General features: G+C 35.6%; 57 protein-coding genes (1 of these 57 cut by a window edge). 43 read left to right on the top strand and 14 right to left on the bottom strand.

Annotation, left to right across the window (positions count from 1 at the left end; all coding sequences use genetic code 11):
- The first annotated feature begins 118 nt into the window (after positions 1 to 118).
- Positions 119 to 883 carry a tyrosine-protein phosphatase gene (locus NQZ71_RS04125; protein WP_144454074.1) on the top strand — a complete coding sequence of 255 codons (765 nt, stop codon included), beginning with the start codon at positions 119 to 121 and terminating at the stop codon, positions 881 to 883.
- Between the two features lie 271 nt (positions 884 to 1154).
- Here the strand turns inward: NQZ71_RS04125 and NQZ71_RS04130 are convergent, their stop codons facing one another.
- Positions 1155 to 1919: an SGNH/GDSL hydrolase family protein gene (locus NQZ71_RS04130; RefSeq protein WP_317011374.1), complete on the bottom strand. Its 765-nt coding sequence runs from the start codon at positions 1917 to 1919 to the stop codon at positions 1155 to 1157.
- A gap of 224 nt (positions 1920 to 2143) precedes the next feature.
- Between NQZ71_RS04130 and NQZ71_RS04135 the strand changes: the two genes are divergently transcribed.
- The 21 genes from NQZ71_RS04135 to NQZ71_RS04235 all read left to right on the top strand — a co-directional run bounded on the left by NQZ71_RS04135 (position 2144) and on the right by NQZ71_RS04235 (position 24400).
- On the top strand, positions 2144 to 2884 hold the full coding sequence (locus NQZ71_RS04135; protein WP_317011375.1) for a YveK family protein: 741 nt from the start codon (positions 2144 to 2146) through the stop codon (positions 2882 to 2884).
- Positions 2871 to 3569: a CpsD/CapB family tyrosine-protein kinase gene (locus NQZ71_RS04140; RefSeq protein ID WP_317011376.1), complete on the top strand. Its 699-nt coding sequence runs from the start codon at positions 2871 to 2873 to the stop codon at positions 3567 to 3569. The genes NQZ71_RS04135 and NQZ71_RS04140 overlap by 14 nt, the downstream gene beginning before the upstream one ends.
- Before the next feature lie 186 nt (positions 3570 to 3755).
- On the top strand, positions 3756 to 4436 hold the full coding sequence (locus tag NQZ71_RS04145) for a sugar transferase (RefSeq protein WP_394374122.1): 681 nt from the start codon (positions 3756 to 3758) through the stop codon (positions 4434 to 4436).
- Positions 4437 to 4480: 44 nt separating this feature from the next.
- A complete protein-coding gene (locus NQZ71_RS04150; protein ID WP_144454069.1) occupies positions 4481 to 5788 on the top strand; it encodes a hypothetical protein in 1308 nt (435 codons plus the stop codon).
- A complete protein-coding gene (locus NQZ71_RS04155; protein WP_144454067.1) occupies positions 5785 to 6894 on the top strand; it encodes a glycosyltransferase family 4 protein in 1110 nt (369 codons plus the stop codon). Before NQZ71_RS04150 ends, NQZ71_RS04155 begins: the two co-directional genes overlap by 4 nt.
- Before the next feature lie 100 nt (positions 6895 to 6994).
- The gene (locus NQZ71_RS04160; RefSeq protein ID WP_317011377.1) at positions 6995 to 8434 is read left to right on the top strand and encodes a lipopolysaccharide biosynthesis protein; all 1440 of its coding nucleotides are present in this window, start codon (positions 6995 to 6997) and stop codon (positions 8432 to 8434) included.
- Positions 8435 to 8484: 50 nt separating this feature from the next.
- Positions 8485 to 8952: a serine O-acetyltransferase gene (locus tag NQZ71_RS04165; RefSeq protein WP_317011724.1), complete on the top strand. Its 468-nt coding sequence runs from the start codon at positions 8485 to 8487 to the stop codon at positions 8950 to 8952.
- Positions 8953 to 8967: 15 nt separating this feature from the next.
- Positions 8968 to 9486 (top strand): serine O-acetyltransferase EpsC, encoded by a 519-nt coding sequence (gene epsC / locus NQZ71_RS04170; protein WP_144454061.1) that lies wholly within the window; start codon positions 8968 to 8970, stop codon positions 9484 to 9486.
- 58 nt (positions 9487 to 9544) lie between these two features.
- The gene (locus tag NQZ71_RS04175) at positions 9545 to 10690 is read left to right on the top strand and encodes a glycosyltransferase family 4 protein (protein ID WP_144454060.1); all 1146 of its coding nucleotides are present in this window, start codon (positions 9545 to 9547) and stop codon (positions 10688 to 10690) included.
- 28 nt (positions 10691 to 10718) lie between these two features.
- Positions 10719 to 11729 (top strand): NAD-dependent epimerase, encoded by a 1011-nt coding sequence (locus NQZ71_RS04180; protein ID WP_317011378.1) that lies wholly within the window; start codon positions 10719 to 10721, stop codon positions 11727 to 11729.
- Between the two features lie 155 nt (positions 11730 to 11884).
- Entirely contained in the window at positions 11885 to 12982 is a 1098-nt protein-coding gene (locus NQZ71_RS04185; protein ID WP_186303961.1) for a glycosyltransferase, read from the top strand.
- A gap of 179 nt (positions 12983 to 13161) precedes the next feature.
- Positions 13162 to 14430, top strand: coding sequence for a cellulase family glycosylhydrolase (locus NQZ71_RS04190; RefSeq protein ID WP_144454054.1), 1269 nt, complete (start codon positions 13162 to 13164; stop codon positions 14428 to 14430).
- A 108-nt stretch (positions 14431 to 14538) separates the two neighbouring features.
- Positions 14539 to 15909 (top strand): sugar phosphate nucleotidyltransferase, encoded by a 1371-nt coding sequence (locus tag NQZ71_RS04195; protein WP_144454052.1) that lies wholly within the window; start codon positions 14539 to 14541, stop codon positions 15907 to 15909.
- 100 nt (positions 15910 to 16009) lie between these two features.
- Positions 16010 to 17347: a UDP-glucose dehydrogenase family protein gene (locus NQZ71_RS04200; protein WP_144454050.1), complete on the top strand. Its 1338-nt coding sequence runs from the start codon at positions 16010 to 16012 to the stop codon at positions 17345 to 17347.
- A 306-nt stretch (positions 17348 to 17653) separates the two neighbouring features.
- Positions 17654 to 18916, top strand: coding sequence for an SGNH/GDSL hydrolase family protein (locus NQZ71_RS04205; RefSeq protein WP_144454048.1), 1263 nt, complete (start codon positions 17654 to 17656; stop codon positions 18914 to 18916).
- A gap of 243 nt (positions 18917 to 19159) precedes the next feature.
- Positions 19160 to 20656, top strand: a complete 1497-nt coding sequence (locus NQZ71_RS04210) for a BglG family transcription antiterminator (protein WP_144454046.1) — start codon at positions 19160 to 19162, stop codon at positions 20654 to 20656.
- A gap of 30 nt (positions 20657 to 20686) precedes the next feature.
- Complete coding sequence (locus NQZ71_RS04215) at positions 20687 to 21163, top strand: PTS sugar transporter subunit IIA (RefSeq protein WP_144454044.1); 477 nt, start codon at positions 20687 to 20689, stop codon at positions 21161 to 21163.
- A gap of 14 nt (positions 21164 to 21177) precedes the next feature.
- On the top strand, positions 21178 to 21495 hold the full coding sequence (locus tag NQZ71_RS04220; protein ID WP_127738309.1) for a PTS fructose transporter subunit IIB: 318 nt from the start codon (positions 21178 to 21180) through the stop codon (positions 21493 to 21495).
- 16 nt (positions 21496 to 21511) lie between these two features.
- Positions 21512 to 22597: a PTS fructose transporter subunit IIC gene (locus NQZ71_RS04225; protein ID WP_317011725.1), complete on the top strand. Its 1086-nt coding sequence runs from the start codon at positions 21512 to 21514 to the stop codon at positions 22595 to 22597.
- Positions 22598 to 22615: 18 nt separating this feature from the next.
- Entirely contained in the window at positions 22616 to 23470 is an 855-nt protein-coding gene (locus NQZ71_RS04230; protein WP_317011379.1) for a class II fructose-bisphosphate aldolase, read from the top strand.
- 30 nt (positions 23471 to 23500) lie between these two features.
- Positions 23501 to 24400, top strand: a complete 900-nt coding sequence (locus NQZ71_RS04235; protein ID WP_144454040.1) for a ketose-bisphosphate aldolase — start codon at positions 23501 to 23503, stop codon at positions 24398 to 24400.
- Positions 24401 to 24580: 180 nt separating this feature from the next.
- Here NQZ71_RS04235 and NQZ71_RS26190 read toward each other — a convergent pair whose 3' ends face one another.
- Complete coding sequence (locus NQZ71_RS26190) at positions 24581 to 24709, bottom strand: anti-repressor SinI family protein (RefSeq protein WP_375545307.1); 129 nt, start codon at positions 24707 to 24709, stop codon at positions 24581 to 24583.
- A gap of 346 nt (positions 24710 to 25055) precedes the next feature.
- Here NQZ71_RS26190 and NQZ71_RS04240 point away from each other — a divergent pair, with 346 nt between their 5' ends.
- From NQZ71_RS04240 to NQZ71_RS04260, 5 genes are all read left to right on the top strand, one after another.
- Entirely contained in the window at positions 25056 to 25556 is a 501-nt protein-coding gene (locus NQZ71_RS04240) for a hypothetical protein (protein ID WP_317011380.1), read from the top strand.
- An 80-nt stretch (positions 25557 to 25636) separates the two neighbouring features.
- Entirely contained in the window at positions 25637 to 25918 is a 282-nt protein-coding gene (locus tag NQZ71_RS04245; RefSeq protein WP_317011381.1) for a hypothetical protein, read from the top strand.
- A gap of 241 nt (positions 25919 to 26159) precedes the next feature.
- A complete protein-coding gene (locus NQZ71_RS04250; protein ID WP_164849632.1) occupies positions 26160 to 26306 on the top strand; it encodes a hypothetical protein in 147 nt (48 codons plus the stop codon).
- 495 nt (positions 26307 to 26801) lie between these two features.
- Positions 26802 to 27980, top strand: coding sequence for a processed acidic surface protein (locus tag NQZ71_RS04255; protein WP_317011382.1), 1179 nt, complete (start codon positions 26802 to 26804; stop codon positions 27978 to 27980).
- A 3-nt stretch (positions 27981 to 27983) separates the two neighbouring features.
- Positions 27984 to 28646 carry a class D sortase gene (locus tag NQZ71_RS04260; RefSeq protein WP_144454032.1) on the top strand — a complete coding sequence of 221 codons (663 nt, stop codon included), beginning with the start codon at positions 27984 to 27986 and terminating at the stop codon, positions 28644 to 28646.
- A 118-nt stretch (positions 28647 to 28764) separates the two neighbouring features.
- Here NQZ71_RS04260 and NQZ71_RS04265 read toward each other — a convergent pair whose 3' ends face one another.
- Positions 28765 to 31839: an Ig-like domain-containing protein gene (locus NQZ71_RS04265; protein ID WP_317011726.1), complete on the bottom strand. Its 3075-nt coding sequence runs from the start codon at positions 31837 to 31839 to the stop codon at positions 28765 to 28767.
- 282 nt (positions 31840 to 32121) lie between these two features.
- Here NQZ71_RS04265 and NQZ71_RS04270 point away from each other — a divergent pair, with 282 nt between their 5' ends.
- Positions 32122 to 34431, top strand: coding sequence for a hypothetical protein (locus NQZ71_RS04270; RefSeq protein WP_317011384.1), 2310 nt, complete (start codon positions 32122 to 32124; stop codon positions 34429 to 34431).
- A 79-nt stretch (positions 34432 to 34510) separates the two neighbouring features.
- On the opposite strand, the gene NQZ71_RS04275 is transcribed toward NQZ71_RS04270, so the two are convergent.
- The 3 genes from NQZ71_RS04275 to NQZ71_RS04285 all read right to left on the bottom strand — a co-directional run bounded on the left by NQZ71_RS04275 (position 34511) and on the right by NQZ71_RS04285 (position 35888).
- Positions 34511 to 34933, bottom strand: a complete 423-nt coding sequence (locus NQZ71_RS04275) for a hypothetical protein (RefSeq protein ID WP_144454030.1) — start codon at positions 34931 to 34933, stop codon at positions 34511 to 34513.
- A gap of 129 nt (positions 34934 to 35062) precedes the next feature.
- Positions 35063 to 35482 (bottom strand): competence protein ComK, encoded by a 420-nt coding sequence (locus NQZ71_RS04280; protein ID WP_317011385.1) that lies wholly within the window; start codon positions 35480 to 35482, stop codon positions 35063 to 35065.
- Between the two features lie 160 nt (positions 35483 to 35642).
- On the bottom strand, positions 35643 to 35888 hold the full coding sequence (locus tag NQZ71_RS04285) for a helix-turn-helix domain-containing protein (RefSeq protein WP_182103405.1): 246 nt from the start codon (positions 35886 to 35888) through the stop codon (positions 35643 to 35645).
- Positions 35889 to 36271: 383 nt separating this feature from the next.
- On the opposite strand from NQZ71_RS04285, the gene NQZ71_RS04290 reads away from it, so the two are divergent.
- Entirely contained in the window at positions 36272 to 37018 is a 747-nt protein-coding gene (locus NQZ71_RS04290) for a hypothetical protein (protein ID WP_317011386.1), read from the top strand.
- 37 nt (positions 37019 to 37055) lie between these two features.
- Here NQZ71_RS04290 and NQZ71_RS04295 read toward each other — a convergent pair whose 3' ends face one another.
- Entirely contained in the window at positions 37056 to 37184 is a 129-nt protein-coding gene (locus tag NQZ71_RS04295; protein WP_260055542.1) for a hypothetical protein, read from the bottom strand.
- Between the two features lie 355 nt (positions 37185 to 37539).
- On the opposite strand from NQZ71_RS04295, the gene NQZ71_RS04300 reads away from it, so the two are divergent.
- From NQZ71_RS04300 to NQZ71_RS04325, 6 genes are all read left to right on the top strand, one after another.
- The gene (locus NQZ71_RS04300) at positions 37540 to 38517 is read left to right on the top strand and encodes a glycosyltransferase family 2 protein (protein ID WP_317011387.1); all 978 of its coding nucleotides are present in this window, start codon (positions 37540 to 37542) and stop codon (positions 38515 to 38517) included.
- A 30-nt stretch (positions 38518 to 38547) separates the two neighbouring features.
- On the top strand, positions 38548 to 39636 hold the full coding sequence (locus NQZ71_RS04305) for a polysaccharide pyruvyl transferase family protein (RefSeq protein WP_317011388.1): 1089 nt from the start codon (positions 38548 to 38550) through the stop codon (positions 39634 to 39636).
- A 12-nt stretch (positions 39637 to 39648) separates the two neighbouring features.
- Positions 39649 to 41175, top strand: a complete 1527-nt coding sequence (locus NQZ71_RS04310) for a lipopolysaccharide biosynthesis protein (RefSeq protein ID WP_317011389.1) — start codon at positions 39649 to 39651, stop codon at positions 41173 to 41175.
- Positions 41176 to 41190: 15 nt separating this feature from the next.
- Positions 41191 to 42513, top strand: a complete 1323-nt coding sequence (locus NQZ71_RS04315) for a glycosyltransferase family 2 protein (protein WP_317011390.1) — start codon at positions 41191 to 41193, stop codon at positions 42511 to 42513.
- 315 nt (positions 42514 to 42828) lie between these two features.
- Positions 42829 to 43872, top strand: a complete 1044-nt coding sequence (locus tag NQZ71_RS04320) for a DUF2599 domain-containing protein (protein WP_317011391.1) — start codon at positions 42829 to 42831, stop codon at positions 43870 to 43872.
- A 17-nt stretch (positions 43873 to 43889) separates the two neighbouring features.
- On the top strand, positions 43890 to 44225 hold the full coding sequence (locus tag NQZ71_RS04325; protein ID WP_317011392.1) for a hypothetical protein: 336 nt from the start codon (positions 43890 to 43892) through the stop codon (positions 44223 to 44225).
- Positions 44226 to 44593: 368 nt separating this feature from the next.
- On the opposite strand, the gene NQZ71_RS04330 is transcribed toward NQZ71_RS04325, so the two are convergent.
- Entirely contained in the window at positions 44594 to 45982 is a 1389-nt protein-coding gene (locus tag NQZ71_RS04330; protein ID WP_260055549.1) for an amino acid permease, read from the bottom strand.
- Positions 45983 to 46512: 530 nt separating this feature from the next.
- Between NQZ71_RS04330 and NQZ71_RS04335 the strand changes: the two genes are divergently transcribed.
- On the top strand, positions 46513 to 47790 hold the full coding sequence (locus NQZ71_RS04335) for an ATP-binding protein (RefSeq protein WP_317011393.1): 1278 nt from the start codon (positions 46513 to 46515) through the stop codon (positions 47788 to 47790).
- 42 nt (positions 47791 to 47832) lie between these two features.
- Here the strand turns inward: NQZ71_RS04335 and NQZ71_RS04340 are convergent, their stop codons facing one another.
- From NQZ71_RS04340 to NQZ71_RS04360, 5 genes are all read right to left on the bottom strand, one after another.
- Positions 47833 to 47970 carry a hypothetical protein gene (locus tag NQZ71_RS04340; RefSeq protein WP_186303957.1) on the bottom strand — a complete coding sequence of 46 codons (138 nt, stop codon included), beginning with the start codon at positions 47968 to 47970 and terminating at the stop codon, positions 47833 to 47835.
- Positions 47971 to 48051: 81 nt separating this feature from the next.
- Positions 48052 to 49995: an ABC transporter permease gene (locus NQZ71_RS04345; protein WP_317011394.1), complete on the bottom strand. Its 1944-nt coding sequence runs from the start codon at positions 49993 to 49995 to the stop codon at positions 48052 to 48054.
- Entirely contained in the window at positions 49985 to 50746 is a 762-nt protein-coding gene (locus NQZ71_RS04350) for an ABC transporter ATP-binding protein (protein ID WP_144454004.1), read from the bottom strand. Before NQZ71_RS04350 ends, NQZ71_RS04345 begins: the two co-directional genes overlap by 11 nt.
- Positions 50747 to 50873: 127 nt before the next feature.
- On the bottom strand, positions 50874 to 51878 hold the full coding sequence (locus NQZ71_RS04355; RefSeq protein ID WP_317011395.1) for a sensor histidine kinase: 1005 nt from the start codon (positions 51876 to 51878) through the stop codon (positions 50874 to 50876).
- On the bottom strand, positions 51875 to 52564 hold the full coding sequence (locus NQZ71_RS04360; protein ID WP_275008529.1) for a response regulator transcription factor: 690 nt from the start codon (positions 52562 to 52564) through the stop codon (positions 51875 to 51877). The genes NQZ71_RS04355 and NQZ71_RS04360 overlap by 4 nt, the downstream gene beginning before the upstream one ends.
- A 129-nt stretch (positions 52565 to 52693) precedes the next feature.
- Between NQZ71_RS04360 and NQZ71_RS04365 the strand changes: the two genes are divergently transcribed.
- The 3 genes from NQZ71_RS04365 to NQZ71_RS04375 all read left to right on the top strand — a co-directional run bounded on the left by NQZ71_RS04365 (position 52694) and on the right by NQZ71_RS04375 (position 53959).
- Entirely contained in the window at positions 52694 to 53515 is an 822-nt protein-coding gene (locus NQZ71_RS04365) for a methyl-accepting chemotaxis protein (RefSeq protein ID WP_317011396.1), read from the top strand.
- A 75-nt stretch (positions 53516 to 53590) separates the two neighbouring features.
- The gene (locus tag NQZ71_RS04370; RefSeq protein ID WP_186303956.1) at positions 53591 to 53767 is read left to right on the top strand and encodes a hypothetical protein; all 177 of its coding nucleotides are present in this window, start codon (positions 53591 to 53593) and stop codon (positions 53765 to 53767) included.
- Positions 53768 to 53959, top strand: coding sequence for a YwbE family protein (locus NQZ71_RS04375; RefSeq protein ID WP_144453996.1), 192 nt, complete (start codon positions 53768 to 53770; stop codon positions 53957 to 53959). It abuts the gene before it with no gap.
- A gap of 62 nt (positions 53960 to 54021) precedes the next feature.
- Here NQZ71_RS04375 and NQZ71_RS04380 read toward each other — a convergent pair whose 3' ends face one another.
- Positions 54022 to 54408: a UPF0715 family protein gene (locus NQZ71_RS04380; RefSeq protein ID WP_317011397.1), complete on the bottom strand. Its 387-nt coding sequence runs from the start codon at positions 54406 to 54408 to the stop codon at positions 54022 to 54024.
- 227 nt (positions 54409 to 54635) lie between these two features.
- On the opposite strand from NQZ71_RS04380, the gene NQZ71_RS04385 reads away from it, so the two are divergent.
- From NQZ71_RS04385 to NQZ71_RS04400, 4 genes are all read left to right on the top strand, one after another.
- Positions 54636 to 55250, top strand: a complete 615-nt coding sequence (locus NQZ71_RS04385) for a PH domain-containing protein (protein ID WP_127738286.1) — start codon at positions 54636 to 54638, stop codon at positions 55248 to 55250.
- A gap of 166 nt (positions 55251 to 55416) precedes the next feature.
- The gene (locus NQZ71_RS04390) at positions 55417 to 56223 is read left to right on the top strand and encodes an alpha/beta fold hydrolase (protein ID WP_317011398.1); all 807 of its coding nucleotides are present in this window, start codon (positions 55417 to 55419) and stop codon (positions 56221 to 56223) included.
- Positions 56224 to 56242: 19 nt separating this feature from the next.
- Positions 56243 to 57445, top strand: a complete 1203-nt coding sequence (locus NQZ71_RS04395) for a SpoIIE family protein phosphatase (RefSeq protein ID WP_317011399.1) — start codon at positions 56243 to 56245, stop codon at positions 57443 to 57445.
- 111 nt (positions 57446 to 57556) lie between these two features.
- Positions 57557 to 57671 carry the start of an MFS transporter gene (locus tag NQZ71_RS04400; RefSeq protein WP_260055551.1) on the top strand. 1046 nt of this gene lie beyond the right edge of the window, so only the first 115 of its 1161 coding nucleotides appear in the window; it begins with the start codon at positions 57557 to 57559; its stop codon lies beyond the right edge, outside the window.

Consider the following 57671-nt stretch of genomic DNA (forward strand, 5'->3'; position numbering starts at 1 on the left):
CAAAAACTAATAGTTTAATAAACAGGATGTTATCAAACCCATCCAACTTTTTGTAACTAGATTGCTAAATGAAAAGTTAGTATAATAGAATGATAAAAGCGGAGAGGTGAATACATTAATGATTGACATTCATTGCCACATATTACCTGGTATTGATGATGGTGCAAAAACAATAGAGGATAGCATAGAGATGGCAAAGGTTGCAGCTGAAGAAGGTATACACACCATTATCGCTACACCTCATCACAAAAACAATCAATTTACTAATAATAAAGAAGATATTCTCAAGCATGTGGAAAATTTAAATAAGCAGTTTACTGAAAGGAATATTCCAATTAACATCCTGCCAGGACAGGAAGTACGTATATTTGGAGAGCTACTGGAGGACTATGAAAAAGGGGAAATACTAACATTAAATCATACAAAATACTTGTTTGTTGAATTTCCATCTTCATCTGTCCCAAGATATGCTGAAAGATTGCTTTACGATATCCAAACACAAGGTATTATTCCAATAATCGTCCATCCAGAACGAAACAAAGAGTTACAGGAAAACCCAGATTTAATGTACAAGCTTGTACAAAATGGGGCACTGACACAAGTAACAGCAGCAAGTGTATGTGGTTACTTTGGGAAAAAAGTAAAACAATTCTCCGAACAGTTAATTGAAGCAAATTTAACTCATTTTATCGCATCAGATGCTCATAATACGACAAGCCGCACATATAAAATGAATCAGGCATTTGATGAAATAGAAGCGAAGTTTGGATCTGATTATGTTTATATGTTTACAGAAAATGCTGAGTTACTTATAGAGAATAAGAATATTTATAAAGAGATGCCACAACCAATTAGAAGAAAGAAGTTTCTTGGGATATTTTGAGGATATTCCAAGAAACTTCTTTTTTAGATTGAAATCCTAGTTTTTATTCTAAATAAATAATAATCTGAAAAGTTCATTTTTCTAATCTGTTATATGCAATTGGTGGAAATATTTTTAGGACAGATGTTTTTTTGAAATTATTAGAAAGTATTTTTAACTTTTTTCGACAAAAAACAACAAATGTCGCTATTTACTCAAACAGAAATTAAGTGCTATGATAGTTGTGCTATATAAAGAACGAAACAACTGAAAACGAGCAAAATTGCTCGTTTTATTCACTTATTAAAAAATAAGTTATATAGTTGCTCCAGATTTCATATCCTTTTTTATTGGGTGTTCCATCTTGATTAATATAATCTAAGATTTCGTTGCTGTCGCCTTCCGGCCAATCCTTCCAATGATCTAAGTATGTAATATTTTCTGATTCTGCATATTCTTTTAATGCAGCAACTTGAGTAGGATAAAGGCTGGCGTTATATATTGGATTTGCTGGTTGTAGGATGAATGTTACATTAGGTAACTGCTCTTTTGTTTCTTTTATTATGGTAGAGAGATTAGTAAGAGTAGTATTAATATCTATAATATTATTGTCTGAAAGAAGAAACGGTTCAAAAATAATCATATCCGGTTTCTCATCAATTAAGGTTTCTGTATCACCATTTAATACATAGTTGCTTGTGGTTTCGTTGAATACCATGCTATCTATTGATACATATTTATCATAAGTGTTTATTAATGCTTCCCTTAAATTAGACATCAGGCCTAAATCTAAATTCCCAATTGATTCAGATCCTAGTAATAATATATGGTAAGTATCATCATTATTTATTGCACTTTCTAATTGTTTTTGTGAATCTTCTGGCCATGCACTAGCAAACTTTAAATAGTAGTCTGAATCAATATTATTTACTGAACTTGAAGGGGAATTTGAGTTATTGTTTAAAGGACTGGTTTTTACATTTCCCCAGTGAATATTCCCAATTACAAGAACAGCAGTCAGTAAGATAGACAAAACAGTAATAATAATAGCTTTCATTATAACCTCCATTTATAAATTATGACTTTATAATTATAGCAGAAAAAGCTATTTAGGGAATTATTCCCTAAAACAAAAAAAGACTACTAAAAATGTAAAATACTTGTTAAAGTAGAGTTCGAAGATAAAAATACAAGAATACTAAAAGTATTACAAGAAGAAACAATTTTAGCAATCTTATGTGATATAATTATCATGTTTTTATTTATTTTTAGGAGGAAATCATGGAAGAAACAATCAGTTTAAAAGAACTATTTCAAACTTTAAAGAAGAGAATCGCACTAATCATCTCCATAACATTAATCGCCATGATTATTAGTGGAGTAGTAAGTTACTTCGTAATAACACCAGAATACAAATCTTCTACACAAATACTTGTAAATCAAGCTAAAGATGACCAGACAGTTTATAACTACAATGAAGTTCAAACAAATATCCAATTAATTAACACTTATAGTGTTATTTTAAAAAGTGCTGCTATTTTGAATGAAGTTAAGACTGAATTGGCTTTAGATTCGAGTGTATCTGAGTTAAATGAAAAAATCTCAGTTGAAAGTGCGCAAAATTCCCAAATCATGACTGTTTCGGTAACAGATCCGGACCCAGCAGTTGCTTTGGATATCGCCAATAAAACAGCAGAAGTTTTTGAAAAAGAAATCAAAAAAATAATGAAGGTAGATAACGTTAGTGTTCTTCCACTTGCAAATGATCAAGAAAATCAATCTCCTATTAGTCCTAATCCTCCATTAAATATTGCTATTGCTGCAATAGTGGGATTAATGATTGGGGTAGGTCTTGCATTTTTATTAGAATTTTTAGATAGCACTGTTAAAACAGAACAAGATATTGAAAAATTGTTGAACTTGCCAGTATTGGGGGCAATAACAACAATAGATGAAAGTAAAGCGACTAAATTAAAGGGAAATATAGGTAAAGGAAGAGGTGGTTCAGTTGGTAGCAAATAATAGAAAAATATTATTGGATAGTAAAAGGAAAATTATTGCGAAATACGATCCGAAATCACCAATTTCTGAGCAATTCCGAACAATTAGAACGAATATTTTATTTTCCAATGTAGACGAAGAGATAAGAACTATTATGGTAACTTCTTCAGGACCGGGTGAAGGGAAATCCACAACTACGGCAAATTTGGCAGTGGTGTTTGCTCAACAGGGTAAAAGTGTACTATTAGTAGATGCAGATTTAAGAAAACCCACTGTACATTACACTTTTAATACCCTTAACACCTCAGGTTTAACATCGGTGTTAACTAACCAAATGTCATTAATGGAAGCAGTACAAAATAATGATGAAAAGAATTTATTTATCCTTCCAAGTGGACCTATTCCTCCTAATCCGTCTGAGTTGTTAAGCTCTCGAGCTATGCTCCATTTTATAGAACAGGCGCTTGAAGAATTTGATATTATTCTTTTTGATACTCCTCCTGTACTAGCGGTAACAGATGCTCAAATTTTAGCTAATTTATGCCAAGGAAGTGTTTTGGTAGTTAGTAGTGGTAAAACTGAGAAGGATTCATTAGTTAAAACAAAGGAACTTTTATCAGTTTCAAATGGTAAGATTCTCGGTGTGGTTTTAAATAATAAAAAACTAGATAAAAATAGCAATTATTACTACTATGGAAACAATTAACAACTGTTCGAAAAAAATACCTAGTTATAAATAATAAATAGAAGGTACCTAATAAGGTTTTAATTTATAAAATGCTCTTTATATAGGTATCTTCTTATAGAATATTAAGCTAGTACATTTTATGCTATTACTGCGTTGCTAGCGAAATTTAATTTACTTACATAAACGAAGGAGGAGAAATATGTGATTGAACAAAGTAAAGAAATGAATAAAAACGGGAGCTTATATGCTACTAACGTTTCAAAAGAATCGCTTAGTTTTTTATTTATAAAAAGATTGATTGATATTATAGGATCTCTATGCGGATTAATTATAACACTACCTCTTTTTATAGTGATATCTGTATTAAGTCTTAACGGAGAATCAAAGGGGCCTATTTTCTTCAAACAGCAAAGATATGGTAAAAACGGAAAATTATTTAATATATATAAATTTAGATCAATGGTAGTTAATGCAGATGAAAAATTGAAAAATAATAAAGAACTTTATGATCTTTATATAAATAATAGTTATAAATTGGAACCAGAAGTTGATCCTAGAATAACTAAAATGGGTCTGTTTTTAAGGAGAACGAGTCTAGATGAATTGCCACAATTAATAAATGTATTAAAAGGAGAAATGAGTCTCGTTGGGCCAAGACCAATAGTTAAGGAAGAATTAGTTGAATATAAAAACCGTGAAAAAGATTTTTTAAGGGTTAAGCCAGGAGTAACTGGATATTGGCAAGTAAGTGGAAGAAGTGACGTTGGTTACCCAGAACGTGCTGATCTAGAGCTTTATTATGTATATAATAAATCCATCGGTTTGGATATTAAGATTATAGTGCAAACAATAATAGTAGTGTTATTAAAAAAAGGTGCATACTGAGTATGTATGTACTCTTTAGGTAGCAACTATCAGGAGAGAATGTTTTGAATCGTCTTTTAAATTATTTGACTATGATATGGGTAATTATATATACATTTGAAGCTTTTTTTAGATATGTTTTGAATTTAATGCATTTATCACCACTAATATACTTCAAAACAGTGGTATTATTCATGGTGATAATAATAGGAATTATCAAAGTGTTCCAAACTTTAATAATCAGTAGGAATTTGTTATTGATCATTTGTATGATTTTAATTGGGATGGTTTTCGGTATTATTAACGATTTACAATTAGCACAAATATTCTTCGGGCTAAATATAATTTCACCATTATTAGCAGGTTTTATCTATATTTACTTTGGTGAATTTAAATCAAAAACTTTCGTTACTCTATATAGAATACTAACACCATTCATTGTAGGTGGTTTAGTACTTGATTTATTTTTGGATTTACCATGGAACGGACTTGTGTATTCTATTGGAGAGTATGAAGTTGTTGGAAACAGAGATTGGACTTCATACAGTGTAGAGAGACTTTCAGGATTTCAAAGAGCTTCTTTTGAATCGGCAACATTAATTTACTTATTGATAGTTTTATATTTAGCTCATAATGAGGTTAATAATTATAAAAACAAGTTGCTACTAAAAGTTTATGATACAGTTTTATTCTTTATAAGCGTATATGGCATATATTTGACTACCTCAAAAACTGTTTATTTAGCAATTATTTTGTTACCTGTTTTCCTCCTTCCGCTAAAAATTTATAAAATAGTAAATAACAGAATTGGTGAAAAGTTAATTTCAGTTTTTATAAAATTAAGCTTGATATTTTTACTAGGATTTGGGCTTGTTCCGCCCCTGTTATCGTTTACCAATTTAGATTTTACTAGTAAACTCATTCTTTCAGATTCCTTCTTGAGTCAATACCTATTTTCCTCTTATTTTACTAGACTAGATTATGTATGGCCAGAGGCCTTAAATATAATGAATAATTCTAATTTTACATTGTTTGGTAGAGGATTGGGCGGATTAGGGGCATCTCAAAAACAGTTTGAACAAGAGATTGCAAACCCAGTAGATAACTTTTATTTATTTTTAATAGTAAACTTTGGTGTAATGGGTATTTATGTTATCTATAAACTTATTAAAGGTATTATATGTTTGAATTTAAAGGAACAATATAATATTTATTTATACGTTTTATTAATAGTTTTATTCTCCTTTGGCGGAACATTAACAGTATTAGAATCAGGAATGTTAACTTTAGTAATTGGAATTTTACTAAGCTTATACTTAAAAGAAAAACAAAAAAGTAAAATGACCTGTAAGAGAGAGGTGGGGGATATATGAAAAATATGTTGCAATTAATTGATCGATCTAATAGTAATGGAGGAGCCCAAAAACATACGCTACTAATTACTAAGGAGTTTGCAAAAAAGGGTTATAATGTTTGGCTAGCGTGTCCTCCTGGGGATTATGTTGAGGAATTTAGGAAGTTGGAAAAGTATGGAGTGGAAATTATTGTTGTAGATATGAACAAATCCTTTTTTAAGTCATTATTGGAGTTAAGGGCAATTGTACTGAAAAATGAAATATCAATTATACATTCGCATTTGCTTAAATCAGACTTTTTAAGTGCCTTGATAAAAATCAGTATAGGGAAGAAGCTTAAAGTAATTACAACTATTCACAATATATTATCTGAAGATGTCCAAGGGTTAAAGAAAATAATCTATACGCAATTTGCTAAGTTCTCTTTTAAATATATTGATAAAGCATTTTCAGTTTCTAAAGATGTTAGAGATACAACGATAAAATACTTTTCTTTAAAAGAGGAAAAAGTAATGACAGTGTTAAATGGCATTGATACTGAACAATACGAAAATATTGATGTTTCAAGTTCAAGTAAACGAAAAGAATTAGGAATCTCCCAGTCAGACTTTGTTATAACATGTGCAGGTGCCTTAATAGAAAGAAAAGGACAACAAGTTTTAATTGAAGCGTTAAAGATGACTAAATATAAGGTGAAATTATTATTGTTAGGATCAGGGGAAAATGAAGATTTTTTAAGTCAGAAAATTGATAACTATGGATTAAAGGATCAGGTAGTCTTATTAGGACACAGGTCGGATGTACTAGAAATTATTAATGAATCTGATATTTATGTACAGCCATCATTATGGGATCCATTACCTAGGGCAATGTTGGAAGCGATGGGATTAGGAATAGCAAGTATCGGAAGTAACGTAAACGGAATTCCTGAAGTAATAACTCACTTAGAAACTGGTTTATTAGTAAATCCTAATGATCCTATAGATTTAAAAAATAAGATAGAAATCCTTATAGAAGATAATACATTAAGAAAAGATATATCTAAAAAGGGTAAAGAGTTTATCTTGAAAAATTGTACAACTAGTCGCATGTGTAAAGAAATAGAACTGAGCATATCTCTATAAATTTTATTGTTAAATTTTATATACACTTGGTTAATATAAAAGAAAAATATTAGATCAAATATGAAAAAAAGTTATGAATGTGAATGAAGAGGATATTATTATGCTAATAAAACATACTGGAATATATTTTTTATCACACGGAGTCCCAGGTATTGTAGGCTTATTAAGCTTAATGATATACACAAGAATGTTATCTCCTGAACAATATGGAGTTTATGCATTAATAATTGTTATAACAGGATTATCTAATTCTATTATTTTTGAATGGTTAAGGCTAAGTTTATTAAGATTTCTACCAGCTAACTCGGATGATTCAAATAATAGAAAAATTTTAAGCACATCGTTTATCAGTTTTTTAGTCTTAATGATAATAGCGTTATTAGCAAGTTCAATTGTTTTCTTTATTATGGATATAGAAGGAAATCAGTTGATATTAATTACTTTAACCATAATATTAACTTGGTCTCAATCTTGGTTTGCATTAAATATTACATTACTAAGAGCAAGGCAATCGCCCGTATATTATGGAGTTTTATCATTTGCTAAGTCTACGCTATCATTGTTATTTAGTATATTTTTTATGAATATTGGTTTAAGTGTATATGGTCTACTTTTAGGGATAATTTCAGGTACATTAATCTCTTTAATATTACCTACTATACGTTTTTGGTTCACCAATATTAGCTTGCATAATTACGATGTTAAAACGTTAAAAGATTTTACAAGTTATGGTTTACCTTTGACTTTAACTTTTGCAATGAACTTAATAATTAATAGCTCAGATAGGGTCTTTATTAAGGCATATTTAGGTTCATATGAAACTGGTGTTTATTCAGTAGCATATGATTTAATACAGAATACATTTTTGAATTTAATGGTAATAATTAATTTGGCAGCTTTTCCTATTGTATTAAAAGGCTTAAGGGAAAGAGGGACTGAATATGCGACAAAACAACTTAAGAAGAATTTCTCTATTTTATTACTAATTTCTTTGCCATCATTAATTGGTATGATTATTTTAAATGATAATATTGTTAATTTGTTTATTGGACCTGAATATCAACAATTATCAAAAAAGTTGATGCCGATTTTACTTATTTCTATCTTCCTACATGGATTTAAGCTTTATTACGTGGATTTAACCTATCAATTAGGTAGCAAAACTAATTTGCAGGTAATCCCCATTATTGTTGCTGCAGCATTAAACATCTTCCTTAATTATGTCTTTATTCCAAAATACGGAATTGAAGGAGCTGCTTATTCTACACTAATTTCCTATGGAGTGTCAATTATAATAAGTTGGTATATTGGAAATAAAATATTCAAATTAAGTTTTCCGTGTTTCGTTTTCATAAAAATAGCTTTTGCTAGCGGGTTAATGGGAATTTTATTGTTTTATTTAAGAGACTATAAAGGAGTCATTGCATTAATCTTACAAATACTAGTTGGTATTATTGTATATGCCTTTGCCCTTTTGCTTCTGTTCTTAAAGGAAATAAAAAGCAGTAAAGGTACATTTAATAGAGCAAAAGGTATTTAATGATCTATGAATAATTAAATAGAAGAAAAAAGGGGTACGACTTTTTGTCAGTGCAATTCAGGGATAGGTATATCGTCTACATTTATAGGTACGGCAATTGGGTTTATTATAAAGTTAACATTCCTATTATAAGACATTTATTAGGAGCCCTATATAAATTATTAGATACAGTTTTTGTTAGAATCTTAGCGCGGGCACAGATTCCAGCAAAGTGCAAAATAGGAGAGAATCTCTATTTACCACATAACTCAAATGGAGTTATTATCCATGCTGATGTCAAAATTGGAAAAAACGTTACTATAAGTCATCAGGTAACAATTGGGAAATCAAAGCCTAATTCTGGAGCACCACATATTGGCGATGGTGTTTATATTGGAGTAGGTGCAAAAATATTAGGTGATATAGTAGTTGGAGATAATTCTTTAATTGGTGCTAATGCCGTTGTAGTAAAAGATGTACCACCTAATTCAACAGTAGTAGGAATACCAGCTAAAGTAATAAAGGTAAATGGGAAATAGATAAGTAAGGGGGAAATGAAACTGAATTTGATTTGGGAAGATTTGATTGCAATAAAAAGAAAAAATAACTTTTTTTCATTCTTTAAAGCTTTTATGTTAGTTCCTGGATTCAGGGTAATATTTATTTATCGTATTTCTAACTATTTATATAAAAAAAAATTGAGGATATTAAGTCAAATTCTATTTAACATAAACCATCTTTTGCATGGTTGTGAAATAAAGGCAAGTGCTAAGATTGGAAAAGGCATACAAATTCCACATGCTGTTGGTATCGTAATCGGAGAAGGTGTGATTATAGGGGAATATTGCATGATATACCAAAATGTCACATTAGGTACAAATAGCTATACTGCAGCCAACTACCCAGAAATCGGAAATAATGTTTGTTTATATACTGGAGTAACTGTAATAGGGAATGTGAAAATTGGTGAGAAGTCAAGGATAGGTGCAAATTCACTTGTAATAAATGATATACCAAATGCATCAATAGCAGTAGGTTCACCTGCAAAAGTTATAAAGGAAATCCAAGAATAAAATTAATTTGATTTAAGAATATATATTTGAAATTACCTAGTTTAGGAGTGCTTAATTTATGAAAATCGCATTAGTGCACGAATGGTATGACACTTATGCAGGGTCAGAGAAAGTAATAGAAGAGATATTGAATATATTTCCAGAAGCGGATTTATTTAGTTTAGTCGATTTTCTTGGTGATAATAGAGGCTTTATAAAGAACAAATCCGTTAATACCTCCTTTATTCAAAAACTACCTTTTGCTAAAAAAAGATTTAGAAATTATTTAGCATTAATGCCGTTAGCTATAGAACAATTTGATTTGTCTAGTTATGATGTAATTATTTCTAGTTCTCATGCCGTTGCTAAAGGTGTTATAACTGGTCCGGACCAATTACACTTTTCATATGTCCATTCACCCATTCGTTATGCTTGGGATTTACAACATCAATATCTTAAAGAATCAGAATTAGACAAAGGATTTAAAAGTGTAATCGTAAGATATATGTTGCATAAGATAAGGAATTGGGATTATAGAACATCAAATGGAGTGAATCATTTTATTTCAAATTCTAATTTTATTGGAAATCGTATTTGGAAGGTATATCGTAGAGAATCTAAAACTATTTATCCTCCAGTAGATGTTTCAAGTTTTGATTATCGTTCTGAAAAAGAAGATTTCTATTTAACTGCTTCTAGAATGGTTCCATATAAGAAAATTGATATTATTGTAGAAGCTTTTAGAAAGATGCCAGACAAAAAATTAGTTGTAATTGGTACGGGTTCCGAATTTGAAAAAATCAAATCCAAAGCAAGTGACAATGTTAAAATAATGGGTTATCAACCATTCGAAGTGCTAAGAGATCATATGCAAAGGGCTAAAGCTTTTGTATTCGCAGCGGAAGAAGACTTTGGTATTACCCCAGTTGAGGCTCAGGCATGTGGAACACCAGTAATAGCTTTTGGAAAAGGTGGTTCAAAAGAAACAGTAAGAGGTTATGGAAATTCAGAGAATCCGACTGGTTTATTTTTTTATCAACAGACTGCAGAGTCAATAGAAATGGCAGTAAAAGACTTTGAAGATATAAACTCACAACTTTTACCATCCAATTGTCGGAAACATGCAGAAAGTTTTTCCGCTGAAAACTTTAGAAGTGAGTTTAGGTCTTTTATTTTTGAAAAATATAATGAAGTTAATGAAAAAGTAGTATTAAATCAGAAGTAACTTATAATTTTTTTTTGGAGGGATAGATATGTCAATCTTAGTAACTGGTGCTGCTGGCTTTATTGGTATGCATTTATCTAAAAAGTTATTAGAAATGGGTTACGATGTAATTGGTTTTGATAATATAAACGATTATTATGATATTCAAATAAAGAAGGACCGTTTAAAGTTATTATCTGATTTCAATAATTTTAAGTTTTATGAAGCTGAGCTATCAAATCAAAATGAAGTTAATGAATGTTTTCAAGAAGAAGACATTGATGTAGTAATAAATCTTGCTGCCCAAGCTGGTGTTAGGTATAGCTTGGAAAATCCACATGCGTATATTGAATCTAATATACAGGGTTTCGTTAATATTCTCGAAGCTTGTCGAAATTATAAGATAAAACATCTTATTTATGCTTCGTCAAGTTCTGTCTATGGTGCAAATGTGAAAATGCCTTTTTCTACTTCTGATAGAGTGGATCATCCTGTTAGTTTGTATGCTGCTACTAAAAAATCTAATGAACTTATGGCACATACATATAGTCATTTATATGGTATACCTACAACTGGTCTTCGCTTTTTTACAGTATATGGCCCCTATGGTAGACCGGATATGGCGTATTTTTCTTTCACTAAAAATATAATTGAAGGAAAAACGATTAATATATTCAATGAAGGTAATATGGAAAGAGACTTTACTTATATAGATGATATTGTTGAAGGTATTGTTAAATTAATAGATCAACCTCCAACTGTAAATAATGAATGGAATTATAAAGAGCCAAATCCAAGTTCTAGTTATGCTCCATACAAAGTTTATAATATAGGAAATAATAAACCTGTTAAGTTGATGGAGTTTATAACAACACTTGAAAAGCATATTGGCAAAGAGGCTAAAAAAGAATACTTATCAATGCAACCAGGTGATGTAAAAGCTACTTTTGCAGATATTGACGATATTAAAAAGGCTACTGGTTTTGAACCAATAACTTCAATTAATGAAGGTCTAGAGAAATTTGTGAACTGGTATAAGTCGTATTATCAAGTTAAGTAGTTATATACAGTAATGTTGTGGTTTAATATTGTATTTGTTCAAGCTCTTTAATGCCGCTTTCATACGTATAAAAGTAGAAAGTGGCATTAATTCTATTACCGAAAATATTAAATCTAATCCTCTAAAAATTGAATATAAATAACAGGGTGGTTTGTTTGAAAAAATTAAATGTTCTATTGATATCCGTACGGGCAGACCATGGTGGTGGGCCCGAACATATATTTAGATTGGTGAAAAATTCTGATTTTAAGAAAATTAATTATTATATTGCTTGTCCTCAAGATGAACCATATTATGAAAAATTCGTGTCATTATTAGGGGAAGAAAAAATTATTATTATTCCTCATAGAAAATTTAGTTATAAAAAGTTAATGCTATTAAGAAAGTATATTATGAAAAATAAAATAGATGTAATACATTCACATGGTAAAGGTGCTGGAATTTATAGTAGATTCCTTAAGTTTATTACTAAATCAAAAGTTGTGCATACTTATCATGGTATTCATTTATCCTATAATGGTTTGATAAATAAAATATATTCATTATATGAAAAAGTTTCTTCTTTAGTTACTTATAAAATTATTTGCGTTTCGTCTGGGGAATATGAGTTAGCTGTTAACAAAAAGTTAGTATTTACACCAAAAAAACTAACTGTTGTTAATAACGGAGTTGAATTAGTAGACGGTAATAGAGCATCTTATAATAGTTTTTTTAAAATAATATCAGTAACAAGATTTAATGAACAGAAGAACTCTGAACTAGCTATTGATATTATAGAGATTTTAATTAATAAATTCATGATATCAAATTTAGTACTAGATTTTATTGGAACTGGTGAATCTAAGAGTGAATTAGAAAGACTAGTAAAGTCAAAGGGCTTAGAAAATAAAATTAATTTTCTGGGAACAAAAGATAATATGCAAAAGATAATGAGTGAATATAATATTTTCTTATCAACTTCAAGGTGGGAAGGTCTACCTATTGCACTTATTGAAGCATTGTCAGTTGGACTACCAAGTATAGTTACAAATGTTGTCGGAAATAACGACATAATTATTAGTAGTGAAAATGGATTACTATTTGATTTAGAAGATGCGTATAAGGCGGCTGAGCAAATCAAATCACTAATGTATAATGAGAAAGAATGGGAGTATTTATCAAATAATGCGTTTGAAAGTTCAGAAAAGTATGATATACATGAAATGGTAAATAAAATTGAAAATATTTACATCGGATGTAAAAGAGGAGTGTAACTTCACTCTTTTTTAATAAAATTCAAAGGGATATAAGATATAAAATTTACTAACTAGAGAAATTTTAAAAATCTTATTCTTAGCTAATACTAATTTAATCATAGATTAGATTATCTCCCGTTTTTAAAGTAAACTACTGAATTTAATTTAATAAATAATTTAATTGGTTGGGATAATAATTGACAAAATCTAAAAAAAAAATTTTATGGATTATTACTTGTAGTTTTATTGTTATTACAATACTAATTTTGTATAAGTTAAAACAAGATTCAAGTACTATGGAAGCAAAATCAGCAATAGGAGGCCATGGAGTCAATATTCATTTTAGAGGAGATCCAATCGATATAGAATTAATAGAAAAAGCTGGCTTTAAATATGTTAGGACAGACCTAAATTGGTCTGCAGTAGAAAAAGATAAACAAGACTATGATTTTGAAGAAACTGGATACGATAAATTAACTCAGTCTTTACTAGAATCTAAAATTAAACCTTATTATATTTTAGATTACAGTAACAAATTATATGAAGAAAGACAGTCAATAGTCACAGAAAAGGGTAGGGAAGCTTTTGGAGATTTTGTGACCCAAGCAACACAAAGATATAGAAATAATGGAATAATATGGGAAATATGGAATGAGCCTAATGGAGGATTTTGGGATCCTAAACCTAACCATGAAGAATATGCTTTACTTGTTAAAAAAGTATCACAAATAATTAAAAAAAATGATCCATCAGGGATTGTAGTTGCTCCGGCATTGGCATATATAAATCAAGATGCCTTGGCATGGTTAAATGAGATTGCAAAACTTGGTGCCTTTGATTATATTGATGCCGTTTCTGTTCATCCATATCGAAGTACTAACCCAGAAACTGTTAGTGGTGATTATTTAAATTTAAGGAATTTAATTTCCAAGTATACTTCAAAGAATATCCCAATAATATCTGGTGAATGGGGCTATTCAACAGGAGTAGGGTGGTCGGGATTAAACTTAACGGATTCGCAACAAGCTGAATATGCAGTTAGAATGTTTTTAATTAATAAGTATATGAATATACCAATTAGCATATGGTATGATTGGAAAGATAGTGGAACAGATCCTGCAGATGGAAATCAAAATTTTGGTTTAAGAGAAAATAATTTGATTACTCCTAAGCTTTCTTATTTAGGTCTTAAAACAGTTAATAAGACTTTGAATGGGTATGAATTTGATAAAAGACTTTCTACTGATAGTGATAATGACTACGTATTAGTATTTAGGAACAAGCACGACGATAAAATATTTGTATGTTGGACTACAAGTACTGAAAAACATGAAATACAATTAACCGAAAATATAGCGGGTAATATAAATTCGATGTACGGTGAAAATATAGGATTTGTAAAGAAAAATAATTCGAAAATAAATGTAACAACAAGTCCTATATATATATTGCAAAAAAAAGAATAATTATAAATGTATTGTAATCAAGTTAAAAGTCTGATTACCATTAATGCATTTTAATTTAGATAAAACAGTAAATTACGAATTCTATATTTTATATTTGGGAGGGCATAAATGAAGTTAGTATTATTATCAGGTGGTTCTGGGAAAAGGCTTTGGCCTCTATCAAATGATGCCCGTTCTAAGCAGTTTTTAAAAGTTTTAGATGACGAAAATAATAATAGAGTTTCTATGGTACAAAGAGTTTATAATCAACTAGAAAAAGTTGGTTTAGGGGATTCAGCTATAATTGCTACTAGTGCATCTCAAGTAGATATGATTAAAAATCAAATTGGCAGCAATGTATCTATTGTGGTTGAACCTGAAAGAAGAGATACTTTTCCAGCAATAGCATTGTCTGCATCTTTTTTATACTCAGAAAGAAGTATAGACATGGATGAAGTCATTGTAGTCTTACCCGTTGATCCTTATGTTGATGATGCCTTTTTTCATAAAGTTGTTCAATTAGAAGATATACTAGATGAATCTGGTGCAGATTTAGCATTAATGGGGGTTACACCAACCTTTCCATCTTCTAAATATGGTTATATCGTTCCAAAAAAAGGGGCAGAAAGTGCCTATTTGGAAGTAAGTCATTTTAAGGAAAAACCAACTGAAAAGCAAGCTGAAGTTTTGATGAAAAATGGTGCACTTTGGAATTGTGGAGTATTTGCTTTTAAATTATCATTTATAATTGAGATGATTGAAAATTTGGGATTACCTACAAGTTATTTAGAACTCAAGAAAGAATATGAGAAGTTTAATAAGAACAGTTTCGATTACGAAGTTGTGGAAAAAGCAAAAGAAATAGTAGCTTTATCCTATGATGGTTACTGGAAGGATTTAGGGACATGGAATACGCTTACTGAGGAAATGTCCACAAGTATTATGGGGATGGGGACAATTAGTGAAGATAGTACAAATGTTCACTTAATAAATGAATTGGAAATTCCTGTGGCGGTTTTAGGTGGTAGAGATTTAATTGTTGCAGCTTCCCCAGATGGAATTTTGGTAAGTGATAAACAAGCTAGTCCAAAATTAAAAGAATTAATCACTGATTTTGATCAACGTCCAATGTACGAAGAACGAATTTGGGGTTGGTATAAAATTCTTGATTTTGTTAAATATGATAAAGAAAAAGAAGTAATTACTAAGAAAATATGTATTCACAATGGTAAAAGCTTAAGTTATCATTATCATGAGTATCGTACAGAAGTTTGGACCATTGTTAAAGGGTGTGGACAATTAATATTGAATGATGAGATTAAGCAGGTTAATACAGGAGATATAGTAGAGATATCCCCCTTTGTACGACATGCTATACGTGCAATTGAAGAATTAGAGATTATTGAAGTGCAAAGTGGTCCCAATATCCTTGAAGAAGATATTAAGGAACCCATTTCCAATTGGAATAAGATAAAAACAATATTGCAGATAACAGATTGATTTTTATAGGTATTATCTAGATATAAGTATACCTACCATGTAAGGAATCTTAAAAATATATTATTAAGATTGTAAAATTGATATAGTAAAGGAGTTAATAATGACTAATATCACAGTAGCAGGAACCGGTTATGTAGGACTAGTCACGGGTGTTTGCTTAGCTGAAGTGGGTCATTCAGTTACATGTGTGGATAATATTCAGGATAAGATTGACCTTTTGAAAAAAGGTATATCCCCTATTTATGAACCACAGTTGGATGAACTGATTGTTAAAAATACTCAAGCTAGTAAACTAGCGTTTACGACTGATTATGAAAGTGCCTATGCTCAATCAGATGTTATCTTAATTGGGGTAGGAACTCCAGAAAACGAGGATGGATCAGCAAACTTAAACTTTGTTTATACAGTTGCCCGCCAAATTGCGGAAAATATTCAAAGAGATTGTCTTGTTGTCATTAAGTCAACGGTTCCTATTGGGACAAATGATAAGGTGGAAGTCTTCATTAAGAACCACTTAAAACGTGATGTTAATGTAGAAGTTGCATCTAATCCAGAATTCCTTGCACAAGGGACAGCAGTTAAAGACACATTAAATGCATCTCGTATTGTTATTGGAGTTGAAAGTGATAGAGCGAAGGAAGTGCTGACTGGTATCTATGAGCCATTTAATCAACCAATTCTTACTATGAACCGTCGCAGTGCAGAGATGGTTAAGTATGCTTCAAATGACTTCTTGGCACTAAAGATCTCCTTTGTAAATGATATCGCTAACCTTTGTGAAGCTGTCGGTGCTAATATTGAAGATGTTACGAACGGAATGAGCTATGATGCTCGTATTGGTAATAAGTTCTTGAACCCTGGAATTGGTTATGGCGGATCTTGCTTCCCGAAAGATACGAAGGCTTTGCATTGGTTATCTGAGGAAGAAGGTTATGTCCTTCGTACGGTTAAAGCTGCAATTGAAGTAAATGAAAAGCAACGCTTTAAGTTGATTAAGAAAGCAAGACAAGATTTCCCTACTTTCCAAGGATTGAAGGTAGCTGTTCTAGGATTAACTTTCAAGCCGGGGACGGATGACTTAAGGGAAGCTCCATCTATACCAAACGTTCGTTTGTTATTGAATCAAGGTGCAAAAGTTCATGCATTTGATCCAGTTGGAGTGGAGAACTTTAAGAAAATTTATCCGACACAAGTTGTATACGAAGATAGTCCAGAAAAGGCTTTGGAAGATGCGGATCTATGCTTTGTGTTTACAGAGTGGGATGAAATAAAAAAAATTAATTTGAACTTGTTTAGAGAAAAAATGAAGACTCCATATATATATGATGGACGTAATTGTTATTCATTGGCTGCAGCAAAGGAAGCTGGTATCAACTATCAATCTATTGGTAGACCTGATGTAAATGAGTTTATAGTTAAAGAAGAAATAGTTTTATAAGATATAAGATAGAGTCCTCTCCTACACAAGGAAGGGCTCTTTTTTTCCGCTTTATCCTAAACTTTCTATCCAAAAAGGGCAAAAAAAGTCGTATCCTCCTTCACTTTGGTAAGTTAGGAGCCAATTTAAGAATTAGGGATCCTGCACGAAGGTTGAGGAGAAATAAGGATTTTTGTTATATTATCCAAATTTATAACATATTGGATTTATATGCGGTTTAATATAGTAAAAAATCCCACATGTATTTTTAGTAGATAAATGGTATGATAATCTTCTAATGGGTAATTTGGCATAGGGGAGTACTTAATGAGAGGTAAAAAAAGACCAGTAATTTGGATACTATTATTAATATTAGTTTGTGTAGGAGTAATTTATATGGGGGAATTACATAATACTACAATAACAGCCCAAAAAAAGGAGGAACTTTTCAAAAACAATAGAGAAACGAATATAACAATTGATCCAGATGCGGTTACAGCGGAGAAAGTTAAATGGATTGATAGCTTTATTGAAAATAAAGTTATTCAAGAACCAGAAAAAGAAATTAGTGAAGCAGAATTTTTAGTTTTATTATTTAAAATATATAATGTTTCACCATTGGTCACAGATAACTCTGATAACTGGGCTGCAGGATATTATGAGAAAGCGGAAGAAGAATATGGCTATAAATTTTGGGAGGAAAATAGAATAAATGATAAAATCACTAAGATCCATGCTTTTGAGATGATGAGTTCTATATTAGGTGAAGAGCTTTTAGGTGAAAAGGCAACTGATTTTTTTATGAATACTGGATTTAGTAATCTACTCATTTTTAAAACGAATAGCCAATTTATTTCTCGTAAAGAAGGAATAAATATTGTTGATTCTGTTTCAAAAAGTGGTTTTTATACATTTCAAAAGTTGAATAGTAAAAAGAAAGAAACATTTGTGTTTCTAGGTGACTCTATATCTTTAGGGTGGAACATTAATAAACAATTGGCCCCAAGTAAATATGGTTTTCCTAATTTAGTTGGAAATGAACTTTCTTATTATCACATTTACAATTTATCAATGCGTGGTCAAACAACTACAGAACTTTTAAATAACTTAGAGAATCCTTTGTATCAGTTTAAATTAAAGAGCTCAAAAGCTATCTGTATAGATATAGGTAGTGTAGATTTATTAGAAGCTTCACAACCATACTTGGAGAAAATACGTGATGGAAATGGTGCTTTACCATCTATAAAACAAGCGTCTATGATTAAAAGTGCAACAGATGATGTAATAACTAATACACAAAAAATAATCAGTAAGTTAAGAGCGATATCTGATTCTCCTATTTATTTGTATAGTTTATATAATCCTATACCTATAGGTACTACAGGTGAAACTTTTGGAGACTCCATTCTGATGACTATAAATAAACAATTCAAGAAAATAGCAAAAAGTGAACCTTCTGTAATATACATTGATAGTTTTAACTCATTTAAAGGGAATGAAAAGAAGTTCGTAATAACTGACGAAATTCATCCAACTTATGAGGGACAAAAGGTGCTTGCATCCTTACTGATAAATGAAATGTCGAATTAGTATTAGATATAACTTGCTAGTAAATATGTTATTAAATCGATTGTATATACATTGATTTCATTTTATTAGCTATCTAAAATGAAAAAATCTCTTCAAATATTTCTAGAAGGGGTTTTTTTGGTATTTCATCGTTACCCCAACCCTTCCCTCCAATAAGGACACAAAATCCCCACCAAAATTGTAATTGTGTATACGCTTACACGTTGGTAAGATAAGAGCATAGAAACGAGGTGATGGAAATTCATGAATAAGCGTCAATGTGAAATCATTGATATTTTGCTTGGGGAAAGGAAGTTTGTGACGGCTTCTGAATTGGCAGTGAGGCTGTCTGTGTCGAGGAAAACGATTTATCGTGATATGCAGGATATTGCGGATAATTGCTCTGATTACAGGCTGACGAAGAAGGAGAATAATGGCTATTTGCTTGAGGAAGTGGATAGTGTTTCTCTTAGTGATCAGTTTGAGCATCCTGATGAGAGGCGGCTGGATTTGCTGTTGTTTCTTCTTTCCATCGCTCCTTGTAAGACCTCGATTCAGAAAATATCGGAGCGGTATTTTGTCAGCCAAAGCTCAATTTTGAATGACTTTAAGCATATTGAGAGGAAGCTGGCTCCTTATAATATCAAGCTGTCGCGGACAAATGAAGGAACCTTTATTAATGGTGATCAGTTCTCTCTTTACCGGCTGATGGCTGTTATTATTGAAAGCTATTTAACGCAAATAGGTGATCTCTTTTGTCAGTATGATATTCCTGATTCCATTAAGGACATCCAAGTGAGGAACAGTAAACTTGGTGAAATTAAGCGAATTCTCCATGAGTTTCAAGAGGAACAGGACTTGCTGTTGGATCAGCCCTATTATTTAACCTTATTTTGTTCGCTATTAGCTATTGTTGAAAAGCAGACACACCAGCTTCAGCCGTTTCCGAATGAAGAAATGATTTATGAACTAATAGACACTAATTCTGCCATTTATCCGATGACTATTGCGTTAGCCAGAAAGCTAGAACGGCAGTATTCCTTCCAATTGAAGCAAAATGAAATGCTGAATCTCTACTATATTTTAAAAGCGTATAAGCTCAACTCCCGCTTCCTGCTTAATCAGCAAACAGAGGTTGTCTTGAACAGCCAGGTTATTACCTTGGCAGACCAGTTGATTTTAAGGGTTGCGAAAAACAGCGGCTACCGGTTCACAGAGGACAGGGACTTGCGGGAAAGATTGACGATGCATCTTCACTCCATGGTTTACCGACTTAATCATCAAATTTATATTATTAATCCAATTTTGAAGTCCATTAAATCAAACTTCTCGAATATCTTTCAGCTTGTTAAATTTTCGGCTAATGAGCTTTTGGAAGAAAGCATCTATGATAAGCATTTAACAGATGAAGAGATAGGCTATATTACTCTCTATTTTCAAATTTCCTATGATGACCGCTTTGCAAACCAGATTCCGATTCTCATTGAATGCACGAGTGGAGTTGGCACATCTCATTTACTTAGTGAAAAAATCAGGAAAAACTTTCCGAATATTCACATTAATAAAATCATCGCTCAAGAGCGCATTAAGCAGTCTGATTATGATGATGTTGAGCTTGTCATCTCAACAGTGAAGCAGCATAGCATCAGCGACAAGCCGACCATTCTTGTCAGTCCAATATTAAATGAAGATGATAAGTACAAGATTGACCAGTTTATTAAGGATTACTATAAAAATCAGGTGATTATCTATAACAGATGATTACAGTACTCAAGTAATAGGAGGATTAAGATGGATGTACAAATGGATGATCTAGATTTTACGAAAGTTGTGACAGAGGATTTAATCAGTCTCGACTTGAAGTCGACGACAAAGATGGGCGTCATTGCAGAATTAACCAATCTATTATTTGTAAACGGTTGCGTAACAGATGAAGCAGCTTTTATAGAGGATGTTCTTTACAGGGAAAGTGCTGGACCGACGGGCTTAGAAAAGGGCATTGCCATTCCTCATGGCAAATCGGATTCTGTCCAGAAAACATCGATTGCGATTGGCAGGACAAATAAGGAGATAGAGTGGGAGTCTCTTGATGGAGGACCAATTAATATTATTATTTTGTTTGCTGTCAAGAATAGCGACAAGACAACAACACATATTAAGCTGCTTCAAAAGGTTGCTGTGCTCCTTGCTGATGAGGAGAAGATTGAAAAGTTTCAAACGCTGCAGACGAAAAGGGAGTTCATTGAAATCTTTGCTGAAAACAATTGAAGGAGGAAAAGGTTATGAATATTGTTGGAATTTCTGCTTGTACATCTGGAATCGCTCATACGTATATTGCGAGGGAAAAGCTGATTAAGGCAGGGCAGGAGTTTGGCCATAAGGTCCGGATTGAGACACAAGGTACAATCGGAATCGAAAATGAGCTTACTGCAACAGAGATACAGGAGGCCGATCTTGTTATCATTGCCGCAGACATTAAGGTAAGTGGAAAGGAGCGGTTTAAAGGCAAACGAATTATCGAGGTGCCGACCCATATTGCCATAAAAGCACCAAAGCAGTTATACAAAAAGATTGAAGCTGAATTAAACAAAAACCAGTGAAGGGGTCTTTTCTATGCTGAAAAAACTGCAAATTAAAAAGCATGCATTAACTGCTATATCCTATATGCTTCCATTAGTAGTAGCATCAGGGCTACTAATTGCCATTGGAAATCTGACAGGCGGGACTGTCATTGGAAATTACCAAGCAGCATTTTCGATTCCGTCCGCTCTTGTCTCTTTAGGTGTTTTGGGAATGGGCTTGCTTGCTCCGGTCATAGCTGGGGCAATTGCCTACTCAATTGCAGACAGACCAGGGATAGCACCAGGCTTGCTGATGGGTCTTATCGCAAATGCGATTGGTGCTGGGTTCCTGGGCGGTATGCTTGGCGGTTTTATCGTCGGTTATTTCGTTCTCTTCTTGAAGAATAATTTGAAGGTGCCGAGATGGGCAGAGGGACTTATGCCGATGATGATTATTCCGCTCATCTCAAGTCTGGTCGTTGGTCTCCTCATGTTCTTCGTGTTAGGGGTGCCAATCGTTTGGGCGACAGATGGAATGACAGCGTTCTTAACGAGCATGCAGGGCTCGATGCGCTTCTTGTTTGGTGCAATCTTAGGCGGCATGGCAGCCTTTGACTTCGGCGGTCCAGTCAATAAAGTCGCTTCCCTTTTTGCTGACGGTCTGTTACTTGAAGGAATTTACGAGCCAGAGGCAGTTAAAATATTGGCATCAATGGTGCCGCCATTCGGTGTCGCGATTTCATGGGTATTATCTAAAGCCTTGAAAAAGAAAAAATATACGAAATCAGAAGAGGATAATATTAAAATCGCCTTTCCAATGGGAGTTTGTATGATCACAGAAGGTGTTATCCCAATTGCTGCGGTTGATATTGTCAGAGTCGTGGTTTCCTGTACACTCGGTGCTGCAGTTGGCGGAGGCTTCTCAATGCTGTGGGGTGTGGGCTCACCAGTGCCATCTGGCGGTATGTTCATTGTACCGGCAATGAATCATCCAATCCTGTTCTGTCTGGCATTGCTGATTGGTTCTGTCGTTACAGGCTTGATGCTGTTCTTCTGGAAGAAGGAGCCTGTAGAAAAAGCGGAAGAGGAAACAACAGAGGAAGAGGAAATGGACTTATCTGATATTAAAATCTCATTCTAATCAGGAGGGAAAAAGCTTATGTATGTTTCCATGAAAGGCATGCTTGCCCGTGCCAACAAAGGAAAGTACGCGGTGATGGCCATCAATTGCTTCAATTTAGAAACAGCAAAGGCAGTCATACTTGCTGCTCAAGAATTACGAGCGCCTGTCATCATTGATCTGCTGCAAGACCATTTACAGGCACATCTTGGCAGTAACCTGCTGACAGGGCCAATTATAGAAATGGCCCGGAATGCAAGTGTGGAGGTTGCTGTTAATCTCGATCACGGCAAGGATGTAGGCTTTGTGAAAAGATGCTTAAGAGATGGCTTTTCAAGTGTCATGATGGATGCGTCAGCATATCCTCTTGAACAAAACATCGAGATTACAAAAAAGATGGTTGAGTTTGCCGAGACCTATGATGCTAGTGTAGAAGGGGAAATCGGCAATATTGGTTCCGTTTCCCGCAATAATTTGACTAGTGATGAAATGTATACAAACCCTGATGCAGCGATTGAGTATGCAAGACGGACAGGAATTGACGCACTGGCGATTTCTTATGGCTCAAGCCACGGCGACTATCCAGATGGCTATATTCCGCCATTCCGCTTTGACATTGTCGAGAAAATCAAGGCAGAAACAAATATACCCCTTGTTCTGCACGGCGGGTCAGGCTGCGGGGAGGCTAATATAAAGAAGTCGATTGCTCTTGGCATCAACAAGATTAACGTTGGCTCTGACTTTATGAAGGCACAAGTAAATAGCATTCAAGAATACTTGAAGGATAATGAAAGTGTCGATTATGTCCGCCTTATACAAGGAACAGTCGATGCTGGCAAGGAAATGGTCAAATATTATATCGACGTGGCTGAATCTACAGGCAAATCATTATAAAAAAAATTCTAAACGGAAAGAGGAGAGACAATGTTAGTAAACATGAAGCAGTTATTAGAAGTGGCACAGGAGCATCAATTTGCGGTGGGAGCCTTTAATGTGGCAGATAGTAATTTCTTAAGAGTTGTTGTGGAAGAGGCAGAGAAGAACAATTCGCCAGCTATTATCGCAGTCCACCCGACAGAGCTTGATTTTACAAAGGATGATTTCTTCCACTATGTGCTTGCTCGCATTAAAAACAGCCATGTTCCATTTGTACTTCATCTCGATCATGGTGACAGTGTGGAAAATATCATGAGAGCAATCCATGTTGGCTTCAGCTCTGTTATGATTGACGGCTCCCTTCTGCCCCTTGAAGAGAATATCAGGATTACAAAGCAAATTGTCGATATCGCCCATCCCCTTGGAGTTTCTGTTGAAGGAGAGCTTGGAACAATCGGCAATACTGGCACAACGATTGAAGGCGGCGTGACAGAGGTTATCTATACAAGACCAGAGGATGCAAAGGAATTTGTGGAAAGCACTGGTGTAGACACATTGGCAGTTGCTATTGGAACTTGCCACGGCATTTATCCGAAGGACATGAAGCCACAGCTGCGCATGGATATTTTGCGCCAAATCAAAGAGGTTGTTGATATTCCGCTCGTTCTGCATGGCGGCTCTGCCAACCCAGATGAAGAAATCGCAGAAGCAGTTAAAATCGGTATTCAAAAGGTAAATATCTCCTCCGATTACAAATACGCCTTCTACAAAAAATGCCGTGAAATACTGGCAGAAACAGAGCTTTGGGATCCAAATGCGATTTATCCTGATTGCATTGATGCGGCAAAAGAAGTAGTTCAATATAAAATGAATTTATTTCAGTCAGTGGATAAGGCAGATGTGTATAGAACTGAGAATGTACTTGCGTGGAGAACGGCCCAGCTTTAAGTAATAATCAAAGGACTTGTATAAAGTGATTAATATTTGTGAAAATAGTCACAAGTAAAAGCAGGAGATAATCTTCCTGCTTTTTTTAATGCTTTATAAAAATATAAATAAAAAAACTCTCCTTTCCTTATGGAAGGGAGAGCAAGCTATTGGTGAATGACTATTATGCTAAAAAGAACCTTAAGAAGGTTTAAGTACAGTGAGAATCTTTCTAATATTATCTATGGACATACCTATCTCCTTAGCATATGAAATCAATTCTATCCAATCGGGATCTAGCTCTGGATTGTCTTTTATAGAATTCAACATATAATCTCCTGTAGGTATTTTGTCACGGTTTTAATCATACGCTAAATAGTTACTTAGATAAAGAAAAAGAGTTCGACATTATTCTACAGAAGCATGGTACCATAGTAACCAATGTCTTTATTAGCATGCTTTATATTCGGTCGGACAGTAATAAATCCTCCAACATAGAATCGCATAACTTTTTAATTTAATAGAATTAGAATAATTAAATAACAAAAAATGTTATAATTTGTATGAAGTTCAATATTCTACTAAAAGCATAAACGCAGGAGGCGGTAAATTGAGAAAAATGAAATCCTATAACGGATATGTATTTATTTTTACTCTTCTTTTATGTTGGATATGGATGCTCTTCTACATGTTTAATGAACTAGTTGACGGAATAGTTGGCGTTGTATTGGCTTGTCTAGCAACACTATTAACATGCTACATAGTGAAAGAAAGAATAGACCGACGAATTTTTATGCATTTTTTAGAAGTGTCTAAAGAAAGATTGCATGTACTTGAAGAGCTAATCGATACATCTGAAATTATTTTAGAAGAGATTGATAACATAACAGAATCTGATGAGAAATCCTCTGTTAGGAATTCGCAAATACAACAAGATTTACAGCATTTTTATCATAGACTAATAAGCTCTGATTTAGAGATTGTATATAAATATATGGAGTATGATTCCATTGTTAGAGTGAAAAATAACTTAACATCACTTAAAGAACTATCTGAAAAGGAATCCTTTATTGATGTAGATGCAACGAGTGCCGTAGAAGATATTAACGAAATGTATTTTATATTTGATACAAATAGACAAAGCGTGGAAGAAATAATGAAAATAAACATTAATTAATAAAATTTAAAGCAACTAAGGAAATTCTCCCTCAAACCCAACATACAATGAAATAACAATATTATTGAGGGTGATGGAAGATGAAAGGCTTCAGCCGTCTTGGAGAGCTTTGGTGGCAGGGCATCACTTTACAGCATGTCTCACATAAAGGAATTATCAACCCGTACTTGGCTTTTCTGTTTGTTGCCTTATTGTTTGAATTGTTTTTAGCAGTGCTTTTCGTTGTGTCCTGCTTTATCTTCTATGTAAACCACTATTGGCCGTCTGCCCCATTTTATATTGGTGCTGCCGTTCTTGCATTGTTAATTGGCATCACAATTTCCTCTGTACTTGTCATTCTTCAACGGAAAAAAGTCACCTAAAAAGCAGCAAATAACTACCCGCACCATTAAGCGGCAATTATTTGCTGCTTTTTTGTTTGTGTACATGTAAGCTACCAGTTTAGCAGCCTAGAAATATGGGAAAGAAAAAGGGAATTAGGCACTTTGTTAAAGGAAAGGGCTTATCACAAGATAACGTTCCGCTAGTAACGGGCATATGATATTAAATATTTACTGTTTAGACCTGCCTTTTGAAATAAATAAATCAAAATGGAGCGATCACATGGCTGACAATAAAGAGGAATTCAAGACATTATTGCTGAGTGTATACAATAAAGGCAATGAGGGTGCAACAATGAAGGAATTGATGAGCCTGTTAGAGTCTGAATTGGCAAAGCTGAATAGCAATGTAGGGCAACGTATCCGGTAAAGGGTTCCTATGTACTTTTGCGTTATTTGCCTATGCCCAGGATGTATTCTATGTCATTTTGGCGTATTAGGTGCAAAGATTTTTTTGAAAAGCTCCGAGCATTTTTGGGGCTTTTCTTTATGCTCAAGAGTTAGAATATGCTTGGTTGTCTGAAAGTGTTCACGGAGTAGTTGTGCTGGTATGGTGAATTGAAAGTGTTCAATGGAAGAAGTACATACTTACTAAAAATGATGGAGATTACAAATGCAGTCAGTCAAAACAGAAGCTACTAGATTTACCTCTTACTCTGACTGGATTTCCTCGCTTTTTAAACAATAGGGAAAGGATACTCTTAAGGTTGTTTTTGTAAGATATATACTTTTTTTACTTGGTATGGAACTCTAGTAAAATTGCAACATAAATATTTTATTTTTACAAATTTTTTTTATTTCTATTACCTTTTTCTGCAAGTATAATAAATTGAATACAAAATTATAGAGATATCAGGGGGAACCAATGAAGCGTTTATTATGTTTATTTACGGCTATTTTGTTGGCTTTAAGCCTTCAGCCTGTGGCTTCATTTGCGATGGGATCTAATGATAAGGATTTCGAAGCATATTTAGCAGAAATAGGCTGGGAGAAACAAGATTATCTTGATTATTTGAAAAGCAAAGATTTGTCTATGAGTGATTTCGAATCTGTTGATGAGCTGGGAACACCGTTAACAGAGGAATCAATTAAGCCGATTTTAACAGACTATGATTTAACAAGAGAAGAATTAAATGAACTTCTTGTTGAATATGGTGAGATAGAAGAGGGACAAGATGTTTTTGATGTTGAATATGATATCTTCGCTGAACATCTTTATGAGACTGTAGGCTACTATTTGGAAGATGACTATGGTATGCCAATCACTGATGAAAACCTTCAACAGCTATTGGATGATTATGGCTTTGCTTCTAAAGCAGAGTTAGAAGAATACCTGCAGCAGTTTGATGAGTCTATTGAATACTATGATTATATTGAAGATCTTGACTACACTGTTGACTATTACATCAATGGCGGTGCAGATTTAGAAGCAGAAATGGATGAGTTGTTCCAATCTTTGCAGCTTACAGATGAAGAGATGGAAAGATTGTTTGAGCATTTCATGACAGTTTATGAGAACAACCCAGATTTTGAGGGTCAATTATTAGCTTTAAGTGATAGAATGATGGCATTTGCAGAATTCGAATCTGCGGACGAGCTGACAGCAGAGCAAATTGCGGAGCTTTTGGATATTTCTAACGATATGCTTGATATCCTGCAGCTTGATGTGAAATATTATCTTGTAAAAGATGGTGTGAAGCAGCCATTATCTATTCAAGCAATGATGACAATGACTTCAACAAACGGAGCAGACTTGCTTATTGAGTTATACAATAAACAAGGAGATTTCCTTGCTGATGTTATTCTTACTAAGGAATTGTTTGGTTCTGATTTAATCAATGAAACAGGTAAAGACCTTCAAGAAGCAGAAAAGATTGTGAAGGAAACACCTGTAAAAGCTTCTACAAAAGCTGTTCAAAAAACAGTAAAAGGCGGAAAGCTGCCAAACACTGCATCCGACTACCTGCAAAACACAATGATCGGACTTGTGATTGTTCTTGCTGGTGTTGTATTGTTTAGACGTGTTTGGGTGAAAGGACAGTAAAAAATGCGAGCAGCCAATAAAAACAGAAGAGGAAATAGTCGCAAGCAATGGATTCTTCTTTCATTGACTGCTGCTGTCATATTAATTGGAGTCTGGGTTGCCAGCTCCAATTTTTATCCTTTCTTAAAAGGCTATTTCCTTTATAAGACAGAGCAAGTGAAGGCAGATGATTTGCCGAAGGAAGAGAAAACTCCTCCACAGGAGGAGGAAAAAGAACCAGCTAAAAGCAGCGAACCGCTTTATACAGAAATGCCGGCAGTAGGGGAGAATATGGGGGAGCTCATTATTCCGAAGCTTGATGCTGTTTTGCCGATTATTCACGGAACGGATGAAGACGAGTTAGAAAAGGGTGTTGGTCATTTCGCCGGCAGTGTAATGCCTGGCGAGAATGACAACACTGTTTTGTCGGGGCACAGGGATACTGTGTTCAGACGGCTTGGCGAAGTCGGTAAAGGTGATCTGCTGACAGTGAAGACATCTGCTGGTGAATTCACTTATAAAGTGAAAAGGGTAAGGATTGTTGATAAGGATGACCGTACTGTAATAGTGCCAAAGCCAAAAGCAACCTTGACCGTTACAACCTGCTACCCGTTCAACTATATCGGTGACGCACCTAGAAGATATATTCTTGTTGCCGATTTAGTAGACGAGGAGCTTAATAGCTGAAAAAAAACGAAGCCTCCAGTAGAGAGGCTTCGTTTTTTTCGAGTCAGGCATTATTAATCAAACGTTTGTTTAAATGTAAAGAAAAGGCGTTCTGAAGCTGTTTTCAGAACGCCCTTTTCTATTTTACTTTAATTGTCCTGTAATTACTTTTGTTACCTGCCTTGTCTTTTGCGTACAGCTTCAAGGAGGTGCCTTTTTTCTGCTTGCTGATTTTTACAGTATAGGTTCCTTTCGAGCTGACAGAGGCTTTTCCTAAATACTTGCTGCCTCTGTATACATATACAGTCGCATATTTCTCCGCACTGCCAGAGATGCTCGTCGATTTATATGTGACTGTTTTTGCACTTGGTATGCCAGGAGCTGTTTTATCTGCTACCTTAATAGAAACAGAACTGCTTTTATTATGGGCCGCATCCTCTGCGTACACCGTTAAATACGTGCCAGCCTTTTGTTTGGCTACTTTAACCTTATAGGCGCCCTTACTGTCTGCCGTTGCACTTCCAAGTGTTGTGCTGCCTCTTTTAACATACACCTTTGCCTTTGCTTCTGTTTTGCCTGTCACATAGGTTGTTAAATCACTTATCGAGGCAACACTTGGCTTGCTTGGTGGTGTCTTGTCCAAGACGGTGACAATGGTATCCTCACTCTTATTGCCAGCTTTATCAGTTGCACTGACAGAAAGCTTTGTACCTGCCTTCTGATTTGTAATCGGAACTAGATAGCCGCCATTTGCACTAACTGTTCCTTTTGCAATTATCGTATTGCCTGAACGTATTTGTATGATAGAGCCTGCTTCGGCACTGCCAGTCATCGCTGTTGATGTATCAATAACAGTTAGCACCTTTGGCTTTGCAGGAGGTGTCCGGTCGATAACCGTGACTGTTGTATCCATTCCTTTATTGCCAGCTTTGTCTGTTGCATTAACATATAGCTTTACGCCAGCCTTTTGCTTGGGGATAGCTACCTTAAAGGCACCCTTGTCATCTGCTGTTGCTTTTCCGATTGTCGTATAGCCAGAACGGACTTGTACAGTCGCACCTGCCTCAGCGGTTCCTGTAACGGCTGTTTGGGCATCACTGACAGAGCTAACATACGGCTTGGCAGGTGCTGTTTTATCTTGCACAGCAATAACTGCCTGTGAACTGCTGCTGCCCATTGCATTGACCGCATAGACCGCAAGCTTTGTGCCAGCCTTTTGCTTTGGAATCGTTATTTGGAAGGTGCCATTGCTTGCTGCTGTACCGCTGCCAATAAGGCTGCCATTTGCTGTGATTTTAATCGTGGTGTCCGGCTCGGCAATTCCACTTAATTTCGTATCAGTATCTGCTATTGCATAAACAGTTGGTGTCGTGGGTACTGCTGAGCTGTTTCCGCTTGTCAGCATGGTATAAGTTATATCTTGACCCTTTGCGGTTGGTACAACAAAGTCCTCTGGCGAGCTTAGCGCCATAACAACAGCACCGCCGCCTTTTAAGGAAAGTGTATCTGTGTCACTGTACAGCTTCACCTTTAGTGCATCAAAAGCAGGGACACCGTTAAAGCCATACGGACCAGAGTCCTTCTTTAATACAAGTGCAGCCCGAAAGTTCGTCATAAATTGACCGAACGACATACTTGGGTCGATGTATTTATGGATGATATCCTCAACAGCTTTGTAGCTGCTGTTTGTGTCTGCAATGATTTCCTTAAAGATGCTGTCACCTTGTCCTGCCTGGTACTTCAAGTATTGCAGGAACAAGTAGGAAAGGGAATAGTTTGCTAATGTGTCTCCATAATAATCCCAGTTAAGTAAGGACTGTCCTGCTGTAATGCTTGTGCTGGTGTTATAATAATCAATCCTGCTTTGCAGGACATTCTTTGCGTATATTTGCTCTGCTGCCATCGACATGCCTTCATCAAGCCATGTGTCTAGCTGTGCTGTTCCTTGAATGAACACGTTTTGATTATAGCTGACCATATGCTGGAACTCGTGGGCAAGTGTCATATAGGCTTCAGAGACGTCTGGTTCACCACCGGATTTTTCCATGAGCGGGTACGTATCAAGGTAGAAAATCTCTGACTTATTTGAGTTTGTGTAATTATATAAGTCGACAGGTGAAAAGTAGCCTGCAACAAAACCGCCTGTGCCATCAAAGCCGTCCTGAATATCAAATGTAAGAATGTTAACCTTTCCATCATTATTTACATCTGATTCATTCCCAAAATTCGCTGTCACTGTACTGTGAATAGAGTCATCAAATTCCTTGCCAAGCTGTGCAGCCTCCTCAGCTGTTATCTCATTATTGTATACCCATACATTATTGTGTGTGCCGCTGTACAGGAGTTTTGCTGTTAGCTGGTAATTTTGCTCTGTTTCCATATTTGTGACCCAAAAGGATTTACTGTCTCCTTCTTCATAGGAGGCAAGAACTGATCTAGTATTTCGTGCTGTTACCTTATCCGCATCCTCTGAATCGAAGGGAATAACATAATCAAGCATATACGCTTCTTTTTCGAGATTTTTGTTAAGCGAATATTCGTCATTGTTTATTTGCATGGAGCCTGTACTTTCACTCACATAGGCATTCGTCGATTCATTGTTGATTAAGCTGTAATAGCTTGTCCCACTGCTGGTGTTCAACGCTGTTCCTGTATAAAAAGGATTTGTTACCTTAAAATAAATAGTGTCCGTATAATATAAATCAGACTGGGTCTTGGAGATGCCAAGCCGGATGTATATATAGGGACTATCATGATAAAGCGATTTAGGAACACTAATATCGAGCTTCATGTTGCCGAACGAGGAAGACATGTCCTTTGAAACGCCTCCAATATACGACATTGATCCGTTACTGTTCGTATAAAATTCAATTGCCAGAAAGGCGTCCTTTATCGTACTGTCGTTTTGCAGAGAAAGATGCATATCCATCGCGGAATCCATTGTTTCAGACGAAGTTACACCAATATAAGTAATCGCATTCATGCTGCCGACACTGTCTGTTAAGTTACCAACAGCTGCACCATCTCTAATGAGCGGAAAATCCTCAGCACTGTCAAAATCAAAGCTTTTGCTTATATCAAGGCGCGGAATCATATTCATATTCAAGCTAGTGCTAACAGCCGCCACTCTCAAGGAAGTTTCCTCAGAGGATTGGGCAAAAGCACTGCAAGGCACTGAAAAGAGTAAAAAAATCGCAGACACCCCAGAAATCATTTTCCTCAATTGTCGTTCATCCTTCCTGAATAAAACCAAATAAAAAACTTGTTTTCTATTCTATCGGAGGATTTTAAGTAGATTGTAATAGTAAAAGATTCCTGAGTATTGACGAATTTTGTCGGAAAGTTTAACTAGTAAATATTTCCTAGTGGAAGTATGATATGAATGGAATCTTTAGGTATTTAGAAGGAATAACAGTGGAAGAGAAATTACTGTTTAGTGTTTTTCTATTACAAAGAGTTAGGTTACTAGAATCTAAAAAAGGGGAGACTGAGGAAATTGAAACAGAGGAATATTTTAGTTGCAATCATACTAGTGCTTGGATTATTGATATTTAGCAAAGGTAATGCTGTACTTGCAGATGCTGGAGATGCCGTGTCTATTAACACAAATCAATCATATAGCAGCACGCTTAAAGATTATGATGATGAGGACTATTATAAAGTCACATTGGCGGAGGATGGAAACATAATTCTATCCATGAACCAGAAGGCTAATGTAAGTTGGTATGCAAGTATTGAAAACAGTAGTGGGGAAGTTCTTGAGGACTTTAATACAGATGACAGTGCGATGGTTTCTGGGGCTGCTTCAAGACAGGTAGGTTTACCAAAAGGCACATATTACATAAAGATAGATAATTATTATAATGCAACAGGCGTAAAATATACTTTTTCTGTACAATTTACTAAAAGTAGCTTTTACGAAAAAGAGAGTAATAACAGTATAACGGCAGCAAATGCAATTGATACAGACAAGATATATAAAGGGACTATCACAGATTATGATGACAGCGATTTTTATAAATTTACCATTAGTGAAGACGGCAATATTGCGTTGTCAATAAAAAACAAAGCAGGCACAAGCTGGTTTGGGCATATTCAGGACAGCAAAGGCATCATTTATGAAGATTTGAATTCCGATGACAGTGAGTTAGTCGATGGCTATTCAATAACAGAGGTAGGTCTTCCAAAAGGCACGTACTATATTAAACTAAATGGGTATTCATCCTATAGTCATGTTCCTTATGAATTCAAAGTTGGCTATATAAAAAGTAATTTTTATGAAAAAGAAAGTAATAATAATGTGACATCCGCAAATAGTCTTAGTTTAAATCAGACGTATTATGGAAGAATTAGTGAATATGACGATGATGATTTTTATAAATTTACACTTGCAAGTGATGGGAAAGTTGTACTTTCTCTAAAAAACTTGGCGGGATCAAGCTGGGAAGCCAAAATTCATAATAGCAAAGGGGAAATTTATCAGACACTGTATTCCGATGACAGTGAATTAGTGGATGGGTATGCTTCTGCCAGTATTGGCCTTCCAAAAGGTACATATTATATAAAGATGACGAATTACAGCAATACTGTTAATAAGCAATATGAATTGAAAGCTGCATTTACAGGCAGTAATAATTACGAAAAAGAGTTTAACGATAATCTTGCAACAGCTAATTTAATGAATTTAAATCAATTGTATTACGGTAATAGTAATACTTCTTATGATAAAGATATTTATAAATTCACCCTTCCTGCAGACGGTAATATATCGGTCAAGTTAAAGCAGGTTCCAAACATGGATTGGCAGGCAACAGTGCAGAATAGTTCAGGTACAAGCTATGTAGAATTAGAAACAAATGACAGTGAGCTAGCAACAGGATATGCTACGGCAAACAAAATGATGAAAAAAGGTACCTACTATTTAGTAATAGAACGTAATTATGGTGATTACTTTAATGCAGCATATGCAGCGAGTGTAACTCTTCAAACGAGTCCAATAAGTGCCTCAAAGGTGAAGTTAGAGAATAATAAGGGGAAAGACGATAAAATATCAGTATCTGGTCTTGTAAAGGGAGATGTTATCAAGGTCTATAATGCAAGTTCAAAAGGACAGGTAATTGCCCAAAATACAGCAGGCAGCAGCACACTCACGCTTTCTGTTAAGCAGATTGGCTTGAAGTCAGGAAAAGTGTATATTTCTGTAACAAAAGCCGGCATGACAGAAAGCTCTAGAGTTGGTATTTCATATACTGGTGAACAGTCAGATCCACTAAAGGTAAGCCAAGTAAAGGTGTATAACAATAAAGGTAAAACTGATGCTGTGAATATAAGCGGTGTGTCTAAGGGAGATACTATCAAAGTGTATAATGCAAGTTCAAAAGGCAAGTTACTTGCAACAAAACAAGTAACTGGAACTTCAGGAAGTATTTCTATCAAGCAGTTAGGAACAAAATCAGGGAAAGTGTATGTAACGATTACGAAAAGCGGCATGAAAGAGAGTGGCAGAACAGCAGTTTCTTATAAAGGAGAGCAGACAACTGCACTTAAATCTTCACAAATCAAAGTGACAAATAATAAAAAGAAAAATGACACTATCGTCGTTAAAGGAATAGCAAAGGGAGATACAATAAAGGTATACAATGCAAGTAAGAACGGGAAATTGCTTGCTTCTGGTACATCAAAGGGAACATCATCTACACTAACAGTTAAACAATTGGGCACAAAATCAGGAAAAGTGTACATTACCATTACAAAAAGCGGTATGACAGAAAGCAGCCGTACTTCTGTAAGTTTCAAAAAAGAATAGTTTTAATAGGTTGCGGGCAGAAATTTTGGCTATAAAAACAGAAAAGGAAGAACTGGGAATTTGCGGTTCTTCCTTTTCTTCATGAAGATCTTCTCGTCCGCCCAGCCTTTGCCTTTTTCGTTGATGCTCTCCTAATAGCAAAAGAGATAATTCTATATATCACATAAATGGCAAAAAACAGTAAAAACCCGTAAATGCCGACAACAGCATCTTGGAATTCCATATTGCCTCTGCCTGTGATGCCTTGCTGTATTTCGATTGCGAAGACAAGGACTAAGATGAGTGTGAAGGTATAGATGAAGGAAATGCTTGTGATGCTCCACTTTGCGAGCCTTTTGAAGATAAAATGAACAATGAAAAAGGAAAGGATACCGATGATGCCGATAATCCAAAGATGCAAATCCTTATCTGTAGCTTGTAAGCCAAGATGGTTGGCTGCATTCATGATTATGTCATGTATTTCGTTCATAATTGCTGCGATAAACCGAATAATATCTGCCATATATTCCTCCTAATCAACACTTTATACCATTAATAACTTATTTTATTATTGTTGGCAAGAAATTATGGCATTACAGGGGGATCGCCGCTCAATGCTTTCACACACATCCATGTTCTGTACATCTGCTTATCAAGAGTATGAGGGGATGCCTGCCTTTAGCTGCAGCTTTTGGCCATTTTGAAACAAAACCGTCGTCTCTTTATTTGTAACAGAGGCAGCAGCAGAAATAAGATTTACATGGGAGAAAAAAATCCAGTGGCAGTCCATTTGACTTGGAGACTGGGTCGGAAATGCATAGATGTTTTTGCGGGGGTTAATGGGGATAGGCACCTTCCTTTTTATACCTGTCAAAAAGGACATCGAGGACCGTCGTCCATCGTATTCTGCTCCGCCGATTAATGCTGCGTGCTTAATCAGCTCCAGCGGCGTTTTCTTTACGTAGTATTCCTCTTTTCCCTCCATGGCAATTGTACCGTACTCCAGGTTGTATGCAGGTATTAGGGCAAGCGTTTTTTCACTGATTTCATAATCATTGCAGATCTTTTCCATAGCCATACACTCCTTATTTGGGATAAAAGGGAGGTTTGTATGCAGCATGCTCTAAGAAAGAGAAAAATTTTTTGCGGAAGGTATTCTCTTGCATTTCTTGGATAAAGTAAAAAATACAGGATTGGAGAGGATTTAAAGGGGGGAAGGAAGCTCGAAAAGACTAAAACTGTTCCTTGTACTCCTTTTCTGCCTGTATGAAAAGAAAACTAGGATTGATGCCGAGTTCCTTGCATAGCTTATATAGTGTAAAGGATTTTGGGATAGATGTGCCTCGTTCGATTCTGCCGATGAAATTTGGGCTCATGCTTGTCCGTTCTGCAAGCCCTTCAAGGGATAAGCCCCTTTTCATTCTCGCATAACGGATTTGTTTTCCTAATGAACTCGCAAAAAATTTCTCATTAATCATGTCAAACCTTCTTTTAGCATTATTATCCATTAAAAAAGAAGGCGTTTCCACAACCGGAAGTTAGTGATTTTACATTAATAGTAAATAGTTTGTGAAAAAAACTTGAACGCACATCTTTTAATGTAAATCCCATTATGGCACGTTTGGACATGTACGTCTTCGGCATTTCGCATCATTCTTTAAAAAAAAGTTTGTAAGTGGAGAGTTTTTTGAAGGGAAAAAAGAAATAGAGGTCGAAATATTTAGGAGAGCAGTACTTTTTTTAAATTCTTGAAAGGGTGATTTTTATTGTTATTCAATCAGCAAAACTAACCAGTCTAGCTAAAGAATGTTTAGAAAACTACGAACTGAAAAAAGATTTATCCTGTGTTGTAAAAACTTCTATGCCTATTTTGTATTTTGGCAATATCAAAAAATATTTTGATTCCCCGATCCGTATTGTTACAGTCGGTTTGAATCCTTCCAAGAAGGAATTCCCTGACCCAGACCCTTTCCTACGCTTTCAGTCAATGAAAAAAGACCAATACTATGATTTCAATCAGCAATATTTGGCTGCCCTAAACGAATACTTCCAAGATAAGCCGTATAAAGAATGGTTTGATCCAGCTTATGAGCCGTTATTGAACGGCCTTAATGCCAGCTTCTATGGAAACATGGAAAACACGGCCATTCATACAGATATTTGTTCGTCCCTTGCGACTTCTCAAACTTGGGAAACGCTCAGTAAAGAAGAGCAACGCAAGCTGGAGGCTGACAGTGTCCAGCTTTGGCACAAGCTTATTGATTATTTGGAGCCGGATGTTATCCTTCTGTCTGTTGCAGGCGAGCATCTTTCTAAAATCCGCTTTGAAACAATTAATGACTGGGAAACAGTTTATACGACACAAATGGATCGCCCGTATTTGCTTAACAGTAAAAGAATAGCCTTAAGCAGCGGCAAGCAGTCATCCATCTATTTCGGAAGAGCAGCAGAATTACCGTTTGGGTTTATTTCAGGTGAAACGAAATATTCCATTGGTAAGCATCTGAAGAAGCTGACAGAAAAGTTGGAATACAACCCAGCCTTTGGTCAAGCCTATATGTTCTCTGCATTGAATATCGACCAAAACGACAGCGAGATTTTTGGTTAAACAAGAAGTAAGCCTCCAAGCTTTGGAGGCTTATTTTTTATTCGTTATCCTTTTGCTCATCAGATTCTTTTTGTTCTTCTTTTAAATTCTTCACTTGTTCTTCGACTTTCTTTTCATCAAGTGGACGGTCCACTGTTTTGTCTTTTAAATCATTAGGTTTAACCATTTCGGACAGCCTCCTTTAAAAGTTTGTACTATATATATAGACGCTGTGGAAAATTTTAAACCCATATCTGAAAAGCAGGTACACTGCAAAGCCTGTGTAAATTTCTGAGATGCCTTTTAAGGAGATGTTATGGTTATGTGGACAAGAGCAGGAAAAACATTAAAAGCAACAGGAGAATTTTTAATTTAGTGTAAAGAATTATGTTGTTTATACTAAAAAAATTCCATTTCCGTTTTTGCTTTTATAATTGTTTGTATAATAGATTGGTAATCAACAAGTAGTGCTATCTAATGAAAGAAAAATTCTGCTAGACGGCAAAGAAACGCTGAAAAGCTAGTGGAGGTTAAAACAATACATGACTAATCCGTTAATAAGCATTATCGTACCGATTTATAATGTTGAGGCATATATGGCAAGATGCTTTATTTCTATTAGTAGCCAGACATACCGAAATATTGAAATAATCGCGGTAAATGACGGCTCAACAGATAACTCCTTCCGTATTTTAGAGGGGCTTGGGAAAGAGGACGATCGAATACATATTTTACATAAAGAAAATGGCGGGCAGGCAAGTGCCCGCAATCTTGGGATGAGTGTGGCCAAAGGTGATTATTTCATGTTTGTCGACAGTGATGATTTTATGGACAGCAATGCTGTTCAAGCTTGTGTTGATGCCGTAAACAGTCAGTCTTGTGATTTAGTTGTGTTTGACTATTACAAGCATAATAAACAAGGTCAAAATGAGCATGTCCACCTTGGCAAAGAGCTGCATAGCTGCACTACAGCACCCTGGAACAAGCTTTATAGCAGAAAGCTATGGGAGAATCATCCTTTTCCTGAGGGCTATTGGTATGAGGATCTCGGCATCGTACCAGTGGTAGTGGCTAACGCTAATAATGTAGTGAAAATCGATAAAGCACTCTACTATTATGATGTTTCAAGGGATTCCTCACAGACAAACACGATAAACCCTTTAAAACTGAAAGATAAGATTCATATGGTTGAAAATGTTTATCGGGAATTAGAAACACAAGGAAAGCTTAATAAAAATATAAACAAGGTTGAGCAATTGTTTATCGATCATCTTTTAAATGGACTATTATTTAAGCTCATGTATGTGGAGGATATGTCGGTAAGGCTGGAAATATCCCGCAGTATAAGAAGCACGATGGATCGCTACTTTCCAAAATGGAAGCATTCTGTGAAGCATAATAATAAAGGCATGAAGAAAATAATGAAAAGAGTCGTTATCCATCAGTACTTGAAGGGGCAGTTTCTGTTAGGAGATATGTTATTGAAGTATCCGCAGCAAATGAAAAAGAAGAGTATGTAATGAGGAAAACTGAAAAAACGAGGTGCTTCTTTGAAAAAGGTTTTAATATCAGCATATTTAAACAATAACTTAGGAGATGATTTGTTCGTTAAAATCTTATGTGAAAGATACCCTCAAGCTCAATTTTATATTTATGAAAATAAAGCAAAGCTTCAGGCTTTTACTGACATAAAAAACTTACATGTTATTTATCCGAATACGCTATTTAAGTTGATCGATAAAATTCCCAATAAGCTTTTCAGCAAGTCGTTAGTTAGAACAGTGATTGGTTTATTTATGGATGCACATGTATGTATCGGTGGCTCTCTTTTTATTGAAAATAAGAATTGGAAAACAAAAATAAACAAGGATAAAGGAAAAATAATCAATAATAAGCCTAACTTTTTGCTAGGGTGTAATTTTGGACCATATGAAAAAACGCAGTTTTACGAAAGCTATCAAAGCATCTTCTCGAGATACGACGATGTTTGTTTTAGAGATAAGCAGTCATATGAGCTGTTTAAGGAGCTGCCAAGTGTCCGCTTAGCTCAAGATGTCGTGTTTAATTTGGAGTATCACGGAGAGGAAGCGTCTGAGAAAACGGTTGGTATTTCCTTGATAGATGTGAGTAGCAGAGAAAATTTAGCTCCATTTAAAGCGGCTTATTTACAGAAGATGAAAGAGGTTTGTGAGCATTATCTCAACAAAAACTATCAAGTAGCTTTATTCTCCTTTTGTAAATATGAAGGCGATGAAACAGCAATAGCTGAATTGTTACAGTTACTAGACACTAAATATAAGTCTAAAGTGAAGGTAGTTCCTTATGAAAACAATTTAGCCTCGGCATTAGCGGAATTGAATAAAGTGGAAATAATGTATGCTACAAGATTTCATTCGATGATTCTTGGCTTTTTATTTAATAAAAAGGTTTTTCCAATCATATACAGTAAAAAAATGACCAATGTTTTGCACGACATGAATTTTCAAGGGAAGTATTGGGAAATCAAGGATATAGCCAAGCTTGAAATGACGGAATTGGATCATTTGGATTATAAAGAGCTCGATATGCAGCATATTATCAAGGATTCCAACAAACAGTTTCTACAGCTTGATAAATACTTAGTGAATGACTGGAAATAAAAAGGAGTCAGTATGAAAGCGAAAAGAAGTCTAATAAATTTAGCCTTTGGATTGATTAGCCAAGGATTAATAATCGCATTAGGTATCTTAATCCCTCGTTTGCTTTTAGTGAATTTTGGTTCTGAGGTGAATGGGTTATTATCCTCCATCGGGCAAATTATTATTTATATGTCTCTTCTAGAAGCAGGAGTTGGAGCCGCCTCATTACAAGCGTTATATAAGCATGTGGCAGGCAGCAGTAAAGAAAATATAAATTCTATTCTTTCCGCTACTTCAAGCTACTATAAGAAAACAGGGATTTACTATTTTATCTGTATCATTCTTCTGTCCGTTATCTATCCGCTTTTTATTGATTCATCAATCGATAAAATGACAATCATGTTCGTCATTCTCGTTACGGGGATGGGAGGAGCTATCAATTTCTATTTCCAAGGGACCTTTAAAGTCTTCTTAGTTGCAGAAGGAAAAAGCTATATAGATACCTCCATCACAACGCTAATAAATATCGTCATAAGTGGTCTAAAGATTATCTTTATCCTTAAAGGCTACAATCTTATCGCAATTCAAACGACACATTTTGTATTAATGATTGTACAAATTATCATTTATCAAATTTATATTAAGAGAAATTATAAATGGTTAGATTTAAAGGTTAAGCCTAACTTTGATGCCATTTCACAAAAAAAATCAGTGATGGTTCACCAAATTTCTTATTTAATCTTTAACAATACCGATGTTCTCATTCTCACTATCTTCACGAATCTGAAGGTTGTTAGTGTATACGTGCTGTACAATATGCTTTTTTCTGTCCTTGATAAAGTAATCAATACGGTTAATAGCAGTGTCACATTCGCACTTGGACAAACATTTCATGAAGGCAAGGAGAAGTTCATAAGCTTGTATAATGCGTACGAAGTCTGCTTCATGTCCTTTGTATTCTCGTTATTCACGGTGGCGTACATCTTCATTTTACCTTTTATGGAGCTGTATACTAGCGGCATTAAGGATATAAACTATATAGATTTTTGGATTCCAACATTATTTGTCATCATTAAATTATTAGTGAATGCGCGAGCGACTTCTAATAATGTTATAAATATTGCAGGCCATTTTAAAAAGACGCAAAACCGTGCCATATTGGAATGTATCATTAACCTTGTTTTCTCTATCACTCTCGTTCAGTTCCTTGGCATATATGGTGTGCTGATTGGCACGATTGCAGCACTGCTTTATCGTTCAATCGACATCGTTTTATATGCAAATAAAAAAATACTCGAACGAAATGCATGGATGACGTTAAGACGATGGCTCACAAATATTGTGCTATTTTCACTGATTGTAGCAGCAGCAAAAACAGTTAATATTTATCCGACTTCTTATGTAACTACGATTATGAGTGCTATTTTAGTTCTAGCCATTTCAGCAGTTATTTTTGTCGTTGTTAATGCACTCCTCGACAGAGAGGTTTATCACTACACGAAAGATATTATTGTTAAATTGGTTCAGAAACAGAAACGAAAAAAAACTATTTCAACATAAGAGAGGGGGATGTATATGGATTTAGAGCATGAATTAAAACAAGCGGGAGTTATGATTAATAACTGTTTTTACACCCATTTTAGCGAAATGAGTGAAATGGATAATGCAACAGATCTTGAAGGGCTTCTAACGGGGAAATTAGTCAGTAACGGCACTTCCTCACAATTGCATTATCTGGAGAATTTTAATCGGGTATTATCTGCACTTTTAAAAGGAAAGCTGTCTGCAGAGGTTTTTCAATTCTATGTAGAAGCGCAATTTTTTATGGAGCGGAAGGATGCTCAGCAATTACTAAACCAGATAACTCATTTAAACGCTTTTAATGAAGGCTCTCTTAATCAGCGAATTACGTTCCCTGACACTGACAAGACTCCAAAAGTGAATGTAATCATCACAACATATAATAGAGAAAGATATTTAGAGCAAGTCATTGATAGCATATTGCAGCAGGATTATCCAAATATCGAGCTAATCGTGATAGATGATAATTCAAAGGACGGAACGCATACGTTAATGAAGCGAAAATACGCTGATGCTTCTAATGTCATTTATATGAGAAATGACAAGAATGAAGGACCTGGGACGAATCGCTTAAAAGCCTTTGTTACACATGGAGATGGCGAGTATATTCTCTTTTTGGACGATGATGATTATCTCGTTGATACAAATTATATAAGCAGGGCAGTCGCTTTTCATGAGAAAAATCCGCAAGTTTCATTTGTGGCAGCGAATGTGTTTATGGAAAAAACGGGAGCGTGTGAATTAGCTCTTTCCGATTTGAAGCTAAGCAATGTTGTAAAAAAATATGATTACTTCATTAACTTTGAGAAACAAGGCTACCCAAAGCCAGCCTCTACCTTAACAACGGTCTTTAAGCGCAAGGCGTTAATAGAGATGGATATTTTCAACATGAAAATGGTGAATGATTCAGCTATCTATTTAAGGTCATTACTCGTTGGCGATGCCGGATTTATTGATACGATTGCCGGTGTTTATAGAATCCACGGCAATAACATCACCTTTAATTTGAAAAGTGATTTTATTATTGAGAATTTAAGAGAAAAGCTAATGATAAAAAATATGGCTGTAAATCGCTTTAACTATGATGCTAAAGCAGTGGAAGCATGGTTTGGAAGTAGTGTGTATGTCACCATCATGTACTACTTAAAATACTCTGCTAAAAACAAAAGTGATTATAATGCTATGTTAAATTGGACAAAGGAAAACTGTCCAACTATTTATAACAAGCTAAAATATGATGCGATGAAATTTTTCGTGATGAGAGGCTTGTCCCGACTGCGGAAATTTGGCCGGAGTGCGATTGCGCAGAAAAGCTAGAGATTAATCAAAAAAGGACTCACTGTTGTTTCCAAAACAATAGTGAGTCCTTTTTATTAGAGAAATATTACTATGCGCTTTTTAATGTGAATAGCCTATCTTTCATGACCATTTTGTGAACTTAAAGGTATGAGGTATTTCGATATGGAATTTTCAAAAAGAAAGGAGGGAAATAAATAGTTTTTAAATGGGTAAAGGAGCCGATTGAGGAAGGTGGGATGAAAACTTAGATTACGGAATTACGAGTATGGATTTAGTTAAGATTAGTTGTGTTTAGAAAATACTCTATGACTAGAAAAAAGAGGGGGGATTTTATTGTTTAAAAAAACATTTAGTCTTATTGTGATTACTGTTTTAGTTTTAGGTATGTTTAATTTGCAAATTATAAGAGCGGAGTCGAAGGATAATTCTACTGATACCTTCAGCCAATCTTCTGAAGAATTCGCAACCAATATGGAGGAGTTACCATTTGATTTAATAGAAGATGTTGAAACAAGTGACTATAAAGAAACAAGTGATAGTATCATATCGGAGGAAGAAGAATACAGTGCAGAGATAGATTTTGATTCAAGTAGTATTGAATTTACAGATGAGAAAGGGAATAGTATTGAGATTTCTTTAGATGACGAAGATTTAGAGTTTAAAGAAAACGATGATGGAACTATAGTTTATGAAAATGAAAATGAAGATTATCAGGTTGAAAATCAAATTTTAGATGGAGGTTTCAGGCAGATTTATACACTGGAATCTGAAGAATCACCTAAAGAATTTAAAATTGACATTGAGTTAGAGAAAAACCAATATTTAGTTGAAGAAGACGGATTATATTATGTTAAAGATGATAAGGGAGAAATAATATTCAGCATTGGGAAGCCGTGGGCTGTTGATAATGAAGGTAATTTTATAGAAAGTCAGTATACTCTCAAAGATAATGCAATATATCAAACAGTAGAATATACGGGCGATAATTATCCTCTTAAAGCTGATCCTTTATTCTGTTCAGATACCATAAATAATACAGATTCAAAGTATTTTGGTAATAGTACAAGTGGTAAATTCTCTGTTTATACAAGAACTTGTGCAAAATTATTCATAACTGCAAACTATGCATTAACACCAGCTATGATGGGGATATTTTCGAATGTTCCTATTGCAGCGGACATGTGGGCCGAAGTTAAAGCAGATGCAAATTTTAAGAAAAGTATATCAAGCTCAAAAGTCAGTAGAGTATTTGAGCAATTTGTATGCCATGCGATAAATCCTCTTACTGTTTGGAAGTCATCATGGAATTTAGAACCTTGGAGACCTGATTTAACTTTGAAACAAACCTATTATGCTGCTTGTAATCCAAAAAAATAATATATATAGGAGTAAAAATGATTGGACTAACTAATAGCTTAAGTGATTATGCATACGAACCAGAAATAGTTGTTATTTTATTACTTTCAGCAGGATTATTCTTCTTGTTTATATTATTATATTGTTTACTGAACTTGAAATTTAATATAATAGGGTTTATTTTGCTTGGACTATCTATAATTATTTATTTACTGGTTGGCATTTACATGGTTGGTAAAGGTTATTACTATGATACAGACCCGAGAGAAGGGCATATATTTAATAATTATGGATTTTTAGAGCTAATTCTATTAACATACCCATACATTTTCCTGACTCTTGCCTGTTGTATAGGTCAGAAAAAATCAAACTAATGAAAGAGTGTAGTTAGGATATGTGTAGTTAAGTCTAGGTAAATACTAAACTAATTAGCAGCTATCGATAAATAGTTTGTTTTTTAAAAATACAATAATTTAAAACTTTAGTGGAATGGAGCGGAGGCCACTCGACAACTAAGGGAAATAGAGGAAAGCGAGTGGGTGCAGCGCAATGAAACGACCTCACTTTAAAGGAATACTTTACATATATTCTAAAAGACTAAAGGATTAAAGGTAGATGAAATTAATATTGTTCGTGGCTAGGTAGGAAATATTTTATTTTTATTCTAACTAGTTTCTATAATATAAAAAACAGCACTCCTTGTTGATTATATCCACCAGCAAGGAGTGCTGCTCTTTTATATTTACCGTTTTACAGCTGTTGTGCTGTCTTGTTTCTCTGGACGTTCCTTGCCGATGCCAAAAGCGAAGAAGCTGATGACAACTAAGATAAGGAATATGATTCCGACAACAAGGGAAACTTGTGTGTCTTTGTTGAAGGCCATGCCGACAAGGACGAACAATAAAAATGCAATCGATGCGTAATTTGTGAATGGAGCGAATGGCATCTTAAATGGATGATTGCTCATTTCAGCCGCATTTGCTTGTCTGAAACGAATTTGGCTGATTAAGATAATAAACCATGGCACCATTCCTGGCAGCACGCTTGCACTATACACATAAACAAAGATGTCTTTTGGTGCTATATAGCTTAAGATAACACCGACTAATAGGCCGACCATAACGCCGATTGTACTGAACAATGGTACGCCGTTTGATGTCAGTTTTCCAAAGAAAGCAGGAGCCTGCTTGTTCATTGCTAATGTGTACAGCATGCGGCCAGCACTGTAAATACCGCTGTTGCAGCCTGACATTGCGGCTGTGATTACAACAAAATTGATGATACCTGCAGCAGCTGTGATACCGACTTTAGCGAATGTCGCAACGAATGGGCTTCCAACAGAGCTGAGCTGATCCCATGGATAAACAGTAACAATAACAAAAATTGCGCCAATATAGAAAATAAGAATACGCCAGATAATGCTGTTAATGGATTTTGTCAGTGTTTTCTTTGGATCCTTCGCTTCACCAGCAGTAATACCAATTAATTCAACCCCTTGATATGCACCGATGACAAGGGAAAGGGCAAAGAAAAATCCTGAGAAGCCACCTGAGAAGAAGCCGCCGTGTGCCCACAGATTGGAAAATCCGATAGCTTGTCCGCCATTACCAAATCCGAAGATGATAATACCTAAGCCTGCAACAATCAATAGAACGATTGTAATTATTTTAATCATCGCGAACCAAAATTCAAATTCGCCAAAGGATTTAACTGAAACTAAGTTAGCAGCTCCAAGGATTGCCATAGCGATTAAGCCTGGAATCCATGCTGGCAAGTCAGGGAACCAATATTTCATATATTCGCCGACTGCGATAATTTCCGACATTCCGACGATTACCCACTGAAACCAGTTGCTCCAAGCAGTCATATAGCCTGCTAGTGGGTGAATGTATTTGTGTCCGAATGTTGCAAATGATCCTGTACTTGGCTCTAAATAGAGCATTTCTCCCATTGCACGCATGATAAAGAAGACGAAGATTCCTGCAATGGCATATGCGAGCAAGACAGAAGGTCCTGTCCAGCCGATTGTTTTGGACGATCCAAGGAATAATCCGACACCGATTGTTCCGCCAAGTGCAATCATTTGGATATGGCGTGATTCCAAGCCTTGTGACAATTTATTATTTGACATGTATATTCCCCTCTTTCACGATTAAGCAGCCGTATTTTTATAAGTAAAAAAAGCTCATGCAGTAGTTATTCGGCAACGAAATGATGAAGACGGAGTGAAATCTATCTCCTAAAAAAACTTCATTTCCTGCAGTATATGAGTTGCATCTTGTAAGCTGATATCTATAAATGTTTATTTAACTTAACCTATCATAATAAATTTATCTAGAAAATACAATTGTATTTGTGGAGAAGACATTAAGAAAGGGTTTTCGTGAACAGGTATTCCTTATTTTGCAATAGTATACTAGAATGGTAATAGCTTACTAAACCTTATAACAACAGCAAATACGATAAATAATGCTATATAACAATAAAAAAAATTTCCGCTAAAAATTTCTTGTAATTTTTGAGAGATGGACAGGAGAAGTAATGTAAAAAAAACAATATTAAAATTTTTCCAATTCCATGGTATAGTTGGTAGCATATAGAGAAGTTTTGATAATAACAGGATAAGAGAGTTAATAATTTGAGATACAGGAGACAATGGATATGGTGGTGAAATCTCCAAAGATGAGAAAAAGAGGACAAGTCGTGTTAGTGCTAGTTTCGATCATTTTTACTTTGTATCAACATCTAGCAGCCAATGAGTCTTTTTTTACGCTAGACTTCTTTATTTTTACAGCCATTGCCTGGTTTGTCGGTTTCCAAATTGACTTAGGCAGCTATTTTGAGCAGAAAGCCCGTTTAAGTGAGGAGAGCTATCGCCTGTTAGTAGATTCCTTGCCAGAGCCGATTTTTATCCATCATAAGAATAAAATTATTTATGTGAATAAGGCAGCCGTAATGATGATGGGGGCAAATTCTACACAAGAATTGATAGGCAGGTCCTTCGGAGAGTTTATTGCACCTGAGCATAAAGAGCGCTGGGAAATGCGGATGAGTCTCGTCAAGACAGAAAATAAGCCGCTTCACCATATAGAATATAAAATGATGCGCCTTGATCAGTCGGTTTTTTATTTTGAAGTGAGCTGCTTGGCGATTACCTTTGACGGTAAAAACGCTGTTCTTGCCCTTGGTACAGATATAACGGAGCGAAAAGAGATTACGAGCCAATATGTCCAGAAGTCCGAGAAGATGGCAATGCTTGGGCAAATGTCTGCAGGAATAGCTCATGAAATCCGCAATCCACTTACAGCGATAAAAGGCTTTATCCAGTTGTTAAAGTCTGATGATAAAAAGAATGAATACTTAGAAATAGTGTTGTCTGAAATTGAGCGGATAAATACAATCGTGGGAGAGTTTCTGTTTCTAGCCAAGCCGACAGCAGATGTGTTTCAAAAGAAAAATATAAAGAACATTATTAATGATGTGGTCACATTTATTAATGCACAGTCCAATCTTTACAATACCCAAATATATACGATGATGGAAGACAGCATTCCGATGATTTTCTGTGAAGAAAACCGCTTGAAGCAAGTATTTCTCAACCTCCTGCAAAACTCGATTGAAGCAATGCCAAACGGTGGAATTATTGCAATAACAGTAAAAATGATGGAGGGCGAACAAATTTCCATCCAAATCGCAGACCAAGGGATGGGCATTGAGGAAGAAAGATTGGCAACACTCGGTGAACCCTTTTATACGACAAAGGAAAAGGGCACAGGGCTTGGGCTGATGACATGCTATAAAATCATTGAAGAAGGTCACCGTGGCCGTATGAGCATTGATAGTACTGTCGGTAAAGGGACAACCGTGCAAATCATCCTGCCAAGCCTAACACAGGAAATGCTTGGGACAAGTATACATACGAAATTTGTAAAAGAATAAAAGAAAGGCAGGCCAAGTGGAAATGGCCTGCTTTTTGTTTGCTTATTTATTAAATTTATTCTTCATCTTATCCTTTAGCTTTTCGCCCATATCTCTTTCTTTATCTTGAACCTTTTCATTCCTTTGGGCTTTTTTTGCAGCGTCCATTGCTTTGTCTTTGTATTGGTCAAAATTACTCATTTCTATCAGCCTCCTAAGAAAGTTTATATCCTATATATAGACTTTCTGCCAGAAGATAAACTGCCAATAATAGGTAAGCCTTTAAAGTGCGCTATTAATCACTTTTTTATAGTATAGGACGGATAATAGCCCAAAGATGGAATAGAGAAGGGTGTAGACAACCATAACAGTCAGCATTGGTGTCCAAGCTGTTCCGAAAAAGAACCAGCCTGATTGGACGGCAAAATAGCTGTGTGCAAGACCGATCGCAAGGGGGATTCCAAAGCTGAACAGCTGCTTTCCTTGAATGCCGCGAAGCAGGTCGCCCTTCGTATAGCCAAGCTTTCTTAAAATCGTGTAGTTATGCTTTTCTTCTTCGCCTTCATCCATCTGTTTAAAGTAAAGAATACAGCCGGACGTGATGAGGAAGGTAAGTCCTAAAAAGCCGACGATAAACATGGTTAGTCCCATATTTGCTTTGTTGGTTGTGGCCATGTCGAGACGGGAAAGGCTGAAATCCTGCTCCTCTAATTTAAGGTCATGGTAAATATCATTCGCTTTGTCAATCTCTGCGCTTTTGTTAATATCAACTCCGAAATAGGTGCTCGATGCTAGCTGCAGTTTGTCATTTTTGTTAGTGCTGAGCTTGTCATAAACAATGTCGTCGACAATCATTGTCGGCATCCCGCCAGCTGTGTACTTATAGGATACGACTGGCACATCATCTAAACCAATGAGTCGCAGCGGAATTGACTTGTCCTTTGTTTCAAGCGTCACATTGCCAGTATTTTTCATTGGCATAAACTTTTTTAATGCACCATCATAGTTTGTAAATAATGTCTCATCTGCCTCTAAATCTACGCCTTTAATACTGTTTTCGCTCACAACAGCAAGTGTCGTCATATTCGGGTCGAAGTTAAGATTGTTGAAATCCGCCTCCAAAATTTTGCCGATATTAATATCAGCTATCACCACATCTATTTTTGTTTCATCATATGCTATCTTATTTTTTGTTAATTGATCTGTGAACAGCCTTGCTTCCTCGCTCGTTCCGAATGAAAAATTAGCAGGAATGCTAGTCTCTGCATTTTTCTCAGCAGAATAGTAGGAGATATAGCTTAATGACAGCAAGGCAATCGCAAGTGCAGACACAGTTGTGATAATTGTCAGCAGGAGCGAATTGGATTTCATCTTGAACATGATGCTCGATAAAGACAGCACTTCATTAATGTTCAAATAGCCATTTTTACTTTTGCGAACAAGATTAAACAGAAAGCTGACAGAGCCCTTGTAGAAAAGGTAGGTGCCAAGGATGACAGCGCCTAATATAAATGCCATGGCTCCAAATAACTCGGTCATGGTTTGAAAGTCTCCATCAAATAGTTTTGACGAAACATAGTAACCTAAGCCGATTCCTGTTAAACCGATAATGCCAATAATAATCTCAAACACAGACATATTTTTGACTCTGCTTTCTGCAGACGAAGTTACTCTGAACAGGTTTAAGATTGTTTGTCTTTTAATAAAGACATAATTCATCAGCATAATAAAGATATAGATGACTGCAAATACAAGAATTGTCTGTACTAATGCCTCAGTTGAAAAATGAAGTTTTGCAATACCTTTTACGCCGGTGATTTTGAACAGTACTAAAATAATTAGCTTAGAGAAGCTAAAGCCGACAAATGTGCCGATGAATAACGCCCCAAAGTATAAGATAAAGTTCTCCACACCTAAAATCCAAAAGATTCTGTCCTTCGTCATGCCGATCAACTGAAACAGTCCGATTTCCTTACTGCGTCTTTTAATGAAAATGGCATTCGCATAAAAAAGGAAAATTGCGACAATCACAATCAGCAAAATGGAGGTAACTCGGATTGCAGCTCCGCCCTTGATTGTTCCTTCCACAGCATCCATCGATGGATCATATTGAAGAGTGACGAAAGCAAAATACAAGCACACACTGAAAATCAACGCAAAAACATACAAGTAATAATGCTTGATGTTTTTGAGGAGATTGCGAAATATGAGCTGATTAATGTTCATATTGCACCCCGCTCAAAATTCCTTGTGTTTTCATAATATCCTGGAAGAAATGTTGTCTGTCTTGTTCGCCTTTATTCAATTGTGTATAAATCTGCCCGTCTTTTATAAAAATGACTCTGCTGCAGTAGCTTGCTGCAAGTGGGTCATGTGTGACCATCAGGATTGTTGCCGCAAGTGTTTCGTTCAAGCTGCTCAGCTTGTTCAACAGGTCTGAAGCAGATTTACTGTCAAGCGCGCCTGTCGGTTCATCTGCGAAGATAATGCTCGGTTCATGGATAAATGCTCTTGCTGCAGAGGTACGTTGCTTTTGTCCTCCAGAAATTTCATTTGGATATTTGTCTTTTATCTCATAAATACCTAGTTCGTTTGCAATCCTTGTGAAGCGGCTTTCTGCTTCCTTTCTTGGCGTCTTAGTAATGGATAGGGGCAGGAGAATATTTTCTTTAACTGTCAGTGTATCAAGCAGATTATAATCCTGAAAGATAAAGCCAAGCTTATTTTTGCGGAACTGTGCAAGCTGCTTTTCCCTCATCCCAGTTATTTCACTGCCCTCAATCTTAATGGTGCCATTACTGACTTTGTCGATGGAGGATAAAACATTAAGCAAGGTAGTTTTTCCAGAACCGGAAGCTCCCATAATGCTGACGAATTCGCCCTTTTCAATCGAAAGGCTGACACCTCTCAGCACCTCTTGTTTATTAATTTTGTTTCCGTAGCTTTTTTGAATTTGATTTGCCTCAAGTATTTTCAAATCAATTACAACTCCTTTTGCCTTGTTATTTATCTTCATTATAGGTATCTGAGAGGATTCCATCCTTCGAATCAGCGAACAAAACAGAAGAAGCATGTGACAGTTTTGTCACATGCTCGTCATAAGGCTATCTGCTTAACAAATGGACAAAGTCATTCTTTTTCGGGAAGGTTAACGTGAATACCGTCCCTTTTTGCTGGATAGAGTCTGCTTCTATTCTAATATGCAAAGCATCTGCCGCTCTTTTTGCTAAATATAGTCCCATTCCTGTAGCATGATTGTTTTGGTGGTTGGCTGTTGAGGTGAATCCTTTTTCATAGATGCGAGACAGATCCTGCTTGGCAATCCCAATCCCGAAATCTTTAATTTGTAAACAAACCTGATCATGTTGGATACTGCTTGTGATGACAATATCGGAGGCTTCGCTGTACTTTACTGCATTTGTCAGCAGCTGTCTAAGAATAAATGAAAGCCATTTGCTGTCTGTCAGCACCTCGGCCTCTGAAAGCTCAACGTCAAATCCGATGCCCTTTTGGATACACCATGTTTGCAGTGTGCGAATTTCATCATATAAAAGTGCTTCTATTGAAATCTTCTCGATATATAAATCATTTTGCATAAACGGGAGTCGTTTGGAATGAAGCTGCTGGTCAAGCAGATGATGAATGCGCAGCCATTCATATGTTAAGCTGCCGCGCATTGCTTTATCCTCCAGCCTGTCAATTAACAGGCGCAATGTTGTCATCGGTGTCTTCACTTCATGAATCCATGAAAGAAGGTCATCCTTTTCCTGCTCTAATGCGACTGTATTTGTGAGCATTTCCTTTTTTAACAGCATCGTCTGCTGGTGCAGACTTTCTGAAACGATTTTCTCAAATGGACTTTCAGGAGAAGCGATAGCCGATAAATCAAGATTATCCTCCCGTTCTGTTAAAGTTTTATAAAACGGGGTTTCCTTTTGATAGCGCCAAAACAGAAACAGCAGGAAAAACAGTGAGGATAAAAAGACTGTGTACAGAACAGATGTGAAAGCAATTGTTTCATCAAGTGCTGCCACAATAAGACTGAATGCCTGCAGAAAAAGAAACATAATAATCCAGCTTATGTTTTCAGAAATAAACTTACCAATCATGACAGTTCCCCATCAATGGCGATATAGCCTTGTCCGACCTTTGTCTCAATAAACCTGCCAATCCCGATTTCATCGAGCCGTTTGCGGAGACGATTAACATTGACAGTAAGCGTGTTATCACTGATGAAGCGGCTGTCATTCCAAAGATGCTCGATGAGTGTGTCACGGCTGACGATTTTATTTTTGTGCTCGACAAGCAGTCTTAATATGAATGCTTCATTTTTTGTCAGCTCAATTGTGCCATTTTCATTAGCAACTGTATTTGTCTCATAATCAAGGGTTGCATTACACCAGGTCTTCTTCTCTGTTTGCTCGAGGCTGTAGTTGTATACACGGCGGAGAATTGCCTGTATTTTGGCAATCAGCACCTCGAAATGAAAGGGCTTTTGGACAAAATCATCTGCACCGAGCTGCATGGACATCACCATATCTGTTGGATGATCTCGTGATGATAAAAAGATAATTGGAACCTTTGACTTTGCTCGAATCATACGGCACCAATGGAAGCCATCAAACTTTGGAAGCTGGATGTCAATGATGACAAGATCAGGCTTCACCTCATTAAAGTCCTCCATTACCTTTGCAAAATCAGTAATCCCAAATACTTCATAGGACCACTGACTAAGCCGATCCTTAACTTCTGCGAATAATGTAACATCATCTTCAATTAATAAAATTTTAAACAAAAAATCACCGCACTTATAATTGGTTATATTTGTATTATAAACTTGTTGCATCTAAAAAGGGTAGGAATGTTTAGTAATTCCTTGCTTTAGTGATACTAATAGTAACAAGATCGGAAGGGAGCTTGAGATGTGTTAAACAAAGCAGAATCATTAGAGAGTATTATTGCTATTATCCCAATAATGAAAATAGCCATTCCGATAGACTTGTCGATTGCCATTTGTGATAAAGAAAAGTTTATCGCCTATTTTCCTGGGGATACAATCGATCTCAACATTAAAGTAAACCAGCCACTTTCAAAGGAAGAGCCTCTTGCTGTAGCATTAAGTCAGAAAAAAACACTCAAGGCTTTTGTTCCAGCCGATTATTATGGTTTTGAATTTACAGGCACAGCAACGCCAATTGTGAATAATAGCAATGAGGTGATTGGAGGTATTGCTGTACAGGTACGCAGGCAAACAGAGCTGAGGGAAATTGTTCAGCAAATTCAAGACTCCTTGTCACAGGCAAATGAAAGGATAGTCAAAATGACAGGCAGTTCTGATTCATTGGCTGATTCCTCACAGAATCTTCTTCATCAATCAAAACAGACGGAGGAAGAAGTTAATAAATCAACAGAGGTGCTGTCACTCATCAAAAGGGTAGCAGATCAGACGAACCTGCTTGGCCTTAATGCGGCGATTGAAGCAGCAAGAGCCGGAGAAAAGGGGAGAGGCTTTGAAGTTGTTGCAAATGAAATTAGGAAATTTTCGAAAGAAACAGTGCAATCAACCCAGAAAATTAATCAAACGATGGAGCAGATAAAGGAAGCAACAAACAGGATGAATTTGTCGATAGAAAAAATCGCATCCATTGGGCAGTCACAGGCGGATTCTGTTAAAGAAGCTAGCGCATATATGGAGAAAATTCAGGAAATGGCGGTAAAGCTAAATCAATTTGCAAATGAATTGTAGAGAATGATTTCTTCCTATATAGGTGTGTGATATAGTAGCAATAGCAAGTCCAGAAAATGTAGTGGAGGTAAAAAAATGTCAGAACAAGAAAAGAAAAAAGTAAGTTTAAAGGATGCAATGAAGCAGCAGCTTGCCAATAAAAAGCAACAATCTCAACAAGGTCAAAACCTGAGTGGCAACACAAAAATGCAAAAAATGAACAGCCAGCAAACGAAAAAGACGAATAACCAAAGAAGAAGAATGGGTGTATAAATGAACGGTCAAAACAGGAAGGACATCACATCTGGTTTAACGGTCGAAATCGTTTTGAAGGCAGACCAGAAAACCGGGAAAAGGACAGTTGGAGTCGTAAAGGATATTCTGACGAATTCCTCCTTCCATCCACATGGAATTAAAGTAAGATTAACAGACGGGAAAATCGGACGAGTGCAGGCCATTCGCTGATTTTCTTTTTTTGTACAGGAAGAAAAGGAAAATAGGAAGAAGCTATGGTGATAATGCAAGCATTAGCTTTCTTCCTTCTTTTGCAGCAAAACGGAGTCAAACACCCAAAAGATAACCGCAGACATGCCAACGTGTATATAAAATTCCACTGAGGTAAAAGGATTCGCCTGTCCATATAACATAAACAGAGCTGTCACCACAGCAGACGCCAGGATATAGGTAAAAAGATACACAATGCTAAAGCTTTTAGGCTTCTGATTCAATTTAATTTGCAACGGTGTAGCAATAAATAGATAGAATAAAAAGAAAATGAATGAGAAAATTGCAAGCATAAAAAAAGAGAATTCTGTAGATATAAATAAAGAAACAAGACTAAGCATAATGGCTGAAAGAAGAGAACAAATGAAAGACCTGCCGATTAAATCGGAGTCCATATAAACTTTTTCCAAACTGAGCACCCCTACTGACTATGTAATTAAATGACAAAAATTCCTTTACTTATTAGTATATGTTTCAAAGCGTGTGTTTGTAAGAATCTTTTTTCCTAAGTAGCTAGTAGGATATCCATTAAAAAATAGATTCCAACAATGGATTGATTCGTTTAAAATAAAGGTAGTTATTGTAAAAAAAGTAGATTAATGTACTAGCAGATTCCAACTGAGGAGGAAGTAATCCAATGTTTAAAAAAATCGCGTCAGACGCATTAGGTTTAAGTGATGTCGGCAGTGTTATCCACCCATCTGATTATGATAAAGTAGATGCTGATGATTATATCCTGCATGAGGATAATGAAAAGATTTACTTTTTGATTAAATCAAAATCAGATGAATATTGTTTTACTAACAGAGCGTTAGTTCATCTTGATGGAACGAGTGCTCTCAGCAAAAAAAGAAGCTTGAAAAGATATTCGTACAAAGAGCATGCAATTTCAGATGTGCTGATGGAAACAGCTGGAACAATTGACCTTGATGTGGAGATTAAGTTCTCTATGGGCTCTGTTCCGTTCAGCATTGATGTCCATAAAAACCATATTGAAGCAATCAAAGACCTTTATAAAGCGTTAATTCGAATAAGTGAACTGACACATGAGAACGAAATTTCGATGGAATATGCAAAGGAAAGTCTGCAAATTACATCGAATACTTTAGTGCGTGCGTCTATCCAAGAGGGAAGTGTTTCCGATCATTTCCGTCACATTAATGACCATGTATTTAACTGGCTTATGAATAGCCGCAAGAAATATAATGTGAAGGATTTCGGCTTCGTTTTTGAAAAATATATTAATAATTAATAGTAGTAGGGCATCTTCATGGAGGATGCCTATTTATTTTAGACGAAGCTCGAAGGGTAAGGATATTTTGTTTCGAACCATATTGTTTTAATTTTTGCTTATTTCTATCATATAATTAACATAACAAATATAATTGGGGAAAACGGTTTCTTCTGAGGGGATTTGAATGGAACGGACAATAAGGCAGCGCAATAATGTTAAGATTAGTGGGGAAGGGGCTAAAACAATAATTTTTGCCCATGGCTTTGGATGTGACCAAAATATGTGGAGGTGGACGGCTCCCGCTTTTGAAAAAGATTATCGGGTCGTCCTATTTGATTATGTTGGCTCAGGCCAATCCGACATTTCCAAGTACGATAAGGATAAATATGATAGCTTGCAAGGTTATGTACAGGATGTTCTTGATATTTGCGATGAATTGCAACTGGAGGATGCTGTGTTTGTTGGTCATTCTGTCAGTGCGATGATAGGAATGATGGCTGCTATTGAAAGGCCTGAAAGCTTTGATAAGCTGATTATGATTGGACCTTCTCCATGCTATATGAACAAACCGCCATACTTTGGTGGATTTGAGAAGGAAGAGCTTCATGGGTTAATTGATTTGCTCGACAAAAATTATATTGGCTGGGCTAAGGGCTTTGCAGCAATGGTCATGGCGAATGAGGAACGCCCCTCACTTGCACAAGAGTTGATGATGAGCATTTGTTCAACAGACCCTGTCATTGCCCGCCAGTTTGCAATCGCCACCTTTTTCTCGGATTATCGCCATGAATTACAAAAGGTATCAGTGCCTGCTCTTATTATTCAATGTTCTGATGATATGATCGCACCAGCAGCTGTCGGTGAATTTGTTCATCAGCAAATCCCGAACAGCACGCTTAAAGTAATGGATGCTGCAGGGCATTGCCCTCATTTAAGTCATCCAGAAAAGACAGTGGAACTTATAAGAGAATATTTAGAAGCATTATTGTAGGAGAAGGGACTGTTGATTTTTGGATAGACAACTCGACGAGGTGCCTTGCGGGTATTTGCTGCTCTCAGATGAGGGCGAAATTCTGTCAGTTAATAAAAGATTGCTTGAATTGTTGGGATATGAACACGCTGATTTAGTGAATATGCATTTTCATCAAATACTGACGAAGGCCTCAAGAGCATTTTGCCAGCTTTATTTTTTTCCGCTTTTGAAAATCGAGGAAAAAATTGAAGAAATGCACTTTTCCCTTCAAAAAAAGGATGGGACAGAGGTTCCTGCCCTAATTTTTGCGCGTCGAAAGACAAAAGAGGGCAGATTTACGAATGAATGTATTATTGTTCCAATGCTTCAACGGCTTGAGTATGAAAGTGAGTTATTGAAGGCGAGGAATATAGCAGACGATGCTTTAAAGGAAGCAGCAGCGACGAATGCAGAGCTGACAAAGGTTCTGGAAGCGTTAAAGGTGAAGCAGGAAGAGCTTGTCAAACTGAATAAACAAAACGAGGAATATCAGGAGCGGATAACAAAGGAGCTGGAGCTAGCGAAAAGCATTCAAGGCATTTCCCTGTCAGTACCTTTTTGTAATGAAGAAATATCCATTTCTGCTTACTATCAGTCCTCTACCGAGCTGTCTGGTGATATGTACAGCTTTTATAAAATTTCCCCGGGGAAGTATGGGTTTATCATCTTAGATGTAATGGGCCATGGCATTTCATCTGCATTAATTTCCATGTCATTACGTTCCTTGTTCCAAATGCTGATAATGAAAAAAGCTTCAGCAGCAGAAATTATGAGAGAGCTTGATACACAGATGCATCTTTTGTTCCGAAATGGAGATGGTATAAAGCATTATTGTACAGCCATCTTTTTGACAATTGATACGAACAAAAAGGAGATAGAGTACATAAATGCTGGCCATCCACCCGCTGTATGGATTGGACCTAACAACGAAGTGACGGAATTTAAAGCAACGATGCCTCCAATCGGCATGTTTGAGGATTTGAATTTCCCCCAAAAAAGTTTCTCTTATCAGGAATCTGGCAGGCTGTTCTTATATACAGATGGAGTAACAGAGGCAATCTCTTCTAAAGCTCTTAATCTATTGTTGAAGGAAAAAGAACCTAGTGAAATGACAAAGGATAAAATTGTCCATTTTCTTGAGCTTGATGAAGAAATGGCAATAAAGGTCGATGATCGTTGCTTTCTGCTTATTGATTTGTAGAGAGCAGCGTGTACAGCGGCTCTTTTTTATGTTTTTTTATTAAGATTGCAGCCACAGCTTTTGTTTTTTCGTTATAATGGTTTTTGTTTAGTATTTAGAAAGGGGAAATATATGAATAAAAAATATCCAGTAGCATTATGGACATTAGTAATTGGCGCATTTGCTATCGGCATGACAGAGTTTGTCATAATGGGGTTGCTGCCAGAGGTGGCTCGAGATGTTAATT

It is taken from the genome of Niallia taxi (genome assembly GCF_032818155.1).
GTDB classification, from domain to species: Bacteria; Bacillota; Bacilli; order Bacillales; family Cytobacillaceae; genus Niallia; species Niallia taxi_A.

Excerpts from the sequence above, each read along its gene's own strand:
- NQZ71_RS04315 (WP_317011390.1), top strand. The coding sequence starts at position 41,191 with ATGGATTTAGAGCATGAATTAAAACAAGCGGGAGTTATGATTAATAAC.
- NQZ71_RS04160 (WP_317011377.1), top strand. The coding sequence starts at position 6,995 with ATGCTAATAAAACATACTGGAATATATTTTTTATCACACGGAGTCCCA.
- NQZ71_RS04285 (WP_182103405.1), bottom strand. The coding sequence starts at position 35,888 with ATGATTAATGAGAAATTTTTTGCGAGTTCATTAGGAAAACAAATCCGT.
- NQZ71_RS04295 (WP_260055542.1), bottom strand. The coding sequence starts at position 37,184 with ATGGTTAAACCTAATGATTTAAAAGACAAAACAGTGGACCGTCCACTT.
- epsC (WP_144454061.1), top strand. The coding sequence starts at position 8,968 with ATGAAACTGAATTTGATTTGGGAAGATTTGATTGCAATAAAAAGAAAA.
- NQZ71_RS04345 (WP_317011394.1), bottom strand. The coding sequence starts at position 49,995 with ATGAACATTAATCAGCTCATATTTCGCAATCTCCTCAAAAACATCAAG.
- NQZ71_RS04200 (WP_144454050.1), top strand. The coding sequence starts at position 16,010 with ATGACTAATATCACAGTAGCAGGAACCGGTTATGTAGGACTAGTCACG.
- NQZ71_RS04175 (WP_144454060.1), top strand. The coding sequence starts at position 9,545 with ATGAAAATCGCATTAGTGCACGAATGGTATGACACTTATGCAGGGTCA.
- NQZ71_RS04330 (WP_260055549.1), bottom strand. The coding sequence starts at position 45,982 with ATGTCAAATAATAAATTGTCACAAGGCTTGGAATCACGCCATATCCAA.
- NQZ71_RS04335 (WP_317011393.1), top strand. The coding sequence starts at position 46,513 with ATGGTGGTGAAATCTCCAAAGATGAGAAAAAGAGGACAAGTCGTGTTA.
- NQZ71_RS04275 (WP_144454030.1), bottom strand. The coding sequence starts at position 34,933 with ATGGCAGATATTATTCGGTTTATCGCAGCAATTATGAACGAAATACAT.
- NQZ71_RS04385 (WP_127738286.1), top strand. The coding sequence starts at position 54,636 with ATGTTTAAAAAAATCGCGTCAGACGCATTAGGTTTAAGTGATGTCGGC.
- NQZ71_RS04280 (WP_317011385.1), bottom strand. The coding sequence starts at position 35,482 with ATGGAAAAGATCTGCAATGATTATGAAATCAGTGAAAAAACGCTTGCC.
- NQZ71_RS04195 (WP_144454052.1), top strand. The coding sequence starts at position 14,539 with ATGAAGTTAGTATTATTATCAGGTGGTTCTGGGAAAAGGCTTTGGCCT.
- NQZ71_RS04310 (WP_317011389.1), top strand. The coding sequence starts at position 39,649 with ATGAAAGCGAAAAGAAGTCTAATAAATTTAGCCTTTGGATTGATTAGC.
- NQZ71_RS04205 (WP_144454048.1), top strand. The coding sequence starts at position 17,654 with ATGAGAGGTAAAAAAAGACCAGTAATTTGGATACTATTATTAATATTA.
- NQZ71_RS04325 (WP_317011392.1), top strand. The coding sequence starts at position 43,890 with ATGATTGGACTAACTAATAGCTTAAGTGATTATGCATACGAACCAGAA.
- NQZ71_RS04240 (WP_317011380.1), top strand. The coding sequence starts at position 25,056 with ATGCTCTTCTACATGTTTAATGAACTAGTTGACGGAATAGTTGGCGTT.
- NQZ71_RS04235 (WP_144454040.1), top strand. The coding sequence starts at position 23,501 with ATGTTAGTAAACATGAAGCAGTTATTAGAAGTGGCACAGGAGCATCAA.
- NQZ71_RS04390 (WP_317011398.1), top strand. The coding sequence starts at position 55,417 with ATGGAACGGACAATAAGGCAGCGCAATAATGTTAAGATTAGTGGGGAA.
- NQZ71_RS04135 (WP_317011375.1), top strand. The coding sequence starts at position 2,144 with ATGGAAGAAACAATCAGTTTAAAAGAACTATTTCAAACTTTAAAGAAG.
- NQZ71_RS04155 (WP_144454067.1), top strand. The coding sequence starts at position 5,785 with ATGAAAAATATGTTGCAATTAATTGATCGATCTAATAGTAATGGAGGA.
- NQZ71_RS04215 (WP_144454044.1), top strand. The coding sequence starts at position 20,687 with ATGGATGTACAAATGGATGATCTAGATTTTACGAAAGTTGTGACAGAG.
- NQZ71_RS04255 (WP_317011382.1), top strand. The coding sequence starts at position 26,802 with ATGAAGCGTTTATTATGTTTATTTACGGCTATTTTGTTGGCTTTAAGC.
- NQZ71_RS04210 (WP_144454046.1), top strand. The coding sequence starts at position 19,160 with ATGAATAAGCGTCAATGTGAAATCATTGATATTTTGCTTGGGGAAAGG.
- NQZ71_RS26190 (WP_375545307.1), bottom strand. The coding sequence starts at position 24,709 with ATGTTGAATTCTATAAAAGACAATCCAGAGCTAGATCCCGATTGGATA.
- NQZ71_RS04180 (WP_317011378.1), top strand. The coding sequence starts at position 10,719 with ATGTCAATCTTAGTAACTGGTGCTGCTGGCTTTATTGGTATGCATTTA.
- NQZ71_RS04125 (WP_144454074.1), top strand. The coding sequence starts at position 119 with ATGATTGACATTCATTGCCACATATTACCTGGTATTGATGATGGTGCA.
- NQZ71_RS04290 (WP_317011386.1), top strand. The coding sequence starts at position 36,272 with ATGCCTATTTTGTATTTTGGCAATATCAAAAAATATTTTGATTCCCCG.
- NQZ71_RS04220 (WP_127738309.1), top strand. The coding sequence starts at position 21,178 with ATGAATATTGTTGGAATTTCTGCTTGTACATCTGGAATCGCTCATACG.
- NQZ71_RS04245 (WP_317011381.1), top strand. The coding sequence starts at position 25,637 with ATGAAAGGCTTCAGCCGTCTTGGAGAGCTTTGGTGGCAGGGCATCACT.
- NQZ71_RS04130 (WP_317011374.1), bottom strand. The coding sequence starts at position 1,919 with ATGAAAGCTATTATTATTACTGTTTTGTCTATCTTACTGACTGCTGTT.
- NQZ71_RS04230 (WP_317011379.1), top strand. The coding sequence starts at position 22,616 with ATGTATGTTTCCATGAAAGGCATGCTTGCCCGTGCCAACAAAGGAAAG.
- NQZ71_RS04300 (WP_317011387.1), top strand. The coding sequence starts at position 37,540 with ATGACTAATCCGTTAATAAGCATTATCGTACCGATTTATAATGTTGAG.
- NQZ71_RS04370 (WP_186303956.1), top strand. The coding sequence starts at position 53,591 with ATGTCAGAACAAGAAAAGAAAAAAGTAAGTTTAAAGGATGCAATGAAG.
- NQZ71_RS04355 (WP_317011395.1), bottom strand. The coding sequence starts at position 51,878 with ATGATTGGTAAGTTTATTTCTGAAAACATAAGCTGGATTATTATGTTT.
- NQZ71_RS04250 (WP_164849632.1), top strand. The coding sequence starts at position 26,160 with ATGGCTGACAATAAAGAGGAATTCAAGACATTATTGCTGAGTGTATAC.
- NQZ71_RS04340 (WP_186303957.1), bottom strand. The coding sequence starts at position 47,970 with ATGAGTAATTTTGACCAATACAAAGACAAAGCAATGGACGCTGCAAAA.
- NQZ71_RS04260 (WP_144454032.1), top strand. The coding sequence starts at position 27,984 with ATGCGAGCAGCCAATAAAAACAGAAGAGGAAATAGTCGCAAGCAATGG.
- NQZ71_RS04265 (WP_317011726.1), bottom strand. The coding sequence starts at position 31,839 with ATGATTTCTGGGGTGTCTGCGATTTTTTTACTCTTTTCAGTGCCTTGC.
- NQZ71_RS04375 (WP_144453996.1), top strand. The coding sequence starts at position 53,768 with ATGAACGGTCAAAACAGGAAGGACATCACATCTGGTTTAACGGTCGAA.